The following is a 57201-nucleotide window of genomic DNA, read 5'->3' as shown; positions in this document are numbered from 1 at the left end:
CTTGGGGGGATGTACTTTCTTTTGCCTTGATGCAAAAGAAAGATACCAAAGAAAAAATCAAGGCTGCACTTCCGGTGCTACTCCGACACTGCCATGCACAGACGGGGCTCGAACTCGCTTCGCTCAGACAATCGCCCCTTACCTGTGCCTGGCAGTGTCGGAGTAGCACCGTAGACTGAGCCCGTGCCCTTTCTTTTTGATACTTTTTCTTTCGGGCAAACGAAAGAAAAAGTATATTTGCGCAATGTTATCCATCCTTATTCCGGTATATAATATCAATTGCGTTTCATTGGTGAAGAAGCTGCATGAGATGGCTTTGCTGACGAAGATTCCTTTTGAAATCCTGTTGGCAGATGATGCGTCATGTGAAGAGGTGCGGGAAGAGAATCGGGTACTGAATGTATTGAAAGGGTGCCATGTGCTTGAACTTGAAGAAAATCATGGTCCGGCATTTGTCCGAAATTATCTGGGAGAACAGGCTTGTTATCCTTATTTGCTTTTCTTGGATACGGATACACGACCTGTGGAGGCAGAATTTCTTTCGACATACCTTAATCATGTGGGCGAACATGTTGTTTGTGGCGGATTTTCCTATAAGAAAGTGGAGGGGGCGGTTCTGCGGTATAAGTATGGAATGCAGGTGGAAGCGCAGCCGGCAACTGAGCGGAACAAGCAACCTTATCAACGATTCATAAGTATGAATTTCTTGATTCCGAGGGAAATCTTTTTGAGTGTCCGTTTTGATGAAACGTTTCATTTGGGATATGAAGACACTGCTTTCGGAAGAAGGTTGGAGGCGGCGGGGGTACCTGTGCTGCATATTGAGAATCCTGTTTGGCATCTGGTGGAGGAGGACACTTTTGCCTTTCTGGCAAAGACACGCCGTTCTGTGAAAAACCTATTGGGATATGAACAGGAGTTGCTTCCTTACGTCCGTTTGTTGCGTTGGTACAACGGAGTGAAGCGGTTTCATGCTGTGGCACTCACCGCTTTCATTTTCCGTATGTCCGAAAGTCTTCTGGAGAAAAATCTTACCGGGAAACATCCTTCCCTGCGACTTTTCGCTTTTTATAAATTGGGTTATTTCTGTAGGTTGTCCATTTCCTGACTCTTTGGTGCGCTTTTTGATTCTTCATAAATCAACGTCTGCACAATGCGTTCTGCCGTCCGTCCGTCCCAACGGTCGGGTAGAGTAGTGTGTTTCCATTCGCCGTGCAACATTGTTTCCAGCATGGAGGCAAAAGCGGCAGGATCTTCATTCACCAATTCATTGGTGCCCACACGCCATGTTTCGGGGTGTTCAGCATAGGAATTGAGGGTGATGCAGGGTACGTCGAGGAAAGTGGCCTCTTCGGCGATGTTTCCGGAATCGGTGATGATGCCTTTGGCATGGTTGATGAGGTAACCGAAGTGCAGATAGCTTTGTGGCGGAAGAATGTGCAGGTTGGGAGCGGAGATTTCGAGTGCCTTGATGGCATTCTGCACGTAAGGATGCAAAGGGGCAATGATAGGCATGCCTTCAGCTTTCTCTACCAATGTCTGCATCAGGGCATTGAGTACCTTTTTCTTTGTCAACAGGTCGTGCCGGTTGAGGGTAAGCAGCAAATAGCTGCGCTTCTCCAGTCCCATGGAAGAGAACCACACAGGTTGCAACAGGCGGTGACGGTTGTAGCGGACGGTATCTATTAGTATATTTCCTACGTAATGGATGTATTCGGGTATCATGCCTTCTTGGTTGAGGTTGCGGTTGGCAACCATGCCTGCTGTGAACAGATAGTCGGAGATGGCATCTACAATGGTGCGGTTTACTTCGCGGGGCATGTTCATGTCGAAAGAACGGGTGCCGGCAATGAGGTGGGCCACTTTCAGGCCACGCTTCTTGGCGACGATGGAGCAGCTCATGGTGGCAGTGAGGTCGTCTACAACGAGGACCACTTGTGCGGGATAATTGTTCAGTTCCTTCTCGAAAGCAAGCATGATGGCAGCTGCCACTTCGGAGTGGTCGTGTCCGATGACGCCCAGATAACCGTCGGGCTGCTTCATGTCCAAGTCGGAAAATAGGGAAGCATCCAGACTGGTGTCATCCTGACGTCCAGTGTAGACCAGTCGGTAAGAGATTCGCTTTCCTGCTTCCTGTGCGGCTTTGATGGCACGGGTGATAGGCGCTATTTTCATGAAGTTGGGGCGTGCTCCCGCCACAATTGTTATTTTCATCTTTGCTGTTTTTTTTAATTTCCAAGAGACAAATGTACGTTTTCTTAGGGAAATTATTCGTTACTTTGCCGATAATTTTAATAACCGACAATTATTAATCACTAATCATTAAACGTTAATCATTGATTATCATGCCAACATTTGTTCAAATACTCGATTTTATAGGTACGTTTGCCTTTGCTATCAGTGGCATCCGTCTGGCATCAGCAAAACGGTTCGACTGGTTTGGGGCATACGTGGTAGGGTTTGTAACTGCCATTGGAGGCGGTACGATACGTGATGTGCTGCTGGGTGTGACGCCGGGCTGGATGACGGACCCTATCTACTTGATATGTACGGGACTGGCTCTGCTTTGGGTAATCCTTTTTGGTAAACATCTCATTCATTTGCATAATACATTCTTTATCTTCGACAGCATCGGACTGGCGCTGTTTACGGTGGTCGGTGTGGGGAAAAGTATTGCGTTGGGGTATCCGTTCTGGGTGGCTATCATCATGGGTAGCATTACGGGTGCTGCGGGTGGTGTGATTAGGGATGTGTTTATCAATGAGATTCCACTGATTTTCAGGAAGGAGATTTATGCAATGGCGTGTGTGGTAGGTGGCACGGTTTATTGGGTGTGTCATGCATTGGGTTTGCAGTCCTACGGTTGCCAGGTGGCAGGCGGCGTATCGGTATTCGTCACACGTATTCTGGCGGTGAAGTATAACATTTGTTTGCCGATTCTTTCGGGAAGTGGGGAAGAGGAAGATAATAAAGACAAGGACTAAAAATCTTAATTGCAAGGACAAAAGAAAAGGGTATCACCTGAAATTTAGGTGATACCCTTTTAAATTAAAGGAGATTCCTGTTAGAACATGGCGTCTTTCGTGTTGAACAGTTTTCTTTCGTTCAGTTTCACTACTTTACCATATTTCTCAAGTTTCTTCACGTCTATATCTTTCGGGTTACCCATGATACCGATGCAGTAGGGTTTACCTTTGACATTCTCTTCGTAATACTTCACGATATCATCAAAAGTCAGGGCATCCACCTTCGGCAGGTTTTGCTTGGTGGGGTCATCGTTATAACCTACACGTTGCAGTGATCTCATGTATTCGGCCTTGTTGCGGAAAGAAGGATGCGTGGTCAGCATTTCCTGGCGCATGTAGCTCTTGATGTTGTCTATACGTTCGGCATTCTTCGGCATGTCTGTAATCAGGCCCATGAATACATCCAGTGCATCGTTGGCTTTGTCGTTCTGCGTACCGATGTTACCGAAGAGGTAAGTCGGGTTGCCCGGCAATGCAGGTGTACCGATGTAAGCTCCGGCTGAGTAAGCCATAGAACGTTTTCCACGGATTTCATCGAGTACCAAACCGTTGAAACCACCGGAGAAATATTGGTTGAATGCGTCACGGAGCACGTCATCTTTCGTATCATACTTTTCCATCGGCATGTAGAAGTAGATTTGTGCCTGTTCTGCATCAGAGTTCGGCAGGAAGTAAACGGTGTTTTCCGTTACAGTAGCCATAGGCTTGTCTTGCGGTGAAGTAGACGGCTTCTCGTTGGCAACCAGCGGCAGGTTTTTGCTGAGGATGTCGTAAGCATTGTCGAAAGGCAGTGTACCGCAATAGAAGATTTCGGCTTCGTAGTTAGCAGCACGGTTGATGTCGCCTGTCAGTTCGGAAATCTGCAATTCATAAACTTCCTTGTCGGTCAGTTCGTCGATATAAGACGATTTATCCTGGTAAATCATGTATTGCATGAGTGCGCTGGACAAAGCGTTTACATTTTCTTTGCGCTGCTGGCGGCTACCCAACATGGAACCTTTGATACGGCTCAACTGTTTGTCGTCCAGTTTCGGCATCAGAATCTGACGGGCAAGGAGTTGGCAAGCTTGCGGCAAAGTTTCTTCGTAACCTTCCATAGTAATATAGAGGTAGTTGCTGTTGGCACTTACTTCACAGGTAGCGTTCAGTTTACCGAGTTCTTCTTTCAGTTGTTGCGGTTCGTAGGCACCCATGATACCGGCATTATTCATCAGGTCGGCGGCAATGCCCAGTTTGCGGAATTCACGTTCGCCGACACCGTAGCGCAGGGTCAGACTGAATACGTTGTTTTCCGGATTCTGTGTGTAGTACATCTTGGAACGGTCGTTCAACTGTTTGCTTTGTACGTCACCGAAGTTGATGAATTTTTCATCTACCTGTCCGATAGGCATGTTCTTGAACTGTGTGGCATACAGTGATTGTTTGCCTACAGGAGGTTCGATGGGCTTGTATCCCGGTTTCTTGATTTTAGCGCTCTTGTCGAGCTTGCCTTTTTCAATGTAGATGGCAAGGTAGTCATTGGTCAGATATTGTTTGGCAACACGTTTGATGTCTTCTGTTGTGATAGCCATTACTTCATCCTTGTAGTTGAGTACTTGTCCCAGGTCTTCTTCGTTGATGAAGGCGTTCATCAGCATGTGTGCCTTGTAGGTGTTTGACTCCATGCTGCGGTCGAAATCACGGCACATGTTGTTCTTGATAGAATTGATCTGCCATTCTTCAAATTCACCGTTGGCTACTTTTTCGATAGCTTTCAGGGCTTTCTTTTCAGCGCTTTTGTTTGATTCGAAACGGCGTTGGTTTTCGTCGTAGAGTGGAACGCAGCGTACGATGTTACGGCCCTGTTCGCGACGGCTGTCTGAATAGGCGAAACCTTGGGTCAGTTCACCGTCGATGGTCAACTTGTCCAGTGTACCGGTGTTGCTGTTGTTGCTCAGCAAAGACATGGCGATATCCAAAGGTTTTTCATCGGGATGTCCGGCAGGTACACCTTTGTATACGAGGCATACGTTGGGATAATAACCCACTTTTGCATTATATTGCTTGCGGCCTTTGATGTCAAGGTCAGGATAAGTTTTGCGTTCGGGAGTAGCTTTTGCTTGCAGGCGTCCGAAAGTGGCATTGATGCGACCGCTGATTTGCTGGGCATTAACGTTACCCACGAGGATGAGTACCATGTTCTCGGGGGTGTACCAGTCATTGTAATAGTCGATGAGCTTGCTCAGACGCGGGTTCTTTAAGTGTTCGGGCAATCCGATGATGGGGCGTGCGTAAGGATGTCCTTCGTATGCCTTGCTTGAGATGAACTCTTGCTGTACGCTGCTCGGGTTGTCCTGATACATATTATATTCCTCATATACACTTTCCAACTCAGTCTGGAAGGTACGGAATACCGGGTTAATCATACGTTGTGAGTAGATTTCCAGCCATTTGTTGATTTGGTAGGGAGGGAATGAGTTGTGATAGTAAGTCACGTCAAAGCTGGTTCCGGCATTCAGTCCCTTACCACCCATGCTCTCTATCAGGTTCATAAATTCAGTAGATACACTCACTTTGGCGGCTTCTACAGTCAGCTCGTTGATTTCCTTTGCGATAGCTTCTTTCTTTACGGGGTCAGCTTCGTCGGCCATTTCGTCGTACTTAGTGATAATTTTCTCATAAAGCGGTTTTTCAGTAGCCCAGTCCAGTGCACCGATTTTATCGGTACCCTTGAACATCACATGTTCCAGGTAGTGAGCCAATCCGGTGTATTCCGCCGGATCATTGACCGAGCCTGTCCGACAAGCCACAATACCATACACATCCGATTTCGTGTTGTCCTCCCATATATATACGGAAAGACCATTCTTCAGCTTGAAAGCTTTCAACCCTTGACCGAAGGACGGCAAAGAGATAGCCATGATAGCCAGCAGAATGAATAGTTTGAAAATTCGTCTCATAAAATTAAAGTGTTTTTTTAATAAAGTGTTTTTGCTATATGTAGGCAAAACTATAAAAAAATCACAAACACTTTACGAAATCTTCGGAAAAAGATACGCTTTTTATCGAAAATAGCACCTGAAAACTCTCAAAATGGGGGTGAAAACTGTCAAATGTTAGTTTTCGCCTTAAAGAAAAACAATATTAGTCCCCCTAAACTTTGGAAACTTCCCTAAACTTGCAATCGTGAATTTAAAATATTTATTAACCATTTAAAAGAGCAAAGTATGAATACCTACAGTTTTAGGAAGGATTTGATTAGTGTGCAAGAAGAACTGCTTCGCTTTGCATATAAGTTGACAGCCGATAAAGAGGAGGCCAATGATTTATTGCAGGAAACCTCACTCAAAGCGTTGGACAACGAAGACAAGTACATGCCCGATACCAATTTCAAAGGGTGGATGTACACCATCATGCGTAATATTTTTATTAATAATTACCGCAGAATTGTTCGCGAACAAACTTTCGTGGACCAGACAGATAACCTTTATCACTTGAACTTGCCCCAGAACTCCGGTTTTGCAAGCACCGAAGGGTCTTATGACTTGAAAGAGATGCATCGCATCGTCAATTCATTGCCACGTGATTATAAAGTGCCTTTCTCCATGCACGTCTCCGGCTTCAAGTACCGCGAAATTGCCGATCGACTCGGATTACCTTTGGGAACCGTAAAAAGCCGCATCTTCTTCACCCGCCAGCGGCTACAACAAGAATTGAAAGACTTTGTTTAAAAACAGACAATACAAGATTGAATAAATCGAAAGACTTTAATCTTATAGCCCAGGGCAAGTGCTCTGGGCGTATTTTTTGTATGAGGAATTAAAGGTGAGGTTGGGCAACGTAAAGTTAAGGTTGAGCAACGTAAAGGTGAGGTTGAGAAATATAAAGCTAAGGTGGGGACACTGGGGACAGAAGTTCACCCCCTCTCTAGCACACACACACACGAGCGCGTGCATAATTTAATGCGTGTACATTATTAATATACGCGTGTGTGTGCTAGAGAGGGGGTGAACTTCTGTCCCCAGTGTCCCCATCCGGTATAGTATTTCGGATTTGTTTTGTCCGGCCATGATGCCGAAAGGAACTTGTTACTTGCACAGTTTGTAATCTGTTGTTGCAATATGATATAAAACATATCTTTTTAACTGAATAATTTAGGTGTATTCTTGACTATATGTCAGAATAAACACCTATATTTGTACTTATTAAGTTAACCTCTTAATTCATATATGTTAAACCGCTAACTGCTGACTGTGATGAAAAAAGAAATTAAATTCAGTCTTGTTTACCGTGACATGTGGCAATCTTCCGGTAAATATCAACCCCGTGTAGACCAATTGGTACGTATTGCTCCGTTGATTATCGAAATGGGGTGTTTCGCCCGCGTGGAAACGAATGGCGGAGCTTTTGAACAAGTGAATCTGTTGTATGGTGAGAACCCCAACAATGCCGTACGCGCTTTTACCCAACCTTTCAATGAGGCAGGCATACAGACGCACATGCTGGATCGTGGTCTGAACGCCCTGCGTATGTATCCTGTCCCTGCCGATGTGCGCCGTCTGATGTACCGGGTGAAACATGCGCAAGGGGTGGATATCACTCGTATTTTCTGTGGATTGAATGAAACAAGGAATATCATTCCTTCCATTAAATATGCCTTGGAGGCGGGGATGATACCGCAAGCCACGCTTTGCATCACGCACTCGCCTGTGCATACGGTGGAATATTATGCCCATGTTGCCGACCAACTGATTGAAGCGGGAGCACCCGAAATATGCCTGAAAGATATGGCAGGTATCGGTCGTCCGGGAATGCTGGGACGGTTGACGAAGACAATTAAGGAAAGGCATCCGGAGGTGATTATTCAGTATCACGGTCATAGCGGTCCGGGTTTGTCGATGGCTTCTATTCTCGAAGTCTGCGAGAATGGGGCGGATATTATCGACGTAGCCATGGAGCCTATGTCCTGGGGTAAAGTACATCCGGACGTGATTTCAGTGCAGGCGATGTTGAAAGACCTGGGATTCCAGGTGCCGGATATCAATATGAAGGCTTATATGAAGGCGCGTGCCATGACACAAGAGTTTATTGACGATTTCCTGGGTTATTTCATGGACCCAACGAATAAACATATGTCCTCTCTGTTGTTGAAGTGCGGTCTGCCGGGTGGTATGATGGGCTCTATGATGGCGGATTTGAAGGGTGTTCACTCGGGAATCAACATGATATTGAGAGGAAAGAATGAACCGGAACTCAGTATTGATGACCTCTTGGTGATGTTGTTCGACGAAGTGGAATATGTATGGCCTAAACTGGGCTATCCACCATTGGTGACGCCTTTCAGTCAATATGTGAAGAACGTGGCGTTGATGAACCTCATGCAGTTGGTAAAGGGTGAGGAGCGCTGGACGATGATAGATAATCATACCTGGGACATGATTTTGGGTAAGAGCGGGCGTCTGCCCGGCGAACTGGCTCCTGAAATTGTGGAACTGGCGAAGTCAAAAGGATATGAGTTTGTGGATACAGACCCGCAGTCGAATTATCCGGATGCTCTGGATGAATTCCGGAAGGAAATGAATGAGAACGGATGGGAGTATGGCAAAGATGATGAGGAACTCTTCGAACTGGCTATGCACGACCGTCAGTATCGTGATTATAAGTCGGGTGCCGCCAAGAAACGTTTCGAAGATGAACTGCAACGTGCCAAAGATGCTGCTATGGCGAAGAACGGATACTCGGAAGAGGACATCAAGAAGCTGAAACGCGCCAAAGCCGACCCGATTATAGCTCCGGATAAAGGACAGGTGTTGTGGGAAGTATCCGTAGAAGGTCCTTCGGTAGCTCCGTTCATCGGCCGCAAATACCAGCACGACGAAGTGTTCTGCTATCTTTCCACCCCGTGGGGAGAGTACGAAAAATTGCTGACCGGATTTACCGGACGTATCGTAGAAATATGTGCCAAACAAGGCGACATTGTGAATAAGGGCGATGTGATTGCTTATATTCAGAGAAGCGATATCTTTGCGTAATTTAGTGATTAGTGGTTAGTGATTAGTGATAAGCAGGCTGCGCTATGATGCCGCAGGTACTAATCACTAATCACTAACCGTTAATCACTTTTCTTTCACCCACCTCTTAATCGTCTCCTTCAATCCCTCCTGTGTGAAAGGTTTCGTCAGGAAATCGTTGCATCCGGCGTCGAAGGCAGCTTTCCGGTCATGGTCGTAGGCAAAAGCCGTCAGGGCAATGATGGGAACGGTGGGTGACAATTCACGGATGATTTTCGTTGCATCCAGTCCGCCGAGGTTCGGCATCTTCATGTCCATCAGGATGATATCCGGGTTTATTTCTACAAACATGTTGACGGCTTCCATACCGTCTTTGGCACGTTCCAGATGGTATTCTTTTCCAAGTATGGCTTTGGTCAGGATATAATTGCTGTCCGTGTCTTCGGCTATCAGGATGGTTTTCATTGCAGTGTCTTTTGGAGGTGTAGCCGGAGTGCTTTCTGTGCTTTCGGCTATTACACTTTGTTCGTCAGCCGTCCATTCATTTCCTTCGAGGGCATTTTTCAGCATCTCTTTGTCTTCCTCTTGGGCTGCGTTTGCAGGTAAGGTGAAGGTGAAAGTAGTACCTTTGTCCAGTTCGGAAGTGACGGAAATGTTTCCGCCCAAGCGTTCGATGATGGTCTTGCAGATGGCCAATCCTAAACCTGTGCCCTGCGCGAAGTTGTTGGCTTTCACAAAGCGTTCGAATACCTTTCCTATCTTTTCGGGAGCGATACCTGTGCCCGTGTCGGTCACGTGAAACACAATGTTCTCTCCCTCCCGGCGGTATCCGTAACTGATACTGCCTTGGGTGGTGAATTTGAAGGCATTGCCTATCAGGTTGGAAATGACTTGGAAGATACGGTTCTTGTCCGAGGCGATACTGATTTCCTCGTCCGAAGGTTCGAATATCAGCTCGACACCCGTAGGGCAGCGGAAGACGTGTGCATCATGGATTTCCTTGCAAAGCGGATGCAGCCGCACCGTGGCTATGCTGAACTCCACAATACCGGCTTCTATCTTCGAAAGGTCGAGAATTTCATTGATGAGTTGCAACAGACGTTCGTTGTTTGCCTCTACTATTTCGTAATAGCTTTTGCGCTCTTCGGTATTATCGCTTTCGGCAATGATGCGTGAGAAGCCGACAATGGCGTTGAGCGGCGTACGAATTTCATGGCTCATGTTGGCAAGGAATGCCGATTTGAGCTGGTCGGATGTTTCGGCTTTTTCTTTGGCAACCATCAGTTCCCGTCTCATCAGCTCCATGTCCGTAATGTCCCATTCAATGTTCAGCAGGATGGGAGAGAAGTCTTTGCTCTCAATCTTCATCTTTCGTTTGTCGAGGAAGAGAGGATTGCCATGACCGTCGCGTTCTTCGGTAATCCAGTGCATTTCTTGTCCTGTGCTGGCAATCTCCATGTCTTGCCGGCGTTTTTCTTTTGCTGTTTCGAGAGGATAAAAGTCAAAATCATCTCTTCCCTGGGCCTCTTGCATGGGGACGTCGCGGTTGTACGACTCGCGGTTGCGGTAGAGATATTTGAATTTGTTTTTAATATCCTTTACGACGATGCCTGCGGGAAGGTGCTCTATGATTTTATCCAATATCTGGTTGAACCGCTTGATTTGCTGCTCGTGGAGGATACGCTGTGATACGTCCCGACCAAATGCCCAGAAAGTTCCTATACCTTCGTCGCTGGTCACCCAGTAAGCATTACATTCGTATGCCAGTATGTCCGGGCGGAGTGGCAAAGGATTGTACATAGTGAAAGTTTGTTGCCTTTCTCCATTCTTTACGTTGGTCACCATCTCTTGCCATTTTTCTTTGTTTTGGGCATACGATTGGATTTCATATATCTTCAATTGGGTAATGTCTTCCGTACTGCCCAGATTATGGTGCAGCATGAATTGTCGATTGGCAAATATCAATGAACCATCTTCATGGGCGGCAAAGATGTCTTCCGTCGAGTTGTTGATGGCGTGCGTCAGGAGGTTGATGTCGTTGCGCTTTTGCTGGATGTCGGTGATGTTTTGTATGTATCCTTCCAAGGTGATATTCCCATCTTTATAGCATTCGCGGGCAAATGCCTTCAAACGGATATAATATATTTTTCCATTAAATAAGATACGGTAGTCTATGCTTTCTTCCATATCTCCCTTGAGGTTGGCGGTGAGCCAGTCGTTGAAGGAGGCTCTATCTTCGGGGAGGATGGTGTCCAGATATGCATCCACTCGGATGTTTTGTGTCATGTCCGTGCACATGACGCCCGTTTGGCCTACATAGCTGAATTCCTGGCTGGAGGTGTCATAGAACCAACTGCCGATGAGGGCGGCTTTCTGTATCTCAAACAGTTCCCGGTTTTTGTTTTCCAGTTCCAGCTTGCGCTGGCTGCGTTCGGTGATGTCGCGATACTGGCATAATATCAAATCGCCGTAGGGCTGCATGATGCATTTAAAGAAATAGGTCTCGTCCCGTAGCGTGAGTTCATAGTTGCGGGTTGATTTTACTTTTCGCAACAATACTTTCCTGAATTCCGGGTAGAACTCACTGTAAGTTCTGGGCGGTAACATGGTTAATAGATTCTTGCCAAGCAGCTTCTCCTCTTTCAGGAACCAAAGGTCTACGTTGTGGACGGCTATGTCTACGCAGACGCCATCCTTATCCATGAGTATCAGGGTGTCTGATACCATGTTCAGGAGTTTCTCGGAATTATTCGTGTCTTTCAGAATGCTTTTCATTATCTTTCTTTGTATTTAGATTTATGGGTAGGTGTTTTTTTACTGGCCTGCCCTTCGTGCTTTTTCCCAGGCCCCGCTTTTATTGCCTTTGCGTTTACTCAGGTAGCGGAATCCTCTTATCACGTTGACGTTCATAAAGAGGAAATAATAAGGAATGAAGAGTAGTTTGTTCTTGATGTGTCTTCGGGACAGAATATATCCCCAGATGCCCATCAGGTAAAACAGTATTTGCAACCCCAGAATGACTGCGTAGAACAATGGTTGGGCACTTGTGAAGAGCAACACCACGTTGAGGGGAAGCAACAGGAATAACAAGATAGGAGTGATGGACCATCGCAGGACACGATGGGATACATATTGGAAATTGAGCAAACCGTAACGGAAAGGGTTCAGCAATGGGCGCAGTCTCCAGATAGATTGCAAACCTCCGGCTGCAATGCGTACCTTGCGTTTTTCCTCTTCCTGCATATCTGCCGAACCGCTTTCGGTGGCGTAGGCGGCAGCGCAATAGGCAATGGTGTAACCACGCATGACGATGCGCAGGGAGAGAATGAAATCATCGAGCAATGTATCTGTCCTCATGTCTTCAAACAGCTCGCTACGTACGGCAAACAGTTCTCCGGCAGCGCCTACGGCCGAGTAAAGGCGTGAGTCGAGGGCTTTCAGGGTGGACTCGTATTTCCAGTAGATGCCTTCTCCACCCGATGCGGCATTGTCCTTGGTTTGCATGGCGATGCGCTTTTCACCTGCCACGCAGCCCACTTTAGGATTGGCAAAGGCGTGGACTATTTCACGCAAGGCTTCCCGGTTCAGGTGTGTGTTGGCATCAGTGAATATGACGAGGGGAGTTTTCACGAACTTCATGCCCCGGTTGAGCGCAGCGGTTTTCCCCTGTCGTTCGGGCTGATGGAGTACGGTGGCTTGCGGCCAGCGTGCGAGGCGTTCGTTGGTGTGGTCGTTACTGCCGTCCGTAACCCAGAATATTTGTAACTTCTCTGCTGGATAATCCAATTCCAGACAGTTCTGCATCTTTTCGTCTACTACGTCTTCTTCGTTATAGGCGGCTATGAACAGAGTTAATTCGGGCAATTCTGCATCGGGGGGCATGGGGTAATGTACCGGTTTACGGAAAGTTTCTTTAATCTTGACCAGAATATACAATACGATTCCATATCCTATGTAGGTGTAGAATACGATAAACAGGCTTATCCAGAATAATATCTCGAAAGTTCTCATGGCATGATGTCCTCAGTTTTGTTTAAGGAAAACAAAAAATAATGCCAAAAATATAGATAATCTTTTATTACTGCAAGAAAAGGGGGAGAATTATGATTTATAACGCTAAGAAATGAGGCAAATGATAAACAGTACTATCTCAATTCTCCTCCTCCCCGGGAGGAGGAGTACCCCAACGGGGGGAGGTGGTAGGTGAAACAATAAAATACCTATTAATAAGAACATTAAGGACTTCTTTTCTCACCTACCACCCCGCCCTTTGGGCACCCCTCCTCCGACTGGAGGAGGGGAATTAAGATAGTCCGTTTGATTTATAACCTAACAGAAAAGAATTAAAACGCTTCCGTCATATTGAAGTAGAACAACATCTGCTTATTGACCGTATTTCTACCTAAATCGAGGCGCACGTTCATGCGGGGTTGTACCTCGATGCGCAATCCTACGCCATAATTGGGCAGCACACCTTCTATCTTGCCGATAGTGGGTCCCATGAAACCACAGCCTGCCCAACCTACGAAGCCTACATGGTTGAGCATACGTTTCACCCAAGTGCTTTTGTCGGTATTTATCATCTGGCGATATTCTGCCATGACTACATGGGAGGATTTATCACGATACTGCCCCATGTAATAGCCGCGCAGGTCGAAAGGAGTTCCTGTAAGTACGTATTGCGTCAACGGCACGTCACCGAATACATTTTTGCTTTGTGCCGTCCAGGCAAGTACCCTGCGTTTACCCAGGCTCTTATACTGGCGATAGTCTATCTCCAGACGATAGAAGTTGTCATCGCTTCCAAGGAATTTAGTGTACATCATACCCCGGAAATCAAGATACATGCCTCGATATGCGTTGGCCGGAATGTCACGACTGTCGTAAGTCAGCAGGAAGCCGACGCCGGAGTTGAAGTTAGTATATCCTTTGCTGGTTCCGCCCGCCGCTTTATAGGAAGGTTCGTCTACCAGATGCTTGGCAGGTTCTGTGATGTCGTCATAGTTGATGTCTATCTGCGGACCGGCAAAAATATTACTGTTGCCCAGTCGGAACAGGAACCAGGGGTTGAACTGTATGCCGCTGTAGCGGTATTGACTGGTAGTATCACTGCGGACATAATTTTTGTTCGTATTATAGCCTAAGCCATAGAAATTATCCTCCGTATTCTTATAAGCAAACTTTCCGAAGATGCGGAAGCGGTCGCCTTTGAAGAAGAGCTGGGGCTTGGAGAAGAGGTTGATTCCTCCATTGAACAGGAAGGCGATGGCTACGGGAACCACAGAACGCAACTGTGTGGTGTCACTGGGGTTCATCCGGAAGGTCATCAAGGCACTTCCGCCAAGTACGGCACCAAAGTCGGGGGTATAGCTGGGACCACCCAGAATGTTATAGTGCAAATTTCGCTTTGCTACCTTTTGTTTCCGTAATTCACGTTTGGTCAATGCCGGGGTTGTGTCATTGCTGGTAGCCAAGTTTATCATTTCCTGAGCGGAAAGAACTGTTACTGAAAACAGTAACGTCATAATACCTATTATATATTTCTTCATATCATACGAATGAGGGTGCAAAGAAAACTAATTTATTTGGATAAGTTTTCAATTCAATTGACAATAAATCTAAAGAATTTACTAAAAGTTTCAAAAAAGCAATTAAATTTGCATCACCTCATAAGGTAAACAAAACCTATCCGGTCCGTATCTGCTCCGTACCAAGTCCGTACTATCTCCGTATGTTATAGATACGGAGAAGACACGGAGAAGATACGGAGCAGGCACGGACTTGCTACGGAGATGCTACGGAGATACTACGGACCTGTCTCGGTCCGGATGTATTGAGAGGTAGATTTCTTGCTTGTGAAACTTGAATAAATAACATAAAACTATTATTTTATGAATAAACGAATTTTATCAGTTTTTGTTTTCAGTGCCGCTCTGTTTTCCATGCAGGCACAAGACGGGAAGGGTGGTATCAGCGAAACAATGCTGAATCAGATTAAACAGAGCTACCAGGGGACTACCGCCGATAAGGCCTTGCGCAACGCCATTGGCAACAACGACATCCGCAAACTGGCCCTCAACCAGGAAAATCTGACAGGTATGGATACTCATTTCTCCGTGAAAGTTGACTCCAAAGGAATTACAGACCAGAAATCTTCCGGCCGTTGCTGGCTCTTCACCGGACTGAACGTGATGCGTGCCAAAGCGATTGCACAATACGGTTTCCAGTCTTTTGAATTCTCGGAGATTTATCCTTTCTTCTGGGACCAGTTGGAGAAGGCGAACCTTTTCCTGCAAGGCGTAATCGACACAAGCAAGAGCCCAATGACCGACAAGACTGTGGAATGGCTTTTCCAGCATCCACTGAGTGATGGAGGAACGTTTACGGGCGTTGCCGATATTGTCAGTAAATATGGTCTGGTGCCTAAAGAGGCGATGCCGGAAACGAACAGCAGCGATAATACGTCGCGCATGGCAAACCTCGTTTCTCTGAAACTGAAAGAATACGGATTACAGTTGCGCGACCTTGCCTCTAAGGGAGCAAAACCTGCCGCACTGGATAAAGAAAAAACAACGATGCTCGGCACCATTTATCGCATGTTGGTGCTGAATCTGGGCGTTCCGCCTACGGAATTTGACTATGTGCGTAAAGACGCCAAAGGCAATCCCGCAGAAACAGAACATCATACCCCCATGTCTTTCCTGAAAAAATATGGTGACGAAAACCTGCTGACCAACTATGTGATGGTGATGAACGACCCTACCCGTGAGTACTACAAATGCTATGAGATAGACTATGACCGCCACCGTTACGACGGCAAGAACTGGACATACGTCAACCTGCCTGTAGAGGACATCAAGGAAATGGCTATCGCCTCCCTGAAAGACAGCACCATGATGTATTTTTCCTGCGATGTGGGCAAGTTCCTGAACTCAGAACGTGGACTGCTCGATGTGAAAAACTATGATTACGAATCTCTGATGGGCACCACCTTCGGCATGGATAAGAAACAGCGTATTCAAACCTTCTCCAGCGGCTCCAGTCATGCCATGACCCTCATGGCTGTGGACTTGAATCAGGACGGAAAGCCTGTGAAGTGGATGGTAGAGAACAGTTGGGGACCCGCCAGTGGTTATCAGGGACACCTGATTATGACCGACGAATGGTTCAACGAATATATGTTCCGTCTGGTACTGGAAACCAAGTATGTTCCTGCCAAAGTGATGGATATATTCAAACAGAAGCCTATCCGTCTGCCGGCATGGGACCCGATGTTTGCGGAAGAAAATTAAAAACGATTATTGCAAGGGCTAATAAAATTATTGCAAGGGCAAACCGAATTATTGCAGTGGCATACTATTTTAGCCCCTTTTTAGTAGCCCTATTATTGTCGTGCTCGTTAACGAAAGGAATTGCGGAAATTTATCCGTAATTCCTTTCTTTTTTACTCTTTATTCACGTTCTTTTTTGCTACTTTTGCGGCAAATTAATGAAACCATTATTTTATATAAACGCATGGCAAATGTAATTAAGTTACGTAAAGGCCTTGACATCAACCTGAAAGGTAAAGCTGCTCAGGAGTTAAAGTCTGTGAAAGAGCCGGGATTCTACGCATTGGTTCCCGAGGATTTCACGGGTATCACTCCGAAAGTGGTGGTCAAAGAACAGGAATATGTGATGGCCGGAGGACCCTTGTTTATCGACAAGAATCATCCTGAATTGAAATTTGTTTCGCCCGTAAGCGGCGTAGTGACAAGCGTGGAGCGCGGTGCACGCCGCAAGGTGCTGAACATTGTCGTTGAAGCTGCTGCTGAGCAAGACTATGAAGAATTCGGTAAGAAAGACGTGAATGCCCTGAATGGTGAGTCAGTGAAAGCTGCATTGCTGGAAGCAGGTATGTTCGCTTTCATCCGTCAGCGTCCCTACGACGTGATTGCTGACCCTACGATGTATCCGAAAGCTATCTTCATTTCAGCCTTCGACAGCAACCCGCTGGCACCCGATTTCGAGTTCGCCCTGAAAGGCGAGGAAGCAAACTTCCAGACAGGACTTGACGCTCTTGCCAAGATGGCAAAGACGTATCTGAGTATTAGTGTGAAACAAAAGGCAGCAGCGTTGACGCAAGCCAAGAATGTGACCATCACTGCATTCGACGGACCGAACCCCGCCGGAAATGTAGGCGTACAGATTAACCACATTTCTCCTATCGTGAAAGGTGAAACTGTGTGGACAATCGGTGCGGAAGCTGTCATTTTCATCGGCCGTCTGTTCAATACAGGCCGTGTAGACATGACGCGTAAAGTGGCTGTGACAGGTTCCGAAGTGTTGAAACCTGCATACTGCAAACTGAAAGTGGGTGCTCTGCTGACAAACGTATTCAGTGGAAACGTGACCACAGGCAGAGACTTACGCTACATTAGCGGTAACGTGCTTACAGGTAAGCAAGTAAGCCCGAACGGCTTCCTCGGCGCTTTCGACAGCCAACTGACGGTGATTCCCGAAGGTGACGACATCCACGAAATGGCAGGATGGATTATGCCGCGTTTCGATCAGTTCAGCGTAAATCATTCCTATTTCAGCTGGTTGATGGGTAAGAACAAGGAATATGTACTGGATGCACGTGTCAAAGGTGGCGAACGCCACATGATTATGTCCAATGAGTACGATAAGGTATTCCCGATGGACATCTTCCCTGAATATCTGGTGAAGGCTATTATCGCAGGCGACATCGACCGCATGGAGGCCCTGGGTATCTACGAAGTAGCTCCCGAGGATTTTGCCCTTTGCGAATTCGTATGTTCTTCGAAGGTAGAAGTTCAACGTATCGTTCGTGCCGGACTCGATATGCTTCGTGCTGAAATGGCGTAATAATTAATATTTAATATTTAATATTTATAATGAAAGCGTTAAGAAATTATCTCGACAAGATAAAGCCGAACTTTGAAGAGGGCGGTAAATACCACGCATTCCAGTCTGTGTTCGACGGATTCGAGACATTCCTGTTCGTCCCCAACAAGACTTCGAAATCGGGAACGCATATTCACGACGCTATCGACAGCAAGCGCATTATGTCGATGGTGGTCATTGCGTTGATACCGGCGTTGTTGTTCGGTATGTATAACGTGGGTTATCAGCATTTCCATGCTACCGGCGCTACAGGTAGCTTTATTGAATTGTTTGCCTACGGTTTCCTGGCTGTATTGCCAAAAATCATTGTATCTTATGTAGTAGGTCTCGGTATTGAGTTCGTAGTGGCTCAGTGGAAGAAAGAAGAAATCCAGGAAGGTTTCCTTGTTTCCGGTATCCTTATTCCTATGATTGTTCCGGTAGACTGCCCGCTGTGGATTTTGGCGGTAGCTACTGCATTCTCTGTAATTTTTGCTAAGGAAGTGTTTGGTGGTACGGGTATGAACGTATTCAACGTTGCCCTGATTACTCGTGCATTCCTGTTCTTCGCATATCCTACCAAGATGTCCGGTGATGCCGTTTGGGTATCGGGTGATTCTATCTTCGGCATGGGACAGGCTGTTGACGGACTTACCGTAGCTACCCCGCTGGGTGAAGCTGCCACTACAGGGGCCGTTCCGCCTTTCTCCTGGGATATGGTGACGGGTTTGATACCGGGTTCCATTGGTGAGACGAGTGTAATTGCCATCGCCCTCGGTGCTATCCTGTTGCTGGCAACGGGCATTGCAAGCTGGAAGACGATGTTCTCCGTATTTGTAGGTGGTGCATTCATGGCTTGGGTGTTCAACACAGTTGGTCCTGACACTCCGATGGCTCACATGCCTTGGTACGAACACCTCGTGCTGGGCGGTTTCTGTTTCGGTGCTGTGTTCATGGCTACCGATCCCGTAACTTCGGCACGTACCGAGACGGGTAAGTATATCTTCGGTTTCCTGATTGGTGTCATGGCCATCGTGATCCGTGTATTGAACCCCGGTTACCCCGAAGGTATGATGCTTGCCATCCTGCTGATGAATATCTTCGCTCCGCTGATTGACTACTGTGTAGTGCAGGGTAACATCAGCCGCCGCGAGAAACGTGCAATCAAGTCTAACAATTAAAATACCCGAAGAAAATGAATACCAATAGTAATAGTTATACTATCATTTATGCTTCGGTAATGGTTGTTATCGTTGCATTCTTGCTGGCATTCGTTAGTTCCTCACTGAGAAGCATTCAGGATAAAAACGTGGAACTGGATACGAAGAAGCAAATCCTCGCTGCATTGAAGATTAAGAATGTGGAAGATGCCGAGGCAGAATATAATAAATATGTAAAGGGAGACATGCTGATGAACGTGGACGGTACATTGACCGAAAACACAGGCGCATTTGCTACCGGTTACGAAAAAGAAGCTAAAGAACACCAACGCCTGCACGTATTTGTGGCAGAGGTGGACGGAGAAACGAAATATGTATTCCCCGTTTATGGTGCCGGTCTTTGGGGTGCTATCTGGGGTTACGTTGCGCTGAACAGTGATAAGGATACCGTTTACGGTGTTTACTTCTCTCATGCCAGTGAAACTCCGGGTCTGGGTGCTGAAATCGCAGGTAAACCCTTTCAGGATGAATTTCTGGGCAAGAAGACACTGGATAACGGTGAAGTTGCCCTGGGTGTTGTGAAAAACGGCAAGGTAGAGAAACCTGATTTTCAGGTGGACGGTATCTCCGGCGGTACGATTACTTCTGTAGGTGTGGATGCTATGCTGAAAACTTGTCTGAATAGTTACAAGAGTTTTTTAACCAATAATGATGAGGAATAAGGATATGGGACAGTTATTTTCAAAGAAAAACAGAGAAGTATTCTCTAATCCGCTGGGCATGGACAACCCCGTTACCGTACAGGTACTGGGTATCTGTTCTGCACTGGCTGTAACTGCCAAGCTGGAACCCGCCATCGTAATGGGTCTTTCGGTAACAGTGATTACGGCTTTCTCCAATGTGGTGATTTCGTTGCTGCGCAAGACTATCCCCAACCGTATCCGTATCATCGTTCAGTTGGTTGTGGTAGCCGCTCTGGTAACCATTGTGAGTGAAATCCTGAAAGCGTTTGCTTACGACGTAAGCGTACAGCTTTCCGTTTATGTAGGTTTGATTATTACAAACTGTATCCTGATGGGACGTCTGGAAGCATTTGCCATGCAGAACGGTCCCTGGGAATCCTGCCTTGATGGTATAGGTAACGGTTTGGGATATGCCAAGATTTTGATTATCGTAGCTTTCTTCCGTGAGCTGTTGGGTTCCGGTACGTTGCTCGGTTTCAACATCCTGAACCACGAATGGTTGACGAATATAGGTTATGTGAACAACGGCTTGATGCTGATGCCGCCGATGGCGTTGATTATCTGCGCTTGCATCATCTGGTATCAGCGTGCACGTCACAAAGAGTTGCAAGAAAAGCAATAATTAATCAAAGTAGTCAGAATTCAGTAGTCGGTAGTCAGAATAAGATACTCTGAATCATTCTCCTACTAACTACTTTCTACTAACTACTTAACTACTTATAAAGATTATGGAACATTTAATAAGTTTATTTGTCCGCTCCATCTTTGTGGACAACATGATATTTGCGTTCTTCCTGGGTATGTGCTCTTACTTGGCTGTATCCAAAAACGTGAAGACTGCCGTAGGGCTGGGCATCGCCGTTACTTTCGTATTGGTGGTTACGCTTCCGGTCAACTATTTATTGCAGACCAAGGTGCTGGCTGCCGACGCTATCATTCCGGGCGTAGACCTCAGCTTCCTTAGCTTTATTCTTTTCATTGCCGTAATTGCCGGTATCGTGCAGTTGGTGGAGATGGTGGTAGAGCGTTTCAGCCCGTCGTTGTACGCTTCGCTGGGTATCTTCCTGCCGCTGATTGCTGTGAACTGTGCCATCATGGGTGCTTCGCTCTTCATGCAGCAACGCATCAATGTAGGTGAGAGCGATCCGAAATATATCGGTGATATATGGGATGCTATCTCTTACGCATTGGGTTCCGGTATCGGTTGGTTGCTCGCCATCGTAGGTCTGGCAGCTATCCGCGAGAAGATGGCTTACTCTGACGTTCCTGCTCCGCTGAAAGGTTTGGGCATCACGTTCATTACAGTAGGCTTGATGGCAATGGCATTCATGTGTTTCTCTGGTTTGAACATCTAATAAAGAAAGGAATAAAACAATGGATATAAATTTAATATTAGCGAGCATTGGAGTATTCCTGGTGGTTATTCTGCTGCTTGTCGTTATCCTGTTGGTTGCCAAGAAATTCTTGGTACCCTCGGGTAATGTAAAACTGACTATCAACGGCGACAATGTGCTGGACGTGGAATCCGGTTCCACGTTGCTGAATACGTTGTCTATGAACGGTGTATTCCTCTCTTCCGCTTGTGGTGGTAAGGGTTCTTGCGGACAATGCAAATGCCAGGTGCTGGATGGCGGTGGCGAAATCCTGCCGTCCGAGGTTCCTCACTTCAGCCGCAAACAGGTACAAGACCATTGGCGTCTGGGTTGCCAGGTGAAGGTGAAGAGTGACATGGGCATCAAGATTGATGAGTCGGTGCTTGGTGTAAAAGAGTGGGAGTGCGAGGTTATCTCCAACAAGAACGTGGCTACGTTCATCAAAGAATTCATCGTTGCGTTGCCTAAGGGCGAACACATGGATTTCATCCCGGGTTCTTATGCTCAGATTAAGATACCTAAATACTCAATGGACTATAACAAGGACATTGATAAGAGTCTGATTGGCGATGAATACTTGCCGGCATGGGAGAAATTCGGTTTGTTTACTCTGAAGTGTGACAATAACGAAGAAACCATCCGTGCTTACTCTATGGCCAACTATCCGGCAGAAGGCGACCGTATCATGTTGACGGTGCGTATCGCAACTCCTCCGTTCAAGCCGAAAGATCAGGGACAAGGTTTCATGGATGTGCCTGCGGGTATCGCTTCTTCTTATATCTTCACGCTGAAACCGGGTGACAAGGTAATAATGAGTGGTCCTTATGGAGACTTCCACCCGATATTCGACTCTAAGAAAGAAATGATGTGGATTGGTGGTGGTGCCGGTATGGCTCCGTTGCGTGCACAAATCATGCACTTGACGAAGACGTTGCACACTACAGACCGCAAGATGACTTACTTCTACGGTGCACGTGCGCTGAACGAGGTGTTCTATCTGGAAGACTTCCTGCAAATAGAGAAAGACTTCCCGAACTTCACGTTCCACCTTGCGTTGGACCGTCCGGACCCTGCAGCAGATGCAGCCGGCGTGAAGTATACTCCGGGCTTCGTTCACCAGGTAATTTACAACACTTACCTGAAAGACCACGAAGCTCCCGAAGACATCGAATATTACATGTGCGGTCCTGGCCCGATGTCGAAAGCCGTTGAGAAGATGCTCGATGACCTCGGTGTTCCGGCTCAGAACCTGATGTTCGATAACTTCGGCGGATAAGAAAATACGTCAAAGTAGATAAAAGACTTCGATATTTTTGAAAACTCCTGCACGGCTACGGCTATGCGGGAGTTTTTTTATCTTCGGATAAGATAAACTGCATTTAGGCAGAATTTTTTTATGCAAGCATGAAAGTTCTGCGCCCAATTTGCATTATCTTTGACTCGTCATAAAGATAGGACAAGAACATTATGGAAATTCAAGATATACTCAGAAATCTACAAATAGAACAACTCACCCCGATGCAAGAGGCAACTCGGGAGGCTTATCGTGAAAACAAAGACTTAGTATTGCTTTCGCCTACAGGCTCGGGCAAGACGTTGGCTTTTCTGCTCCCCTTGGTGCAATCCTTGAAGGCGGAAGTGCAAGGTGTGCAGGCTGTTGTGTTGGTGCCATCGCGCGAACTGGCATTGCAGATTGAAACGGTCTTTAAATCTATGGGGACTCTGTTCAAGGCGATGAGTTGCTACGGCGGTCGTCCTGCTATGGAGGAGCACCGGACGATGAAAGGTATCAACCCTTCAGTTATCATCGGTACACCGGGACGAATGAACGACCACTTGCGGAAAGAAAACTTCAATGCGAACACCGTCACTACACTGGTGATAGACGAGTTTGATAAATGCCTCGAATTCGGTTTCCATGATGAAATGGCAGAGGTCATCGGGCAGTTACCCTCATTGCAGAAACGCATTCTTCTTTCGGCAACGGATGCAGAAGAGATTCCTCAATTTGCCGGAGTAGGAGATGATTCTCCACTTATCAAACTTGATTTTCTCGATCCGGAAGCTCTTGCTCCACGTCTGCGGCTTCATAAGGTCCTTTCTCCCGAGAAAGATAAACTGGAAACCTTGTACAAGCTGCTTTGTACGCTTGGTCATCATTCAACCCTTGTGTTCTGTAATTATCGCGAAAGCGTGGAACGTGTTACTGAATATTTGCAAACAAAGAAATTTCCCTGTGATATGTTTCATGGTGGCATGGAACAGCCCGACCGCGAACGTGCACTCTACAAATTCCGCAATGGCAGTTGTGCTGTATTGATTTCTACCGACCTTGCTGCCCGTGGACTGGATATCCCCGGCATTGAGAACGTTGTTCACTATCATCTTCCAGTGAACGAAGAAGCCTATACACACCGCAACGGACGTACGGCACGCTGGGAAGCGGATGGAAATTCCTATATCATCTTGCATGCCGAAGAACGTATTCCCGAATATATCCCCGAAGACATTGCGGCTTTCGAGTTTCCGGAAGTACTTCCGAAGCCTGCCAAACCCCGTTGGGCTACCTTATATATAGGTAAAGGAAAAAAGGATAAACTGAATAAAATAGATATCGTCGGCTTCCTATATAAGAAAGGTGGAATGGCGCGTGAAGATGTAGGACAGGTGGATGTGAAAGAACACTATGCTTTTGTAGCTGTCCGCCGCAGCAAAATGAAACAGTTGCTTACATTGATACGTGGTGAGAAAATTAAGGGTATGAAGACGATAATTGAAGAGGCAAAGTAGTGTTTTCTTATAAATATTCACTTTTCTTGCGTTTATAGTTTTGAATGTGAAGTAATAAATCCGCATAACTTTTAGTTTCTCCAAAAGTAGCGTTCTTGATAAGTATGGATAACAAAATGGTGCATATATCCTGTATAAACCATAAAAAAGTAAGCTAAATGCGGTGTAAAAATAGAATTTCATTATGAAAGGTTTGTTTTAAAGAAATATTTCCGTAATTTCGCAAGGTCGAAAGACATTAATGAACGAAATTGTATAACCAAAACAAACTTCAAATGAAAAAGCATAATTTCAATGCAGGACCTTCTATTCTTCCTCGTGAGGTAATTGAGGATACGGCAAAAGCTATTCTCGATTTCAATGGCTCAGGCCTCTCACTGATGGAAATCAGCCACCGTGCTAAGGACTTCCAACCCGTTGTGGACGAAGCCGTGGCATTATTCAAAGAATTACTCAATATCCCTGAAGGGTATTCGGTACTGTTCTTGGGCGGTGGTGCCAGTTTGGAATTCTGCATGGTTCCCTTCAACTTCCTCGAAAAGAAAGCTGCTTACCTCAATACAGGTGTATGGGCCAAGAAAGCCATGAAAGAAGCCAAAGCCTTCGGTGAAGTAGTTGAAGTCGCTTCTTCCGCAGAGTCTACCTATACTTATATTCCTAAGGATTACACTGTACCTGCTGATGCTGATTACTTCCACATCACAACCAACAACACTATTTACGGTACTGAACTCAAGGAAGATCTGGATGTAAATGTTCCGATGATTGCTGATATGTCTTCTGATATTTTCTCCCGTCCTATCGACGTGTCTAAATACATCTGTATCTATGGTGGTGCACAAAAGAATCTGGCTCCTTCCGGCGTGACATTCGTTATCGTGAAGAATGACGCTTTGGGCAAGGTATCACGTTATATCCCCACGATGCTGAACTATCAGACACATATCGACAGTGGTTCTATGTTCAATACTCCTCCGGTTGTTCCTATCTATGCTGCATTGCAGACTTTACGCTGGATTAAGGCACAGGGTGGTGTGAAAGAAATGGAACGCCGGGCTACTGAAAAGGCAGACATGCTGTATGCTGAAATCGACCGTAACAAAATGTTCGTGGGTACTGCCGCTCAGGAAGACCGTTCACGCATGAATATTTGTTTTGTGATGGCTCCCGAATACAAAGAACTGGAAGCGGACTTCATGAAGTTTGCTACAGAAAGAGGTATGGTAGGTATCAAAGGACACCGCTCAGTGGGTGGCTTCCGCGCATCTTGCTACAACGCTATGCCGAAAGAAAGCGTACAGGCTTTGATTGACTGTATGCAGGAATTTGAGAAACTTCATTAATAATATTTTATTCACCACAGAGTACACAGAAGTCGCAGAGAAGAATTAATAAAAAACTCTGTGTACTCTGTGTCCTCTGTGGTGAGTCTTTTTAATATCATAGAATCATGAAAGTATTAATTGCAACCGATAAACCGTTCGCTAAAGTAGCCGTAGACGGTATTCGTAAAGAGATTGAAGCAGCAGGTTATGAGCTTGCTTTACTGGAAAAATATACTGAGAAAGCCCAGTTACTGGACGCTGTGAAGGATGCTAATGCCATCATTATTCGTAGCGACATCATAGATGCCGAAGTGCTGGATGCTGCCAAAGAACTGAAGATTGTGGTACGTGCAGGTGCAGGTTACGATAATGTGGATCTGGAAGCTGCCACTGCACACAATGTATGTGTGATGAACACTCCGGGACAGAATTCAAACGCTGTAGCCGAGCTTGCTTTCGGTATGATGGTAATGGCTGTCCGCAATATGTATAACGGTACTTCCGGAACGGAACTGAAAGGCAAGAAACTGGGTATCCATGCTTATGGCAACGTAGGCCGCAACGTAGCCCGCATTGCTAAAGGTTTCGGTATGGAAATCTTCGCTTTCGATGCTTTCTGCCCGAAAGAGGTGATTGAGAAAGACGGCGTGAAAGCTGTTGATTCTGCCGATGAACTTTACTCTACTTGTAACGTGGTTTCACTGCACATTCCGGCTACTGCCGAAACGAAGAACTCCATCAACTATGCTTTGGTGAATAAAATGCCGAAGGGTGGCGTATTGGTGAATACAGCCCGTAAAGAGGTTATCAACGAAACAGAATTGATTCAGTTGATGGAAGAACGTGCTGACCTGAAATACATGACTGACATCATGCCTGCTGCCAACGAAACATTTGCAGCTAAGTTTGTCGGACGCTACTTCTCTACACCGAAGAAGATGGGGGCACAGACTGCCGAAGCTAATATCAATGCAGGTATTGCTGCTGCTCAGCAGATTGTAGGCTTCCTGAAAGACGGTTGCGAGAAATTCCGCGTAAACAAAAAGTAATCAGATTTATGATTTATAATTTATGATTTATGAAGGAAAATCCAACGTATGATAAAGCGTTACACTATGCTATTCGTATTGTTAATCTATATAAGTATTTAGTAGAGGAGAAAAGCGAATATGTAATGAGTAAGCAACTTCTACGTAGTGGGACTTCTATTGGAGCGAATATCAGTGAAGCTATTTCTGCTGAATCAGCCCCAGACTTTGTCCATAAGTTGGCAATAGCTCAGAAAGAAGCGAATGAAACGAAATATTGGTTAACTCTTTTGGAGAAAACAGGATATTTATCCTTGTCCCAATATCAGTCTATGCATACTGATTGTTTAGAGATGATTAAAATATTAGTTTCTATTATTCTCACCACCAAGCAAAAAACTTCATAGTTCATGAGTTATAAATCATAAATCATAAATCATAAATCTAACCATGGCTATAATTAAACCTTTTAAAGGCGTTCGTCCTCCGCAGGACTTGGTAGAACAGGTTGCTTCCCGTCCGTATGATGTGTTGAACTCGGCAGAAGCGCGCGAAGAGGCGAAAGGAAACGAGAAATCCCTGTATCATATCATTAAACCCGAAATAGATTTCCCAGTAGGCACCGACGAACACGATGAATGTGTTTATCAGAAAGCTGCTGAAAACTTCCAGATGTTTCAGGACAAAGGCTGGCTGGTGCAGGATGATAAAGAAAACTATTACGTCTATGCACAGACCATGAATGGGAAAACGCAGTATGGCCTGGTAGTTGGCGCTTATGTTCCCGACTATATGAACGGTGTCATCAAAAAGCATGAATTGACCCGCCGTGATAAGGAAGAAGACCGCATGAAGCATGTTCGCGTGAACAATGCCAATATCGAACCGGTATTCTTTGCATATCCTGATAATGCTACGCTGGATACCATCATCGCTCATTATACTGCCGGAAAACCGGTGTATGACTTTATCGCTCCCGGTGATGGTTTCGGACATACGTTCTGGATTATCGATAAACAAGAAGACATTGATGTCATCACGAAAGAATTTGCTAAAATGCCCGCCCTTTACATTGCCGACGGACACCACCGTAGTGCTGCCGCTGCTTTGGTAGGAGCTGAAAAAGCTAAGCAGAATCCGAATCATACCGGTGACGAAGAATACAACTACTTCATGGCAGTTTGTTTCCCCGCCAACCAACTGACAATAATTGATTATAACCGTGTTGTCAAAGACCTGAACGGTTTGACACCGGAACAGTTCCTGGCTGCTGTCAGCAAGAACTTCACGGTTGAAGAGAAGGGTGCGGATATTTATAAACCTACTGGTTTGCACAATTTCTCTCTTTATCTGGATGGCAAGTGGTATAGTCTGACGGCTAAACCGGGTACATACAATGATAATGATCCGATTGGCGTACTGGATGTGACCATTTCTTCTAATCTTATTCTGGATGAAGTACTCGGTATAAAAGACCTTCGTTCCGACAAGCGTATTGATTTCGTCGGCGGTATCCGTGGCTTAGGTGAGTTGAAGAAACGGGTGGATAGTGGCGAGATGAAAGTTGCTTTGGCACTTTATCCGGTCAGCATGAAGCAGTTGATGGACATTGCAGATACAGGCAACATCATGCCCCCCAAAACAACGTGGTTTGAACCGAAATTACGTTCGGGACTGGTTATCCACAAATTGGATTAAAACTATTATTTGAAAAAGAAAAACGAGGATGTTCCTTTCAACGGACATCCTCGTTTCTTTTTAAGAATGATGCTTGTAATATCGTTTTCTCATCCATCGGTCGAACAGGACAAACAATGGAATTGTAATAAGTATCAGCACCCAGAATGCCGGGATCTGAATATTGTCAGGTTTCAAGTTTTCCGTAGGAGTGAAGGCCTCCCTGATGACATCACCAAAGTAAGTGGCTAATCCGGCAATGCAACATCCTACTAAGAATACAGACGCAGCTATCGTAGCAAATAACGTTCTCCGTTCCGATTTCTTTTCCCGCAGACGTATAGCCTCTTCCACTTTCCTCATGGTGCGATAGGCAAAATTGGAAGGCAGGTGAAATCTGTTTTCCTCTTTTACGGCTCTTTTCAGTCCTTTATCTTTTTGTTCTTCGTTCATACTTCCTCTTGTTTAATGAGTACATATATCTTTTTACGTATGCGATGCAATTTTACTTTTGCATTGCTTTCCGTTAGGCCCAGAATCAGGGCGGTTTCATTCATCGTCTTTTCTTCATAGTAGAATAGAGTAATCAAGGCACGTTCGTCAGAGTTTAGTTTTTCTATGGCTCTGTTTAGTTTGATAATCATTTCTTCGCTTTCGTCGTTTAGCGTCTCGTCAACCTGCTGCTCCGAAATATTGGCGAGTAACGTATCATCCATGGCAAAGGTATCAAATTTCTTTTTACGGGCTGCCGAAATTGCCGTATTATAAGCGATGGAATATATCCACGTTGAGAAAGAACTTTCGGCTTTGAAAGAGGAGAGATGTTGAAACGCTTTCAGAAAAACGTCTTGCGTCAACTCTTCGGCATCTTCCTGATTGCAGATGATGCGGGCAATCAGGGAAAATACCTGTTGGCCGTACTGATTCAGGAAGTTTTCGTACAGAGCAGTTTCTCCTTTCAGGATACGTTGGATAATATGTTTTTCGTTATTCTCCATTTTGTCTTTTAGACGCAACTCTATATATAAGGTTACAGAATCCGGAAAAAAAATATTTTTTTCGCAGAATGTGTAACCTCGCAAAGAAGCCTGCGTCTAAAGTGTACAAAGGAACAAAAATACTAATTTAAAAGGAAACGAATATGATGGATTTTATTATGGTGCCTACGATTATGGCAATCATTACTTTAGGAATTTACAAACTGTTTGAATTGTTTGTATGTAAGAAGGAGCGTTTAATGCTGATTGAGAAGATGGGGGATAAGTATGTCCCGGATGTGGCTTGTATGCCGAAACTTTATGGCAATTTTTCTTTCTCGGCATTGAAATTAGGATGCCTGCTGGTGGGCATGGGATTAGGATTATTGATAGGCTTTGTAATTTGCACTTCGGCAATTCCCGGATACTTGGATAAGGATGTGGATAACTGGCGTGTTTATCGTGAGACGGTATCTCTGGTTTATGGAGCTTGTGTGCTTTCGTTTGGCGGCATTGGGCTTATTACGGCTTTTATTGCAGAGTTGAAGCTCAGCAAAAAATGATAGTCGGAATTTAGGGATTTTTTTATGATAAAAAAGAGTTGTCAGTCATTGGCAACTCTTTTTTGCGTTAAGAGAGAACCTTAAGGATTCTCCGTGTGTTACTATATAAGTAAATAACCTAACCAGATAAGAATATGGATAAAAAAGAAGAAAAAGCTCTTGAAAATAAGAGTAAGATGCAGAAAAGTGCTGAAGAAACATTACCTGGACGGCAATTGGGCTTATATTCCAAAGTCGATAAAAAAGAAGTACGCAACATGGTTTCCGAAATAAATCCGGATAAGAATAGTTTGGGTAGCAGAGGATAGTTTCGTTTTTATTGACTATCTTTGCAACGCATTTAAAGTTTATAGAACAATGAAAACGAAGAAACGCCGGGATGCCATATCGGCATTCAAGGAAGCGAACCGCTCGATAGAGCTGGAACGTAATGGCGGGCGTTGGATTGCAAAAGACCGTCCGCACAAAAACAAGAAAAAGTATTGTCGTAAAGATAGTAAGAAAGAGTTGTCACGTACCATCGATGGCAGCTCTTTTTGTTTTATATCACTCTTTTTGTTAACTTCGCCGTTTCTAAAATCAAAAAACTATGTTTCGTAAACTTGTAGCAATAGAACCTGTAAGTCTGATTCCGTCAGCAGAAAAAGAACTGCACTCGTATGCAGATGAAGTTGTGATGTATCCTGATATTCCGGCAGGAGATGAGGAAATTATAGCCCGTATCGGAGACGCTGATGCTGTGCTCCTGAGTTATACTTCCCGGATAAACCGTGCAGTGTTGGAGAAATGCACGGATATTAAATATATCGGGATGTGCTGTTCGCTGTACTCTCCCGAGAGCGCCAATGTGGATATCCGCTATGCTAATGAGCGGGGAATTATCGTAACCGGTATTCGTGATTATGGCGACGAGGGTGTGGTGGAATATGTAGTCAGTGAGTTGGTGCGTTGCCTGCATGGCTTTGGACAGGAACCGTGGGAAGATATGCCGCGCGAGATTACCGGGCTGAAAGTTGGTGTTGTAGGACTGGGCAAGTCCGGTGGCATGATTGCGGATGCATTGAAGTTTTTCGGTGCGGAGATTGCTTACTTTGCCCGCAACGAGAAAAAAGAGGCGGCAGCTAAGGGGTATCGCTTCCTGCCATTAAACGAACTTCTTGCTCAGAGTGAGGTTGTTTTCTGTTGTCTCAATAAAAACACAGTCTTATTGCATGAGGCGGAGTTCGGACAACTGGGAAACAAGAAGATTCTGTTCAATACCGGATTATCTCCGGCATGGGATGAACCGGCATTTGTCAAGTGGCTGGAAGGTGATAATCTTTGTTTTTGCGATACAGTGGGGGCTTTAGGCGGAGAGCAACTTTTGAATCATCCTCATGTTCGTTGCATGCAAGTATCAACAGGCCGCACTCGTCAGGCGTTTGACCGCCTGAGCGAGAAAGTGCTGGCCAATATAAAGGAATATATCCAGTAATCGGATCAGAAAAATACAATCGGTGATGTGATATTGAGCAGGGTGTTCACCACAGACCACCCTGCTATTTCAGCTGTGGCGCTGTACACGTCGATTATGGCATGAACCTGCTCGTTCTTAATTTCTACTCTTTGCGTATCTCCTACGAATCCGGGGGTGGACTGCATGGACATTTGCATGTTTTCGGGACCGACGGAGGCCAGTGAGGCGGCAACGGCTACATTGACTTTGGTAGGGAACATGGCGATGGCTTCGGTTGCATTGCCTGAGAAAACAATCCGTTGCTCGTTTTGCAGAGCCTCATTATATACGGCAGTTCCTTTCAAAGCATTAGGACCCTTTTCATTAAAAAACTTGGCGGTTGCATTTCCCATCAGGGAGGCTGTACGCAGCACATCAAATCCGCCGGTAGCCCCGGAGACGATATATACACGTGTGCCATTTACTTTGGCTGTCTTCATCACTTCCTGATAAAAGGCTGTGTCTGCCAGGGCACCGATGGACAGGGTGACGATGGAAGTCCCGTTCTTCAATGCAGGCAGGGCAAGTTCTTTCATGGCGGCAGGGGAGGCTGCTTCCACTAAGTAATCGGGCTTCAGTGCTAGTAAATCTTCTATGGTTGTGCAAGCCATACATGCTTTTCCATGTTGCTGCATTTTGGCAACGATGCATTCAGCTTTTTCTGCTGTACGAGAGTATACACCAACTAAATCATATTCAGGCAACAAGCCATTGACAACTGCATCCGAAACTATTCCGGCGAGTCGTCCACATCCGACAATAACTAATTTTTTCATGGGGCAAAGATACTCCTTATTCGTATAAACTCCAAAATGCAGCTATGCGGTTGCTGTGGTTTTTTGTAGGACGATATAAATGTTGTACTTTTGTGATTGGAAAAGCAAAGTTTGAACCGATAAATAAGAAGTTTGAGAATATGGGACGAAAAGAAGAATACAAACTGCAAAATGAGCAATACTTGGAAGCATTGCGTGCAGAAGAAGATATAAAAGAACTACCTTGCGGAATACTTTACCGGGTATTGGAAAGTGGTAACGCTAACAATACTCCCCGTTTGAACAGCATTGTGACTGTGCATTACAAAGGCACTTTGATAAACGGTCGTGAGTTTGACAACTCCTGGAAGCGGAATTGTCCTGAAGCATTCCGCCTGAACCAAGTTATCGAAGGCTGGCAGATAGCCCTGCAACGAATGCACGTAGGTGACCATTGGATAGTCTATATTCCTTACACAATGGGATATGGAACACGTAGCAGCGGTCCTATTCCTGCTTTCTCCACTTTGGTGTTTGAAGTTCACCTATTAGGAATCGCGTAAATATCATATCATCATGAAAATTCTGATTATTAACGGAAGTCCCCGCAAACAAGGCCATATCTCAAAGATGCTTCAACTTATGGAAACAGAAGCAAAAGACAATGGCGACGAAGTAACTGTCGTGAGAGTTGCCGACCTGGCAATCCGTCCTTGTATCGGCTGCATGAGTTGCCGTGAGAAACTGAAATGTTGTCTGCCGGAAGATGATGCGCAACGTGTACTGAAACAGATTGAAGAAGCCAATGCTTTGATTATCGGTGCTCCTTGCTATTGGGGGAATTTGCCCGGGCAACTGAAAGTGATGTTCGACCGTATTGTCTACGGAATGATGGGAGAGACATCGCGGGGCATTCCTGTTGGGCTGCACAAGGGAAAGAGGGCCGTTATCGTCAGTACTTGCACCACCCCGTATCCTTTCAATATCCTTTTCAATCAGTCAAGGGGAGTGGTAAAGGCTTTGAAAGAAATCTTGAAATGGAGTGGATTCAAAGTCATCTCGGCCATAGAGAAAGGCGGAACGAAGCAACATCCCGGACTGACGGAACGTGAAATGAAGCGCTGTCGCAAGGTGATACATAAGCTGTGACCAGGAAGTCATCGAAAGATAAGCTTTAGAGAGAACGGCAAATCTGTGCTACCGTTTTTGAAATATTTGCACGTGCAACTTCTGGTTGCATGGCTTGTTCCAACGTTATGGATGGTGGATTGATAGAATATACTCCCCGAAATCCTGCCCGGTATAGGTCGTCTTCATCTTCTACGCTACCGGCTATCAGTATAACTGGAATTTTCTGTTTACTGGCTTTGTCAAGTATGCCGGAAGGAACTTTCCCCATTAATGTTTGTTTGTCAGCCTTTCCCTCTCCGGTGATGATAAAATCGGCTCCCTTGATTTGAGCAGGAAAATCAAGAGTTTCCAGCATCAACTGTATGCCCGGTTTCAACTCTGCATTCAGAAAAGCTAGTAAACTGCCACCCATACCACCGGCCGCACCTGCTCCGGGATGATTGGAAATGTCTTTGCCCGTTGTGTGGAAGATGACTTCTGCAAGGCTTCGCATTCCCGCATCCAGTGTTTCTACCATTTTCCGGTCCGCTCCCTTCTGAGGAGCAAAGATATATGCGGCACCTTCCGGTCCACAGAATGGATTTTGTACGTCGCAGGCAACGGTAAAATGGGAAGTTCTTAAATCAGGATGGACGAAATCCGTATCTATGGAAACAACTTCCATTAAAATTTTTCCGTTACCAGTTTCCAAAATCTTCCCTTCTTTATCCAGAAACCGGAAACCTAAAGCCTGTAACATTCCCAGCCCGGCATCATTTGTCGCGCTGCCGCCAATGCCGATGATGAAGTTGCGGCAACCACGTTCCAACGCATCACGAATCAGTTCTCCTGTTCCATAGGAGGTTGTCAGCATCGGATTCCTTTTCTCCGGCGGAACCAGAGGCAACCCGCTGATGCTTGCCATTTCTATAAAGGCCGTTTTTTCGTCTTCCGAAATGCCGTAGTAAGTATCGTGCCATTCCATGAGAGGGTTGTGGGCAGAAAGCTGCACTTCACGTCCGTTGGTTGCTGCAATCAGCACATCCAGCATCCCTTCGCCACCATCAGCTATAGGTAGAGACAGAATTCCACACTCCGGGAATACAGAACGAATACCCTCGGCAGCCGCTTTTCCTGCTTCTGCCGAGGGTAAACATCCTTTAAAGGAGTCAATAGCGATGACTACTTTCTTCATTGATTTAGATTTCCTCTCTATCTTCCAACTTTGCTTCGTTTTTTGTTTCCGGCCCTGCCAACTTCTTGGTGTTGTTGGCAATAACTGCCAAAGCGCGATACAGTTCAGCAAGCAGACGCGCAAATACAACAATAAGGAAACCGTATATCGGCATGAGGAAGAAAATGCCTGTAGATACCGGCATGACGTATTGCAATTCGTTTGCTGCCAAGAGTGCGATAATCAGTGAGCAAAGTGTGCCAACAACACCGATATAAAGTCCGAGCCATTCACCCACTGTCTGTGTCAGATGGGATACTACAGGGATAGCAATGAATTCGTTGTCTTCCTGGATGACTTCTTTCAATTTGTTTTTTCGGTTCATCCAGAGCAGATAGCTGCCCCATGCACCGCCGCAAAGGATAATAAATATCAGAATAAAAGCAAAGATTGCTTTCCCCTCGGCGAACTTGAAGAACCCCATGTCGATGACTTTCACCAGGATTGCAATAGGAAATAACAGATTTAGTACAGCAAAGATGACGTAAAGCCAACGGAAAGGTTCACGGAAGAAACGCCCGTTGTCAATGTAGCCCAGTAGAGGGTCGAGAAAGGTAAACAGCTTGTTGTTCATAGTGATAAATGTTACTTATGGGAGGACCTTGCATTCTAAGATTGTAAGTATGAGGTCCTGATACATACTTATAATCAGAATTTTTTCTATTGAATGCGGTTCTGTTTTGACAAATTTACAAAAAAACTTTTAAACTCTGTCTATTTTGTCCCAAAAAGAGAGAGGATTAGAAACAATTTTCTCATAACGATAAGAATATGTATCTTTGCAGCATGAGTGAAGATACCTACAAAACCATAAGCGCCCCTGCCGAAGGGATTTATACCGAGAAGCGTAGCAAATTCATTGCTATCGCTTTGCCTGTGCGTACTGTCGATGAGGTAAAATCGCATCTGGAAACTTATCAGAAGAAATATTACGATGCCCGCCACGTCTGCTACGCCTATATGCTGGGAGCCGAGCGCAAGGATTTCCGTGCCAATGATAACGGAGAACCTTCCGGTACGGCAGGAAAACCTATTCTGGGACAGATTAACTCCAATGAACTGACCGATATACTGATTATCGTTGTCCGCTACTTTGGTGGCATCAAGTTGGGGACGAGTGGACTGATTGTTGCTTATAAAGCTGCTGCTGCCGAAGCGATAACTGCTGCCGAAATTATAGAAAAGACGGTGGATGAAACGGTCACTTTCCTGTTTGAATACCCTTTTATGAATGACGTGATGCGCATTGTCAAGGAGGAGGAGCCGGAAATACTGGAACAGTCGTACGATATGGATTGCCGCATGGCGCTTCGCATCCGTAAGTCGATGATGCCGAAGCTGAGGGCACGCCTGGAAAAAGTCGAGACATTGCGCTTTGAAGAGGATGCGTAATGTCTCAGCTCCCCGGAGAATCCCTCCGGTACGTCTATTTCAGAGATAAATCGTTATAGTGGATTTTCCTGTGCGTCCCGTCGCAGAAGGGCTGTTTATAAGAGCGTCCGCAGCGACACAAGGCGATTCTTCCTTTTCGTACCTCTGTTTTTCCCTCCCGGTCTATCAATTTGAAATTGCCTTCTACAATAAAAGGTCCGTTGGGTGTAGCCGTGATGGCTACCATATTTTCTTCTGTTTCCATATCATTGTTTTTTTAATGTTATACGTTTCAAATAAAACGTTTGCGTATGGAAATAGTTTATCCATTCACTTTTTTTGTATGGATTTCCTTATCTTTGTGCGCACTTATAAATAATATATAGATATATGGCATTCGAAGCAACAAAGCGTGAGTTGGGCGAACTCTACACATTTTTTCGCCTGTTGGCAGACGGAAAGGTTTCATTGGGCACACCGCAAGTCCGGAAGGATGAAGCAAAGTGCTGGCCCATTGCGATGGTACAAAGGGAAGAGCATGACGGCACGCGCCGTTATTATATAGAACAGGAAAATGTCCGTATCGTCAGCGGGACGGTGGAGAAAACGGGGACGTTTACTGTGGCTGACAAGGAAGAACAGAACATTCCCCGTGAAGACTTTGGCGGGGCGGCAGAGGTTATACTTGAATTGTTGAAAACGACTGCCGGTTCCGATACTATTGAAGTTCCCGAAGGTCTGGAAGGTTTTCTGGATGCCATCAATATCTACGATTTGGAGGCGAAGACGGAAGACCGTACAGACTTCTCTGTTGCCTTCTGGCATGCGGAAGCACCGCTGACGGGATTTAATGTCCGTTGTCGGCTCAGTACAATGAACCCGTTGCTGGATGGCGGGCGTACGGCAAACCTGAAATTGGAACAGTCGGGCATCAAGTTTGCTACGCCTACGGTAAACAAGATAAATGCTTTGCCGGAGTCTCCGACGGAAGTGACTGAGCGTATGCTGATGATTGAGCGTCTGGGCGGAGTGCTGAAATATTCGGATGTGGCGGACCGTGTGTTCCGTTGCAACCTGCTGATGATTGATTTGCACTTCCCTCGTATGTTGGCGGAGATGGTGCGCATGATGCACCTCGACGGCATCTCCCGTGTCAGCGAACTGACGGAGCGTATCAAAGAGATAAATCCTCTGAAGATAAAAGATGAGCTGATAAACAAACATGCTTTCTATGAGTTTAAGATGAAACAGTTCTTGCTAGCACTTGCCTTGGGCATGCGTCCGGCAAAGATTTATAACGGTACGGACTCAGCCGTAGAAGGTGTTCTGTTGGTAAATGCGGAAGGGGAGGTGCTTTGCTATCATAAATCGGAGCGCCAGGTATTTGCCGATTTCTTATATCGGAATACTCGTTTCGAGAAAGGCTCGGTAGATAAGGATAAGTACGGTTTCCTTGAAAAAGAGAACGGCGTGTATTATTTCAAACTGAATGTAAAGATTGGGTTGACAAAAAAATAATGAGTATGAATGAGATTTTAAAGACCATCAAGTCGCGCCGCAGTGTGCGCGCCTATACGGAACAACAGATTTCGCAGGAAGATTTAAGTACCATTCTGGAAGCGGCAACCTATGCTCCCAGTGGTATGGGACTCCAGACATGGCATTTCACCGCTATTCAGAATGGTGCTGTGCTGGAAGAACTGAACGAAAAGATTAAAGGTGCTTTTGCCAAGAGCGATGAACCCCGTTTGCAGGAACGCGGACATAGCCAGACGTATTGCTGCTATTATCATGCCCCTACACTCGTCATTGTTTCCAACGAACCGACACAGTGGTGGGCAAGCATGGATTGCGCCTGTGCCATGCAGAATATCTTCCTTGCAGCCAAGTCTCTCGGCATCGGTTCCTGCTGGATAAACCAGTTGGGACAAACTTGTGATGATCCTGATGTGCGTGCTTTCCTTACGAAGCTGGGCATCCCCGAAAACCATCGCGTATATGGTTGTGCCGCTTTGGGTTATGCTGCCGCTGCTCCGGTGAAGGAAAAGAAACTAGCGGAAGGCACTGTAACTATCATCAAGTAATACTGAGCTTTTTTCTACCCTTAACCTAAACTATTTTTAGGTTAAACCAAACATGGTACGAGTTGTACAACTCATACATCCCCAGTTGTACTACTCGTGCTGCTCCAGTTGTACAACTCGTACATCCTTTGTTTAAAGGAAAGAAATCCTTTGGTTGCGAGTTCACTTAGTCATCTTTTATTGATTTACTTCATGGCTTATCTTTTCCTTGATAAAAAATGCCCGCAGGGGAGGCGGCAGTCAGGTAATTAATGAATTATACATGAAGCAATTTCGTATAATCCCGCCACCTCGCCCTTTGGGCTCCCTCTTTTCACAAGGAGGGTTGAAATAAAGCCTGATTTGAATGCGACTTTACCTCTTTTATCTCTGCATATTGATGATGCCGCTGTCCGTATCGCTATTGTTCAATCCCTTGTTTCCGGCTTTGTGCTTGCGGCCGAACTCAAACGTATAGCCTACGCGGAGTATGAACATCTGTCCCGTCTCTTTCACAAAAGTCTCCGAACGGAAAGGCGCTACCTCACTGATACGCTCTTTTCCCACCTTATAATTATTGGTGAAAGGAAACAGAACACCAATCCCTGCCTGAAAGTTCTGCTTGGCATACATTGCCATAAATGCCGTCTGATTCTCGTTCTTCCTGATGGTTTCACCGAAGAAGTTGTTCTGCACCTTCCGGAACTGTCCCATCAGGGAGAAACCTTTGTATTGCAATTGTGCCATCACACTGTAATAGAATTCATCGTACGTGTGACTGTATTCTAGCCCCTCCGACCAACTGCGGGTATATCCTCCCGAAGCATAAAGCGTCAGGACATCTTTCAGTCCGAACAGCGTTGCGCCATTGGTACCGATCATCAGCTCCGCATTCAGGCTTTGGAACGACCGTTGGTTTTCATCTTTCAATATCAGTTTCCCGTCCTCGACGAAGATGCTTTCCATGATGGGATTGTCGTAATACTGGTGGCGCACGCTCAGATTGGCATTGAACTGCTTCTTCGAATAACTGTAAGACAGAGAGTTCGTGAACTGCTGGTACGTTTTCAGCAACGGATTACCACGAACTATCTGTATCGTATCTATAGCCTGCTCCACATCAGTCAACGAACCAAGCGACGGTATGGCGGGACTGATATTGAACCGGTAGCGCAGGAAGCCCGCTTTCTTCAAATTGTAACTCAATCGCACGGTAGGCGTGAAGGTATAGTAAGCATGGTCTTCGTCGCTTTCCTTGAACCAGGCGCGCGTCATGCCCACGCTGCCCGCATAACTGAAATCCTTCACCTTGCCCTGCACCTCCAGGAAAGCGGAGGTCTGCGACTGGTCCATTTTCGAAGTAGTGGGGTTGGAGCCTTTGTATTCATTCTCCGTCCTCATCTGATAGTGGCGGGCGCCACCACTCAGTTTCACGTCCTTGAAGCTTTTTTCATAAATCGCCTCACCGATGACGGAGCGTTTGTCACCATCCACCAATGTCTGAATATCTGCCAACGGTGCATTCTCGTCCTTGTACTCCTTATATTTACGGTTGTTCTTGGTGTGGATAAGCGTTCCCGTCACATTCATCTGGATGCTCTGCTGATGGGGCAGAGTATGCTGGAAGTAAAGGTCGAGTGCCGGAGAATAGCTGGATGTGTGGTTGTTGACGTATGAATAGATGGACTCCGTGCTGCCTACTGCCCACATCTTGTTCAGCTCATTCTGATAAGGAGCGTTGCTGAGGTTATTGCGGAAGATGGCGTTGAATACATACTTGTCCGCTTTCGTTAGATTGTACGTCAGGTTCAGGTTATTGATGAAACTGAGTGCGGGGGATTCGTCTTCGATGCCTTCCTTGATACGGTCGATGGTACGATCGCCCAGATAAAAGGTTTCGTGAGATTCGAGGCGGCTGTGATACTTGCCGTTCTTGTTGAAGTAGTCGATGCCCCATTCTGAATTCTTGTAGTTGAATTTCGCACTCAGGAAATTCTCTCCCCACAGGGTATGGGGCGAGTCGGAAAGTTGGAAGTTCACCACACCACCCGTTTCACGGCGGCGCAGGATGATGTTCACCACGGCGCCCAGTTCGTCGTCGCCGTATTGCTTGCCGGGGTCTTCAATGAACTCCACACGCAGCACGTCTTTGGCTCTGATGGCGGCTATTTCCTTGTCCGTCACCTTGATGCCGTTGATGCGGGTTTGCACGGCTCCACCGCCGCTGACACTCATGCTGTTGGTGAAGTTGTCTACTTGCAGGCGGGCAATGCCGAGATTGTTCAGCAGGTCGTAGGCGCCGAACGAGCGTTTCAGTTGGCTTTCGGTGGGCAGGATAATCTGACGGTCCACTCGTTGAAGCACGTTGCTGGCGGATACGGTTACCTCGCCCAGACTTACAGCATCTTCCTTCAATTGCACGTCGCCCAAGTCGAGATTATTGTTCAGTTTCAGCAGGATGACTTCACTCTGATAGCCGATGAAAGTAACGGCCAGGCGGTAGTTGCCTGCCTTGATTTTATTGAGAACGAACTTGCCTTGTGCATCCGAAGTTACTCCGGTCACCAGGGTGGAGTCTGTGGCCCATAGTGATACGTTGGCGGCTATAATCGCCTCTTGCGAAGCGTCTGTGATGCGCCCTTTGATGGAGAAGTTCTGTGCTTGCGCACTGAGTACGCAGAGGACAAGCGATAGTAAAAATAGTTTTGTTTTCATATTCGTTTCTGTTAGTAGGTTACTAATCAATTAGGGATGTAGATTTCACTCCTCCCCATCGGGGAAGATTCTATGTATTGTATTTCAATTGTTTATACTTTCTTCGTTGAGACGGCGAAAGTTAGGATTGTATGGCGGAATTCAGTTCGTACATCAGAGTAAAAACTTTGACTATGACGAGTACGAAGAGGAGTCCGAAAGTAATCCATAATGCTGTCTTTGCGTATCTCTTCATGAACTGCTGTTTTTAAGTTTATTATATCGTTCTGTTATTTCATCCATGCTGATGCCGAGCAGGTCCATGATGTTGAACAGGTCGGCAAGTTGGTTTTCAAAGAATTCTTTCTTTTGTATCTTCATCACTTTCTTCATGGCGTCCTTTGAGAGATAGAAGCCCATGCCCCGCTCGGGATAGATAATGTCCTCCGCTTGCAGGTATTCGTAGGCTTTCAGCACGGTGCGCGAGTTCACGGCGAGTTGCGTGGAAAGCTCTCTGACCGAGACTATCCGTTCGTCTGCCGTCCACTCATGGGTGAGTATCTTGCTGAAACAGAAGTCTACAATCTGTTGGTATATCGGTTTGTTGGTCTTGAAGTCCATAGTTTACAGTTGTTTTTCTTTGAACAGGAAGTAACTCGATATCCATATTCCGATACTGAACAGGACAGGGGTGCCGTAGTTGCAGAAAGCAATGATGGCTTCTGACGTGCTGCTTATCGGAAAGTTGTAGATCGGATAGGCTATGTTTGCTACCCAATATCCGTGGCTGTCGGCGGGTTCCCACAATGCCATTGAGAGGAATATGACCCCGAAAAAGAGAATGAAGCAGGAACACAATACGATGAAGGAATTTATCAGTTTCTGACGTTTGAAAGCTATGCATCCGAGAAAGAAAGTTCCTTGCAGCAGGCTGTATGCCAACATCTGGTCTTTTTGCATCATATAGAATTCAATGCGGCTGCTGAAATGTTGCAGGTAGTCGATGCCTGAGAGAATAAATACCCCTTTTATAACTATTATCAGCAGGATACAAAAAAATGGAAGTATAACCAAGTATTTCATCCACAAGTGCAGGAACTTCTCGAAGGCGGAAGCGGGCAGCAACAGGTATAGGGTGGAGGTCTGTTTGGTGATATTTATCTCCAACAGGCCGGGGGCAATGCAGAGGAACCACAGTACGTAGCGGCCGAGGGAGAGGCCTTGTGTATGCTCAATATAGTAGCTTGAACCTTTGTTGATATCATACATCATGCAGAGAAGACAAATGCCCAGCACAATGCCGGTACTCCAGAGCAAGTGCCGGCCGGTTTCCTGTTTCTTGTACTGTTCCAGCAGGAAGAAACGTTTCAGGTTGAAGGTTGCATTCATATTCTTTGTTTATTTGAACATTGATTTTATCTTTTCCGGTACTTGCAACATTGCCTTGTACAGCAGTTCGATATCCGGTGTATTTTCTTCTTCTTCCTCATTAGGCAGTACGGAGAAATATCCGGGCAATTCCTGTTCGCTGTAAATGCTGTTTTCGGGCAGACTGTCTGTCCGGGCAAAGAGGAGGCGCTGGCTGATTTCGTCCAATGAACGGTTCAGTAAGACTTCGCTTTCGCCGAGGATGATGAGGTGATCCAGCAGTTTCTCGAAGTCGTGCGCCTGATGGGTGGAGATGAGCAGCGTACTGTCATCATCTATGCTACGGCTGATGATACGTTTCAGAGCTTGGCGGGATGTGATGTCCAGCCCGTTTGTGGGCTCGTCGAGTATAAGGAGCGGGGTGTGCAGTGCAAAGGCATACGCCAGCATCGCCTTTTTCTGCTGACCATAGGAGATTGCGGATAACTTTTGTTTCCTGTCAATCTTCAATTCTTCCAGGTTCTGTTCAAACTCTTTGTGGTTGAAGTGCGGATAGAAAGCGGAATGCCGTGTGGCAAAAGCAGAAATGCTTTCGGAGGGCATCTGCATTTCTTCGGGCAGAAAGAAGTAATGGCTCAACACGGCGGGTTCTCTTTTTGCCGGATTCATTCCGTCAATGCTGCATTCTCCTTTCCAGGGAAAAAGTAGTCCGCAAAAGAGATGCATCAGTGTTGTTTTTCCTACTCCGTTCTCTCCTAGAAGTCCGTATATACCATTACCTATTTCCAATGATATATTATTGAAAATAGGTAACTTAGGATTGTAGCCGTAGCTGATGTTTTCCATCTTTATCATAATATCTTCGGTGTTGCACTGATGTACAACACTGCAAACGTAAAGGAAGCGAAGGAGAAAAGCAAGGAAGGGAGAATTTAATTAATGTATTTTAGCAATTGTCAGAGGCTTGATATCGTACATTTCATATATGCTGACTGCTTGTTCAACGTAAAACGGCGCATAACAAAACAGAAAAAATATTTGTTTACTTACGTATAAACGGTAACTCTGCGAGAAAATCAAGAATAATGAAAACAGAGTGGTTTGAGGCATTGCCTAAGCTCCACAAGCTAAAATAGTCTGATTATGAAAGATGTATTGAGAATAGATAAGATATTGGACTTTTGTGATGTACCCCAGCTCTTTGTGGTACGGGATGCGTTTGACACCTTATATCTTTGCTTGTTATATGATGATGAACCTGCTTGTCGCTATACAGGAATTCGTATCTCAGCACAGCGTTTGGAGGAGTTTTTAGCAGGAAGTGTTGATTTACGTTCACTTTTTATTCATCCGGAAACAGAACAAGAGTATTTCGATGTGGTGTTTCAGGCTGATAAATATCAGAAAACACTATCCGGAGAAAAGACTTTATCCGAGGATAAGTTGCCCGCCGATGGATATATCTTGTCAGGAGATGTACGCGAGAATGTAGTTATCAATTTATCAATAAAAGACCGTAGTTTATTGACGGAACTTGTACGTAAGTTCGGCTGGGCATGTATGTAATTTAAAGAATCAGCCACACCGCTATCATGTGGCATATCGAACCTCCTAATACGAAGAAATGAAATACAGAATGCATATAGCGCTGCCTGAAAGAGTAAAACACTGCTCCGGTGATGTAGCAAATACCTTCGCCAATCATCCAGTAGCAAGTTCCTGCAGCAACAGCATATAGTGGCTTGAAAGCAACCAGTACAGACAGCCCCATAACGATGAAGCAGATTGTCTCTACATTGCTATGTGCTTCCATTTCGCGGAAACTCACGATGGTGCCGATGATGGCGCACAACCAGACGAAACCGAATAATTCCCATCCCCAAGCGCCATTCTCACGCAGTGCAATGAGTGTGACAGGTGAGTAACTGCCCGCAATGTGCCAATAGATAGCTGCATGGTCCCAATTCCGCAATCGTTTCTTCCAGGGATTATGGTATTTCAGCGCATGGTAAAGGGTAGAGGCGATGTAAGAGCCGAGCATGCCGAAGAGGTAGAGCCAAATGCCGAGAGTAGCCCAAAAATCTCCGCTACTTTTGATAAGGAACAGCGTACCTACAATAATTCCCATTAAAATACCTGCGGCATGTGAGAGGGTGTTGACTCTCTCTTCAGCTTTCGTGTAAAAAAGTCCGTTACATTTGTTCTTTCGGGTAATGCTCATTAGGGAATTCTGTATATTTCGTTACATCAATTTTATTGCGAAAGTAGAGGATATATTTGGGACAGACAAATTTTGAAGAGCAAAATGTTACTATAAAAATAGACATCATACTTATACTAATTGTAAAATCAGTATAATGAGAGCTATTACAGTAATCGTTTATACAAAAAAGAGTGTGCTCCGAATAGTGGAACACACTCTAATACTTTATTTGAACATTTTATTCGAAACATCCGTAGCACGTCGGCAACAACTTTCGGTCGCCCAGCGTGTTATCCACACGCGCCACGTTAATCCAGAACTTGTTTTCGCGTACACTTTCTATCGGATAAGCCGCCTTTTCGCGTGTATAACTGTGTTCCCAGTTGTTGGCAACCACTTCATATTCAGGGTGCGGGGCATTTATCAACACATTATCTTCCTTATCCGCTTTTCCTTCTTTCACTTCCTGAATTTCTTCCCAGATGGTCAACATCACATTCACAAAGTTATCCAGTTCGGTAAGGCTTTCACTTTCCGTCGGCTCTATCATGAGTGTGCCGTGAACGGGGAAGGAGAGAGTAGGAGCATGATAACCATAGTCCATCAGTCGTTTGGCAATGTCATTCTCGCTGATGCCCGTTTCCTCGTGTATCTTGCGGCATTCCAATATCATTTCATGACCAACAAAGCCAGTGGCGCCACGATATACGATACCATACGTATCTTTCAGACAGGCTGCCAGATAATTAGCACTGAGGATAGCTATTTTAGTAGCACGTGTCAATCCTTCCGTGCCCATCATGCGGATATATCCGTAAGTGATAGGCAGAATACCTGCACTACCGAACGGAGCGGCAGACACCGTATTGGCAGGATTGCCGAACAGTGGATGCCCCGGCAGGAATGGAACCAAATGTTCCGCAACGCAGATAGGACCTACGCCCGGACCACCACCACCATGAGGCGAAGCGAATGTCTTATGCAGGTTCAAGTGGCAAACGTCCGCACCGATAAATCCGGGATTCGTCAAGCCCACCTGAGCATTCATATTGGCACCGTCCATATATACCTGTGCTCCACAATCATGGATGATGCGGCAGATTTCTACTATTTCAGTCTCAAAGATACCGTGCGTAGAAGGATAAGTAATCATCAGTGCAGCAAGATTGTCTTTGTTCTCTTCTGCCTTGGCACGCAGGTCGTCCATATCCACATTACCTTGATCATCGCAGGCGCAAGTTACGGTAGTAAAACCAGCCTGAATGGCAGATGCCGGATTTGTGCCATGTGCCGAAGCAGGAATCAACACTTTGTTGCGGTGTCCCTGACCGATGTTTTCCAAATAAGCGCGGATGACGCGTAGTCCTGTATATTCACCTGCCGCGCCGGAGTTTGGTTGCAGACTAACGCCTGCGAAACCTGTGATGATTTTCAGTTCTTCACTGAGGTTATTTATCAGTTCGCGATAGCCCTCTGCCTGGTCCTCGGGAACAAGCGGATGCATGCACATGAATTCCGGACAGCTGAGGGGTAGCATCTCTGCCGCAGCGTTCAGTTTCATGGTGCAGGAACCGAGGGAAATCATGGAGTGGGCGAGGGAGATATCCATACGGTCGAGACGCTTGATATAACGCATCATTTCCGTTTCCGTATGATATTTGTTGAATACTTCATGTGTCAGATAGGAACTACGGCGTTCCAAAGCCTTGCTGATAGTGCTGCTAACGGGAATATCTTCTGCCTTTGTCCAGTCCTTACCGGCGGCAATGGCAAAAATGGAAAGCAGGACGTTGGCAGCAGATACATCTGTTGTTTCGTCGATACTCATACCTACATCTCCATTATGGAAATAGCGCAGGTTGACTTCTTTACTCAGGGCAATGGTACGTATCTGTTGTGCCGAAACGGTATCGGGCAATGCGAAACGCAGGGTATCGAAGTACTGGGCATTCACTTGTTTGTACCCCAGTTTATTGATGGTCTTTTCCAGATATGCAGCGATGCTGTGGATACGCTCTGCAATGGTGCGAATACCTTCCGGTCCATGGTATACGGTATAGAAACCTGCCATTGTAGCTAACAGAGCTTGTGCGGTACAGATGTTTGAAGTTGCCTTCTCACGTTTGATGTGCTGTTCGCGGGTTTGCAATGCCATGCGGTAACACAATTTTCCATATTTATCTTTTGACCAGCCAATGATACGTCCCGGCATATTACGTTTGTATTCATCACGTGTGGCGAAGTATCCGGCAGACGGACCGCCATAGAACATTGGCGTACCGAGGCGCTGAGTGGTTCCGAATACGATGTCGGCTCCCCATTCTCCCGGAGGAGTGAGCAGTGCGAGGCTCAGGATATCGGCGGCAACAGCTACTTTGCAGTTGGCGGCATGTGCTTTTTCTACAAAGCTGCGGTAGTCTTCTGCATTTCCGCTTGCATTGGGATATTGCAGTACGCAGGCAAAGATGTCCGGAGTGAATTCCATCTCGGAATATTTTCCTGTGCGTATCTGGATACCTTGCGGAATGGCGCGCGTAGTCATTACTGCCAATGTCTGCGGGAAGATTTTTTCGTCCACAAACACAATGTTTGCACCGGATTTCTGCATATCGCGCGGACGCAGGGCATACATCATGGTGACAGCTTCGGCGGCAGCCGTAGCTTCATCCAGCAGGGAGCAGTTGGCAAGGGGCATACCCGTCAAGTCGCAGACAGCGGTCTGGAAGTTCATCAAGGCTTCGAGGCGTCCTTGCGAAACTTCTGTCTGATAAGGGGTATAAGAGGTATACCATACCGGATTCTCGAATACATTCCGTTGAATAACAGCGGGGGTAATGGTGTTGTACCAGCCGAGGCCGATGTAAGTTGTGTAAAGTTTGTTTTTGCACGCCAACTGGGTGATGTGTTGTCCGAACTCATATTCAGTCATAGGCACGGGCAATGCCAACGGTTCTTTCAGACGAATGTTTGCAGGGATGGTTTTGTCTATCAACTCATCCAGACTGCCGACTCCTATTTTCCGGAGCATTTTTTCTTCGTCTTTCTCGCTGATGCCGATATGGCGGCAAGCTAATAGGTCGCTTTTCATGATAGTATCTGTTTTTAAAGTTTATCTAAAGAATGGGTTTTCTGCCTTTTCAATGCCTATGGTGGTTGGTGCGCCATGTCCCGGATAGACAATTGTCTCATTGGGCAGTACGAACAGGCGACTGCAAATATGCTCTTTCAGTTCATCGAAATTACCACCGGTGAGGTCGGCACGTCCGATGCTTCCCTGAAAGAGTACATCGCCGGAGAACATGCAGTGGTCTTCGGCAGAATAATAAACGAGGCTACCCGGTGAGTGTCCCGGCACGTGGATGGCTTCAAGTGTTGTGTTACCAAAGGTGATAATGTCTCCGTCATGCAGATAGTGACCTATCGGTGCCGGTATTTCGTTCCATTGGAACCCGAACATGCGACTTTGTTTCGGAGCTTCGTCAATCCAGAATTCATCAGCCTTGTTAGCTTCTATCGGTAACCCGAATTCTTTGACCATAAAAGCATTTCCGAAGATGTGGTCCAGATGGAGATGCGTGTTGAGGAGGTGTTTCACGTTCAGTTCATTCTTTATGATGAAATTCTTCAACGCTTGTTTTTCCTCCTCATAAAAGCAGCCGGGATCTATCACGGCAGCTTCAAGGGTGTCGTCCCACAGAACATAACAGTTCACGGGGAACATATTAAACTCAAACCTTTTTATTTTCATGATAGGTATATGTTAGTCATTACTTTTGCAATCAGGGTGCCACGTAGACTACTTTCTTTGTTTCAAAGAATTCTTCGTCAAAGTAATCTTTCAGGTCGTACATCATGGTTTTGTGTTTGAAAGGCATGGCTTCGTTTGCCAGTTCACCACCTTTCAGACAAATCAATCCATTTGGCAAGGCATTGTGCTGTTGGGGAGCAATGTTCTTGCGGATGATTTTCAGTAAGTCCGCAAGCGGCATTACGGCACGGCTCACGACAAAATCGAATAATTGTTTCTCTTCCTCAGCCCGTGCATGGCGGAAAGTAACGTTTTTCAGCCCTATACTGTTCGCAACTTCCGTGGCTACGCGTACTTTCTTACCGATACTGTCAACGAGGTGGAACTTCACTTCAGGAAATAGGATGGCAAGGGGAATGCCCGGAAAACCGCCGCCTGTACCCAGGTCCATGATGCGGGTGTCGGGTTTGAAGCTGATGATTTTAGCTATGCCCAATGAATGGAGTACGTGGTGTTCGTACAGGTTTTCGATGTCTTTACGGGATATAACGTTTATTTTTGCATTCCAGTCCGTATAGAGGTCATAGAGGGACGCGAATTGCTGCTTCTGCGCCTCTGTGAGGTCCGGGAAGTACTTTAGAATGATTTCCATGTTTATTTAAATATAAAATATAAACTATTAATTATTAATTGTGAGCCGGAATTATGAATCTGCATAGAGTTAATATTTAATAATTAAGAATTCATAATTAACACCCCTTTTTCATCGCTCAGCAGGTGCGACATGATTTCATAAGGTAAGGTGATTTCTACCGGACCCATCACATAGGGAGCGATTTCGTAGATATTATAATAGAAAGTGATGCCTTTGTCGCTTAGGTAGAAGTTTTCGGTCGGTTCCAGGTCCCCGGTGCTTGTGTAGCCCATTTCTTCTACTTCCTGGCGTGTAGTGGCCTTATTATCTGCCATGAGTTGGTTCCACAATAAGTCGGTGAGCGCTTCTTTATATTCACCTACAAAAATATCATCCAGGCGTACCGGGCTCAGCGTACGCAAATCCATGTTGAGGAAGGTGGACATATAAACACCATGCGCACCTCCGGTGAACTCGTTATAGTCGATGCGGTAAACCAACAAATGTTTCTTATAGAACTGTACGTGGCTTTCGATACCTTTATAATAAGAATACCAGGCTACCAGTTCAGTAGAATCTTCTTTCTCTGCATCATCCTTGGCATACATCGGTTCCAGATCTTTGAGGTAATCTTTGATGTAAGTTTCCTTGTAGAGTTTCACCGCCTCTTCCGGTTTCAGCGTCATGTATTTATCGCCGAAACAAGCAGAGAGGAAATAAGTGTTCAGACTATCTCTCAACTTTTCGTCGGTCGACTTACTGGCATAAGCAAAGTTGATGATGATGTTACAACTCGGCTTTGCGGTGTCTCCAAAAAGGTGTCCGACCTCGTTTACCTGTATACTATCGAACTCCAACGCGCCTGCGTTTTTGTTCACGGTGTTACCGCAAGAAAATAAAAAGCCACTTGCCGCAAGTAGAATGACAAGTAGGCTGACATATTGCTTTTTCATTTGGACTTTCTTCGTTAAATTCAACATTTCTCTTTCGATTCGCTATCGACAAATATAGAACATATTAACGAATAGAACATATAAAAAATGAAAAAATAATAGGCACGAATGCTTTTATCTGCCTATCTTTGCACCGGATATGAAGAGACTTCGTTACATATTGGCAGTTTTGCTGTCCCTGACGGTTATTTATGCAGGGGCGGGAGTTTCTATTGTCCACTATTGTTGTGCTCGTTGCGAGACGGCGCAGGCATGCTGCACCAATGGCTGTGCCAAATGCCACAAATCTCATAAAACTTCTCATAAATCGGAAAAATCTTGCAAAGATGAAGGCTGCACGGCTACCTTTTATAAGGTAAACTTGGTGAAATACTCGTGCGAAAGTCCTGTTATTACCGTACCTGTCATCCAGCTTTTCTGCGAGGCATTGCCAGATTTCCAACGCTCCCTGCCTATGGGCGAATTGAAAGAGGTGTCGTATGCCATACCTCCGCATCCTGACAGTTCGAGGCAGTATCTGGCTTTATATTCTGTTCTCATTATTTAAATTCGATTGATGTGCAGAAAGTATTTCCCTTTCTGCCCGGTTCTATCCAAAGATATGCTTGAACCGTATCCGGTCCGTATCACCTCCGTAGTTTGTCCGTATCTAAGAGTACGGAGATCGTACGGAGATGATACGGACAAGGTACGGAGAAGCTACGGAGATAGTATGGAGCCGCTACGGAGATCGTACGGACAGAACAGAGATTTTCTTTACACGATCTCTTTTTAATTTGATAGCTGGATAGTCTTGCAACCTTGTTGCACAGCATATATCCTATTTTTGTACCCCTAATCAATGAATTCAGATATATGAAACATATATTTTTATTAGTTTTTCTTTTCACTTTTCAGTTTATGCAGGCTCAAGTAACAGGTGTTGTAAAAGATGCTGCCGGCGAACCTATTCCGGGAGCCAATATCTTTTGGATGAACACCACTGATGGAGTAACCACCAATGAAGATGGAAACTTCTCCATTCATAAGCCTGCCCGCAGCCATATGCTCGTAGTTAGTTTTATCGGTTTTGAAAACGACACGATACATGTGGATAAAGCGAATCAGCACCTCGATGTTGTACTTCATGAAGGGGTGGAATTGAATGAAGTGAATATCGTATCCCGTAAACTGGGTACGATGAAACTGCGTACCAGTGTGATGAACGAGGATATGATTAGCAGTGCCGAACTGACGCGTGCTGCTTGCTGTAATCTGGGGGAGAGCTTCGTTACGAATCCTTCTGTAGATGTCAGCTACTCGGATGCAGCCACGGGAGCCAAGCAGATTAAACTACTGGGTCTCTCCGGTACGTATGTACAGATGATGACCGAAAATATTCCGAACTTCCGGGGGGCTGCTTCTCCTTATGGGTTGGGTTATGTGCCCGGGCCGTGGATGCAGAGCATACAGGTCAGCAAAGGTAGCTCGTCCGTAAAGAACGGGTATGAGTCCATAACCGGACAAATTAATGTCGAGTTCAAGAAACCGCAGTTGCCGGAAGCGGACTGGGTGTCGGCAAATCTCTTTGCCAGCAGTACAAACCGTTATGAAGCGAATGCGGATGCTACGGTGAAGTTGTCGAAGCGATGGAGCACCTCGCTGCTGGCTCATTATGAGAATGAAACGAAATCTCACGACTCTAATGATGACGGTTTTGTTGATATTCCGCGTGTGGAGCAGTATAATTTCTGGAACCGCTGGGCATATATGGGAGATAACTATGTGTTTCAGGCCGGTATAAAGGTTTTGCAGGAAACGCGTAACAGCGGTCAGACTGCTCATGGACAAACTCCGACTCACGACCTTTATGAGATAGGTATCAAGACAAATCGTTATGAAGCGTTTACCAAGAATGCCTATATATTCAATAAGGAAAAAAATACGAACCTTGCCTTGATTTTGCAGGGAACATTGCATAATCAGGATGCCACTTACGGCCGTAAACTGTATGATGTGGATCAAAGCAACTTTTATGCTTCGTTGCTTTTTGAAACGGAATTCAGCAAGCAGCATAGTCTTTCTACCGGACTGAGTTTTAATTACGATGGTTACGACCAGCACTACCGATTGACGAATCAGGTGGAAGACGGGCTGACGAAGAAGTTTGTTAAAGAATCCGTTCCGGGAGCATACGTTCAGTATACCTTCAATCTGAATGATAAACTGATGCTGATGGGCGGGCTCCGTGGAGATTACAGTAGCGAGCACGGTTTCTTTGTTACACCGCGTGCGCACGTCAAGTATAATCCGAATGAGTATGTGCACTTCCGTGTGTCTGCCGGAAAGGGATATCGTAATACGCATGTATTGGCGGAGAACAACTACCTTCTGGCAAGTAGCCGCAAGATGAAGATTGCTTCCCATTTGGATCAGGAAGAGGCATGGAACTATGGAGCAAGCGTATCGACTTACATTCCTGTTTTTGGCAAGACGCTGAATGTGAATGCGGAGTACTATTATACGGATTTCCTGAAACAGGTAGTTGTGGATATGGATAGTAATCCGCATGAAGTGGCTTTCTATAATTTGGATGGACGTTCCTATTCGCAGGTGTTCCAGATCGAGGCCAACTATCCGTTGTTGAAAGGTCTGACACTGACAGCCGCCTATCGTATGACGGATGCAAAGACTACCTACAACGGTAAATTGATGGAAAAGCCGCTTACCGGTAAGTATAAAGGTTTGCTGACTGCTTCTTATCAGACACCTTTGGGCTTATGGCAGTTTGATGCTACTTTGCAGTTGAATGGTGGTGGAAGAATGCCTGATCCTTATGAACTGGCTGACGGAAGTCTTTCATGGGAACGGCGTTATGGTAGCTTCCAACAACTGAGTGCGCAGGTGACGCGCTATTTCCGTCGCTGGTCCGTTTATGTAGGAGGTGAGAATCTGACGAACTTTAAACAGAAAAATCCGATAATAGATGCTTCCAACCCGTGGGGAGAGAACTTCGACGCCACTATGGTGTGGGGACCGATGCATGGGGCGAAAGCGTATATTGGGCTGAGATTCAACTTGGCAAGAAACTGAAAATAGTGATTAGCGGTTGGTGATGAGTGATTAGTATCACGTAATACATCACTAGTTGCTAATCACTCATCACTAACAATTAATCACTTAATTAATTATGAAAACAAAGAGAATGATGGCTGCCCTCGTAGTAGCTTTATTGAGTGTAACGGCAGTAATGGCGAAAGACATCCGTACCGCTGTCTTCAAAGTTTCCCAGATGCACTGCGAAAATTGCGAAAAGAAAGTGAAGAGCAACATTAAATTTGAGAAAGGCGTAAAAGAATTCTCTACAGACTTGAAAACGAAAACAGTTTCCATCACATATGATGCTGAAAAGACAAATGTGGACAAACTGAAAGATGGTTTCAAGAAGTTCAACTACGAAGCCGAATTCGTGAAGGAGACGAAGCAAGAGGATAAGAAGTAATTGAACAAACAACCTGTAGAGATTGTTTATAACACTGGGTAGAACACAAATTTCGCGAATTATACGAATCTCCTTCGCACTTGTAGCGAAACCTGCATTTGTGTGATTCGTGTAATTTGTGTTCTATTGTTTTCGGAACTTATAAAAAACAATATATATATGGGTAATTTAAAGAAACAGACGTTTCCTGTGCTGAACATGCATTGTGCAGGATGCGCCAATAACGTAGAAAAGACAGTTCGCAAGTTGGTGGGCATCACGGATGCTTCGGTCAACTTTGCTTCCAATACACTGTCTGTCTCCTATGAGACGGACAAGCTGACATCCGGCGAAATCCGTGCTGCCGTGTTGGCTGCAGGCTACGACCTCATCATTGAGGAAGAACATGCCGAAGAACGTCAGGAAGAAGAACAACAGAAACGCTATCGCCGCCTGAAAGTGCGTGTGATAGGAGCGTGGATATTTGCTGTTCCCTTATTGTTGCTTTCTATGGTTTTTATGCATGTGCCTTATTCCAACGAGATACAGATGGTGCTGGCTATCCCTGTACTGGTGTTGTTCGGTACGCCGTTTTATACTGGTGCCTGGAAACAAGCACGTCTGGGACGCAGCAATATGGATACGCTGGTTGCACTAAGTACATCTATTGCCTTCCTGTTCAGCGTCTTTAATACTTTCTTCCCCGACTTCTGGTATAGCCGCGGGCTGGAACCTCATGTCTATTACGAAGCCGCCGTTGTCATCATCGCCTTTGTCCTGACAGGTAAACTGATGGAAGAACGCGCCAAAGGGAATACCTCTACCGCCATCCGTAAGCTGATGGGCTTGCAACCTAAGATAGCCCGTGTGGTGCGTGATGGTAAGGAACAGGATATTCCTTTGGAACAACTGAACATAAATGACCTTGTTAGCGTCCGTCCCGGTGAGCAAATCCCTGTAGACGGTTTCCTGACCGAAGGTGACTCTTATGTCGATGAAAGTATGATTAGCGGCGAACCTATTCCGGTAGAAAAGAAGACCGGTTCGCACGTACTGGCAGGAACCATCAACCAGAAAGGCTCGTTCATTATCCGTGCCGAGAAAGTAGGTGGGGAGACGGTGCTGGCGCGTATCATCCGTATGGTGCAGGAAGCGCAAGGCAGCAAGGCTCCTGTGCAACGCATTGTGGATAAGGTAACAGGTGTTTTTGTTCCTGTCGTACTAGGTTTATCCGTCCTGACATTCTTTATCTGGATGTTCTTTGGCGGTGTAGATATGCTTTCTCATGCTATGTTGTCGGCAGTTTCCGTATTGGTGATTGCCTGTCCTTGTGCATTGGGATTAGCTACCCCTACCGCTTTAATGGTAGGTATCGGTAAAGCTGCCGACCATCATATTCTGATAAAAGATGCTGTTGCGTTGGAACAGATGCGGAAGGTGAATGTTGTTGTACTGGATAAAACCGGTACATTGACCGAAGGCCATCCCACCGTTACCGGCTGGCTTTGGGCACAGCCGCAGGAAGAACATTATAAAGACATTCTTCTGGCAGCCGAGCTCAAATCCGAGCATCCGTTGGCTAGTGCTATCGTGACCACTTTGCAGGAAGAAGAACAAATCGTTCCTGCTACTTTGGATGGTTTTCAAAGCATCACCGGTAAAGGTATCAAAGTATCTTATCAGCATACTGAGTACTGGGCAGGCAGTCACAAACTCTTGAAGGATTATCATGCCACTCTTACCGATGTATTAGGCGAAATGTTGGCTCAATATGAGTCTGATGGCTGTAGTATCGTTTACTTCGGACGTGAGAATGAACTTCTTGCGATTGTTGCCATTAAAGACCAGATAAAGGCAACTTCCGTTGAGGCTGTCCGCGAACTCCGTAATCAAGGTATTGAGGTGTGTATGTTGACGGGAGACGGCGAACGTACGGCTTCCGCAGTTGCTGCGCGATTGGGTAACATCCAGTATATTGCCGATGCTTTGCCGGACGATAAGGAAGAATTTGTCCGCCAGCTTCAGCTTCAGAGAAAAACGGTTGCTATGGTAGGTGATGGTATCAACGATTCGCAGGCTTTGGCTTGTGCAGATGTCAGCATTGCCATGGGTAAAGGAACGGATATTGCAATGGATGTGGCGATGGTCACTCTTATGACCTCGGATTTGCTACTATTACCGAAAGCATTCAACCTTTCCCGTCAAACGGTGCGGCTGATTCATCAGAATCTGTTCTGGGCATTCATCTACAACCTGATAGGTATTCCTATCGCCGCCGGTTTGCTTTATCCCATCAACGGCCTGTTATTGAATCCCATGTTGGCAAGTGCTGCCATGGCATTTTCCAGCGTATCGGTGGTGTTGAATAGTCTTCGCCTGAGATACTAACTATTTCTATATTCCAACGGACTCATCCCCATGTGCCTCTTGAAGTACTTTCCGAAGAAAGAGGCGCTGGGGAAGTTCAGTGAATAAGCTATCTCCTGGATAGTCATATCCGTTGACTTCAACCGTGCTTTGACGTCAATGATTACTACATGCGAAATGATGTCGAGCACATTCCTTCCTGTCACTTGCTTTACGGTGGTGCTAAGGTGCTGCAATGAAATCCCCAGTTTGTCGGCATAGAATTGGGCACGCCGTTCAGTCATATAATTCTCGATAACCATTTGTACGAACTTTTGGCAAATCTCCTCTTTGCGGCTCTTGGCAAGAATGCTTTGCGGATGGCGGGCGTAGAGGGTGTTTATTCCAAGTAGAATGCTGTGGAGCACACTTTGTGCCATTGCTGTACTGGTAGCGGTGGGGTGGGATATAGATATACGTGTCAGCAATGCAAAATAATCTACGAAATAGGAGGACACTAAGTCGCTGACGCTGACAATAGGGTTCTCCCATATCTTGGAAAATGATCCCATAGTGGCTTGCAGCAGATTAATGCCATTGACACAATGAGAAGAGAAACCTACAAAGCAGAATCGTACCTTTTCTTTTTGCTCATTAAGCTGTATAATAGTACCCGGCATCAGAATAACCAAATCGTTCTTTTTTATTTCATGTTCCATCAGGTTGATGGTTACTTTGATCGTCCCTTCTGTGCAAAGTGCAAATATACAAGCCTTCAATCGGCATGACTGGCGATAGAGATTCAGAATATCTTCTGTGACATCCGTCCATGCCAGCATTTCGACTGGCAAATCTACTTGTGGGAAGTTATGTTTCATCTTTATTCATTTTGCTGTCGGCAAATATACGATTTTATCCCTAAAATCTTAACTTTGCCGTCATGAAACTGAATATAACAGACTGGAATATCATCCCGTATGCCGAAGCGTGGACTCGGCAAACAGAGTGTTTTGATGCTCTTATCCATGCCAAACAGGTGGGAGAGGAGTATGAGAATCATATCATTTTGTGCGAACATCCGCATGTCTATACCCTGGGCCGTAGCGGAAAAGAAGGAAATATGTTGCTGGGTGAAGAACAACTTCAGCGGATAGGAGCTACTCTCTATCATATAGACCGGGGCGGAGATATTACTTATCATGGTCCGGGACAATTGGTTTGTTATCCCATCCTGAATCTCGAAGAGTTTTCCCTGGGACTGAAAGAGTATGTGCATTTGCTTGAAGAAGCTGTAATTCGCGTTTGTGCCTCCTATGGCATCGCTGCCGGTCGTCTGGAGAAAGCTACAGGTGTCTGGCTGGACGGTGATACGCCACGTGCCCGAAAGATTTGTGCCATAGGCGTACGAAGCAGCCACTTCGTCACCATGCATGGGCTGGCGCTGAATGTGAATACTGATTTGAGGTATTTCAGCTATATCAACCCCTGCGGTTTTGTGGATAAAGGGGTGACTTCGTTGCAACAGGAACTGAAAAGGGAAGTGCCGCTCGGTGAAGTAAAAGAGCGTTTGTGTGAAGAATTGAAAGGCTTGCTCCGGAAGTAAAAAACAGACCATCTATTTCACATGAATAGATGGTCTGTTTGTATCAGATAGACGGTCTGTTTAAGGTTAACAGACCATCTGTTTTTATTTCAACCATTTGTCCAGCCATTCAAAGTATGTGCGCTGCCACAGAATACCGTTCTGCGGTTTCAATACCCAGTGGTTTTCATCCGGATAAATCAACAACTCGGCAGGAATGCCACGCATCACTGCGGCATCAAATGCCGCCATAGCCTGATTAGCAAGAATACGATAATCCTTTTCACCGTGGATGCAGAGGATAGGCGTATCCCATTTATCTACGAATTGGTGCGGAGAATTGGCAAATGTGCGTTGTGCCACCGGATTTTGTTTTTCCCAGTATGCGCCGCCCATATCCCAGTTGGCAAACCACTTCTCTTCTGTTTCCAGATACTGCATTTCCATATTGAAGATACCATCGTGAGCGATGAACGCCTTGAAACGTTTGTCATGATGTCCGGCAAGCCAGTAAACTGAGAAGCCACCGAAACTGGCACCTACGCAACCGAGGCGGTCATTGTCTACAAACGGTTCTTTGGCCATTTCATCAATTGCCGTGAAGTAGTCTTTCATGCACTGACCACCATAATCTCCACTAATGGCTT

54 protein-coding genes (1 of these 54 cut by a window edge) are annotated in these 57201 nt (G+C 45.7%); 31 read left to right on the top strand and 23 right to left on the bottom strand.

Annotated features, from left to right (window positions below):
* The first annotated feature begins 244 nt into the window (after positions 1-244).
* Positions 245-1108, top strand: coding sequence for a glycosyltransferase family 2 protein (locus HMPREF9447_RS04625; protein ID WP_009128530.1), 864 nt, complete (start codon positions 245-247; stop codon positions 1106-1108).
* On the opposite strand, the gene HMPREF9447_RS04620 is transcribed toward HMPREF9447_RS04625, so the two are convergent.
* On the bottom strand, positions 1081-2214 hold the full coding sequence (locus HMPREF9447_RS04620) for a UDP-N-acetyl glucosamine 2-epimerase (RefSeq protein ID WP_009128529.1): 1134 nt from the start codon (positions 2212-2214) through the stop codon (positions 1081-1083). The two genes, HMPREF9447_RS04625 and HMPREF9447_RS04620, sit on opposite strands and share 28 nt — an antisense overlap.
* A gap of 131 nt (positions 2215-2345) precedes the next feature.
* Between HMPREF9447_RS04620 and HMPREF9447_RS04615 the strand changes: the two genes are divergently transcribed.
* The gene (locus tag HMPREF9447_RS04615) at positions 2346-2984 is read left to right on the top strand and encodes a trimeric intracellular cation channel family protein (RefSeq protein WP_009128527.1); all 639 of its coding nucleotides are present in this window, start codon (positions 2346-2348) and stop codon (positions 2982-2984) included.
* A gap of 80 nt (positions 2985-3064) precedes the next feature.
* Here HMPREF9447_RS04615 and HMPREF9447_RS04610 read toward each other — a convergent pair whose 3' ends face one another.
* Positions 3065-5965 (bottom strand): M16 family metallopeptidase, encoded by a 2901-nt coding sequence (locus HMPREF9447_RS04610; protein WP_009128525.1) that lies wholly within the window; start codon positions 5963-5965, stop codon positions 3065-3067.
* A gap of 267 nt (positions 5966-6232) precedes the next feature.
* Between HMPREF9447_RS04610 and HMPREF9447_RS04605 the strand changes: the two genes are divergently transcribed.
* Positions 6233-6736: an RNA polymerase sigma factor gene (locus HMPREF9447_RS04605; RefSeq protein ID WP_009128522.1), complete on the top strand. Its 504-nt coding sequence runs from the start codon at positions 6233-6235 to the stop codon at positions 6734-6736.
* A 245-nt stretch (positions 6737-6981) separates the two neighbouring features.
* On the opposite strand, the gene HMPREF9447_RS28370 is transcribed toward HMPREF9447_RS04605, so the two are convergent.
* Positions 6982-7140: a hypothetical protein gene (locus HMPREF9447_RS28370; RefSeq protein ID WP_009128520.1), complete on the bottom strand. Its 159-nt coding sequence runs from the start codon at positions 7138-7140 to the stop codon at positions 6982-6984.
* Positions 7141-7261: 121 nt separating this feature from the next.
* Between HMPREF9447_RS28370 and HMPREF9447_RS04600 the strand changes: the two genes are divergently transcribed.
* A complete protein-coding gene (locus HMPREF9447_RS04600; RefSeq protein WP_009128518.1) occupies positions 7262-9037 on the top strand; it encodes a hypothetical protein in 1776 nt (591 codons plus the stop codon).
* Between the two features lie 84 nt (positions 9038-9121).
* Here the strand turns inward: HMPREF9447_RS04600 and HMPREF9447_RS04595 are convergent, their stop codons facing one another.
* The 3 genes from HMPREF9447_RS04595 to HMPREF9447_RS04585 all read right to left on the bottom strand — a co-directional run bounded on the left by HMPREF9447_RS04595 (position 9122) and on the right by HMPREF9447_RS04585 (position 14565).
* On the bottom strand, positions 9122-11791 hold the full coding sequence (locus HMPREF9447_RS04595) for a hybrid sensor histidine kinase/response regulator (RefSeq protein ID WP_009128517.1): 2670 nt from the start codon (positions 11789-11791) through the stop codon (positions 9122-9124).
* 39 nt (positions 11792-11830) lie between these two features.
* Positions 11831-13027, bottom strand: a complete 1197-nt coding sequence (locus HMPREF9447_RS04590) for a glycosyltransferase family 2 protein (protein WP_009128515.1) — start codon at positions 13025-13027, stop codon at positions 11831-11833.
* Between the two features lie 332 nt (positions 13028-13359).
* Positions 13360-14565, bottom strand: coding sequence for a BamA/TamA family outer membrane protein (locus tag HMPREF9447_RS04585; RefSeq protein ID WP_044137741.1), 1206 nt, complete (start codon positions 14563-14565; stop codon positions 13360-13362).
* Positions 14566-14907: 342 nt separating this feature from the next.
* Here HMPREF9447_RS04585 and HMPREF9447_RS04580 point away from each other — a divergent pair, with 342 nt between their 5' ends.
* The 12 genes from HMPREF9447_RS04580 to HMPREF9447_RS04525 all read left to right on the top strand — a co-directional run bounded on the left by HMPREF9447_RS04580 (position 14908) and on the right by HMPREF9447_RS04525 (position 28019).
* Complete coding sequence (locus HMPREF9447_RS04580; protein WP_009128513.1) at positions 14908-16308, top strand: C1 family peptidase; 1401 nt, start codon at positions 14908-14910, stop codon at positions 16306-16308.
* Between the two features lie 223 nt (positions 16309-16531).
* On the top strand, positions 16532-17884 hold the full coding sequence (locus tag HMPREF9447_RS04575; RefSeq protein WP_009128511.1) for a Na(+)-translocating NADH-quinone reductase subunit A: 1353 nt from the start codon (positions 16532-16534) through the stop codon (positions 17882-17884).
* A 29-nt stretch (positions 17885-17913) separates the two neighbouring features.
* A complete protein-coding gene (locus HMPREF9447_RS04570; RefSeq protein WP_009128510.1) occupies positions 17914-19083 on the top strand; it encodes an NADH:ubiquinone reductase (Na(+)-transporting) subunit B in 1170 nt (389 codons plus the stop codon).
* A 14-nt stretch (positions 19084-19097) separates the two neighbouring features.
* Positions 19098-19784 (top strand): Na(+)-translocating NADH-quinone reductase subunit C, encoded by a 687-nt coding sequence (locus tag HMPREF9447_RS04565; RefSeq protein WP_009128509.1) that lies wholly within the window; start codon positions 19098-19100, stop codon positions 19782-19784.
* A gap of 4 nt (positions 19785-19788) precedes the next feature.
* Entirely contained in the window at positions 19789-20427 is a 639-nt protein-coding gene (locus HMPREF9447_RS04560; protein WP_009128508.1) for an NADH:ubiquinone reductase (Na(+)-transporting) subunit D, read from the top strand.
* A gap of 106 nt (positions 20428-20533) precedes the next feature.
* The gene (gene nqrE, locus HMPREF9447_RS04555; protein WP_009128507.1) at positions 20534-21160 is read left to right on the top strand and encodes an NADH:ubiquinone reductase (Na(+)-transporting) subunit E; all 627 of its coding nucleotides are present in this window, start codon (positions 20534-20536) and stop codon (positions 21158-21160) included.
* Between the two features lie 19 nt (positions 21161-21179).
* A complete protein-coding gene (nqrF, locus tag HMPREF9447_RS04550; RefSeq protein ID WP_009128506.1) occupies positions 21180-22454 on the top strand; it encodes an NADH:ubiquinone reductase (Na(+)-transporting) subunit F in 1275 nt (424 codons plus the stop codon).
* A 191-nt stretch (positions 22455-22645) separates the two neighbouring features.
* Complete coding sequence (locus tag HMPREF9447_RS04545) at positions 22646-23968, top strand: DEAD/DEAH box helicase (protein WP_044137443.1); 1323 nt, start codon at positions 22646-22648, stop codon at positions 23966-23968.
* A 275-nt stretch (positions 23969-24243) separates the two neighbouring features.
* Positions 24244-25311 carry a 3-phosphoserine/phosphohydroxythreonine transaminase gene (serC, locus tag HMPREF9447_RS04540; protein ID WP_009128503.1) on the top strand — a complete coding sequence of 356 codons (1068 nt, stop codon included), beginning with the start codon at positions 24244-24246 and terminating at the stop codon, positions 25309-25311.
* A 107-nt stretch (positions 25312-25418) separates the two neighbouring features.
* The gene (locus HMPREF9447_RS04535; protein ID WP_009128502.1) at positions 25419-26342 is read left to right on the top strand and encodes an NAD(P)-dependent oxidoreductase; all 924 of its coding nucleotides are present in this window, start codon (positions 25419-25421) and stop codon (positions 26340-26342) included.
* A 29-nt stretch (positions 26343-26371) separates the two neighbouring features.
* Entirely contained in the window at positions 26372-26728 is a 357-nt protein-coding gene (locus HMPREF9447_RS04530) for a four helix bundle protein (RefSeq protein WP_009128501.1), read from the top strand.
* Positions 26729-26771: 43 nt separating this feature from the next.
* The gene (locus HMPREF9447_RS04525; RefSeq protein ID WP_009128499.1) at positions 26772-28019 is read left to right on the top strand and encodes a DUF1015 domain-containing protein; all 1248 of its coding nucleotides are present in this window, start codon (positions 26772-26774) and stop codon (positions 28017-28019) included.
* 60 nt (positions 28020-28079) lie between these two features.
* Here HMPREF9447_RS04525 and HMPREF9447_RS04520 read toward each other — a convergent pair whose 3' ends face one another.
* The gene (locus tag HMPREF9447_RS04520) at positions 28080-28451 is read right to left on the bottom strand and encodes a hypothetical protein (RefSeq protein WP_009128497.1); all 372 of its coding nucleotides are present in this window, start codon (positions 28449-28451) and stop codon (positions 28080-28082) included.
* Positions 28448-28996 (bottom strand): RNA polymerase sigma factor, encoded by a 549-nt coding sequence (locus HMPREF9447_RS04515; protein WP_009128495.1) that lies wholly within the window; start codon positions 28994-28996, stop codon positions 28448-28450. The genes HMPREF9447_RS04520 and HMPREF9447_RS04515 overlap by 4 nt, the downstream gene beginning before the upstream one ends.
* A gap of 143 nt (positions 28997-29139) precedes the next feature.
* On the opposite strand from HMPREF9447_RS04515, the gene HMPREF9447_RS04510 reads away from it, so the two are divergent.
* The 4 genes from HMPREF9447_RS04510 to HMPREF9447_RS04500 all read left to right on the top strand — a co-directional run bounded on the left by HMPREF9447_RS04510 (position 29140) and on the right by HMPREF9447_RS04500 (position 31012).
* Positions 29140-29538, top strand: a complete 399-nt coding sequence (locus tag HMPREF9447_RS04510) for a DUF6249 domain-containing protein (RefSeq protein WP_007663356.1) — start codon at positions 29140-29142, stop codon at positions 29536-29538.
* 134 nt (positions 29539-29672) lie between these two features.
* Positions 29673-29846, top strand: coding sequence for a hypothetical protein (locus tag HMPREF9447_RS28715; RefSeq protein WP_009128493.1), 174 nt, complete (start codon positions 29673-29675; stop codon positions 29844-29846).
* A 49-nt stretch (positions 29847-29895) separates the two neighbouring features.
* Entirely contained in the window at positions 29896-30138 is a 243-nt protein-coding gene (locus HMPREF9447_RS04505; protein WP_009128492.1) for a hypothetical protein, read from the top strand.
* Positions 30128-31012, top strand: coding sequence for a D-isomer specific 2-hydroxyacid dehydrogenase family protein (locus HMPREF9447_RS04500; RefSeq protein ID WP_009128490.1), 885 nt, complete (start codon positions 30128-30130; stop codon positions 31010-31012). The genes HMPREF9447_RS04505 and HMPREF9447_RS04500 overlap by 11 nt, the downstream gene beginning before the upstream one ends.
* Before the next feature lie 5 nt (positions 31013-31017).
* Here the strand turns inward: HMPREF9447_RS04500 and HMPREF9447_RS04495 are convergent, their stop codons facing one another.
* Entirely contained in the window at positions 31018-31809 is a 792-nt protein-coding gene (locus tag HMPREF9447_RS04495) for an aspartate dehydrogenase domain-containing protein (protein ID WP_009128488.1), read from the bottom strand.
* 140 nt (positions 31810-31949) lie between these two features.
* Here HMPREF9447_RS04495 and HMPREF9447_RS04490 point away from each other — a divergent pair, with 140 nt between their 5' ends.
* Together HMPREF9447_RS04490 and HMPREF9447_RS04485 are read left to right on the top strand one after the other, a co-directional pair.
* Entirely contained in the window at positions 31950-32351 is a 402-nt protein-coding gene (locus tag HMPREF9447_RS04490; protein ID WP_044137738.1) for an FKBP-type peptidyl-prolyl cis-trans isomerase, read from the top strand.
* A gap of 13 nt (positions 32352-32364) precedes the next feature.
* Positions 32365-32937 carry a flavodoxin family protein gene (locus HMPREF9447_RS04485; protein WP_009128484.1) on the top strand — a complete coding sequence of 191 codons (573 nt, stop codon included), beginning with the start codon at positions 32365-32367 and terminating at the stop codon, positions 32935-32937.
* Positions 32938-32962: 25 nt separating this feature from the next.
* Here the strand turns inward: HMPREF9447_RS04485 and HMPREF9447_RS04480 are convergent, their stop codons facing one another.
* Together HMPREF9447_RS04480 and HMPREF9447_RS04475 are read right to left on the bottom strand one after the other, a co-directional pair.
* A complete protein-coding gene (locus HMPREF9447_RS04480; protein WP_009128482.1) occupies positions 32963-34093 on the bottom strand; it encodes a glycerate kinase family protein in 1131 nt (376 codons plus the stop codon).
* Positions 34094-34097: 4 nt separating this feature from the next.
* Positions 34098-34706, bottom strand: a complete 609-nt coding sequence (locus tag HMPREF9447_RS04475; RefSeq protein ID WP_009128480.1) for a hypothetical protein — start codon at positions 34704-34706, stop codon at positions 34098-34100.
* A 212-nt stretch (positions 34707-34918) separates the two neighbouring features.
* Between HMPREF9447_RS04475 and HMPREF9447_RS04470 the strand changes: the two genes are divergently transcribed.
* On the top strand, positions 34919-35524 hold the full coding sequence (locus HMPREF9447_RS04470; protein ID WP_044137737.1) for an IMPACT family protein: 606 nt from the start codon (positions 34919-34921) through the stop codon (positions 35522-35524).
* Positions 35525-35558: 34 nt separating this feature from the next.
* Here HMPREF9447_RS04470 and HMPREF9447_RS04465 read toward each other — a convergent pair whose 3' ends face one another.
* Positions 35559-35768 (bottom strand): CDGSH iron-sulfur domain-containing protein, encoded by a 210-nt coding sequence (locus HMPREF9447_RS04465; protein WP_009128477.1) that lies wholly within the window; start codon positions 35766-35768, stop codon positions 35559-35561.
* A gap of 125 nt (positions 35769-35893) precedes the next feature.
* On the opposite strand from HMPREF9447_RS04465, the gene HMPREF9447_RS04460 reads away from it, so the two are divergent.
* Positions 35894-37021, top strand: coding sequence for an HpaII family restriction endonuclease (locus HMPREF9447_RS04460; RefSeq protein WP_009128475.1), 1128 nt, complete (start codon positions 35894-35896; stop codon positions 37019-37021).
* On the top strand, positions 37021-37587 hold the full coding sequence (locus HMPREF9447_RS04455; RefSeq protein WP_187389028.1) for a nitroreductase family protein: 567 nt from the start codon (positions 37021-37023) through the stop codon (positions 37585-37587). The genes HMPREF9447_RS04460 and HMPREF9447_RS04455 overlap by 1 nt, the downstream gene beginning before the upstream one ends.
* A 363-nt stretch (positions 37588-37950) precedes the next feature.
* Here the strand turns inward: HMPREF9447_RS04455 and HMPREF9447_RS04450 are convergent, their stop codons facing one another.
* The 4 genes from HMPREF9447_RS04450 to HMPREF9447_RS04435 form a co-directional block, all read right to left on the bottom strand.
* Positions 37951-40281 (bottom strand): TonB-dependent receptor, encoded by a 2331-nt coding sequence (locus HMPREF9447_RS04450; RefSeq protein WP_009128471.1) that lies wholly within the window; start codon positions 40279-40281, stop codon positions 37951-37953.
* Positions 40282-40512: 231 nt separating this feature from the next.
* Complete coding sequence (locus HMPREF9447_RS04445) at positions 40513-40881, bottom strand: GntR family transcriptional regulator (protein ID WP_009128468.1); 369 nt, start codon at positions 40879-40881, stop codon at positions 40513-40515.
* 3 nt (positions 40882-40884) lie between these two features.
* On the bottom strand, positions 40885-41649 hold the full coding sequence (locus HMPREF9447_RS04440; RefSeq protein ID WP_009128465.1) for a hypothetical protein: 765 nt from the start codon (positions 41647-41649) through the stop codon (positions 40885-40887).
* A gap of 9 nt (positions 41650-41658) precedes the next feature.
* The gene (locus tag HMPREF9447_RS04435) at positions 41659-42483 is read right to left on the bottom strand and encodes an ABC transporter ATP-binding protein (protein WP_009128462.1); all 825 of its coding nucleotides are present in this window, start codon (positions 42481-42483) and stop codon (positions 41659-41661) included.
* A 288-nt stretch (positions 42484-42771) separates the two neighbouring features.
* Here HMPREF9447_RS04435 and HMPREF9447_RS04430 point away from each other — a divergent pair, with 288 nt between their 5' ends.
* A complete protein-coding gene (locus tag HMPREF9447_RS04430; protein ID WP_009128460.1) occupies positions 42772-43194 on the top strand; it encodes a DUF6575 domain-containing protein in 423 nt (140 codons plus the stop codon).
* Between the two features lies 1 nt (position 43195).
* Here the strand turns inward: HMPREF9447_RS04430 and trhA are convergent, their stop codons facing one another.
* From trhA to HMPREF9447_RS04405, 5 genes are all read right to left on the bottom strand, one after another.
* Positions 43196-43849: a PAQR family membrane homeostasis protein TrhA gene (trhA, locus tag HMPREF9447_RS04425; RefSeq protein WP_009128458.1), complete on the bottom strand. Its 654-nt coding sequence runs from the start codon at positions 43847-43849 to the stop codon at positions 43196-43198.
* Between the two features lie 220 nt (positions 43850-44069).
* The gene (gene gcvP, locus HMPREF9447_RS04420; RefSeq protein ID WP_009128454.1) at positions 44070-46919 is read right to left on the bottom strand and encodes an aminomethyl-transferring glycine dehydrogenase; all 2850 of its coding nucleotides are present in this window, start codon (positions 46917-46919) and stop codon (positions 44070-44072) included.
* 21 nt (positions 46920-46940) lie between these two features.
* The gene (locus tag HMPREF9447_RS04415; protein ID WP_044137440.1) at positions 46941-47579 is read right to left on the bottom strand and encodes an MBL fold metallo-hydrolase; all 639 of its coding nucleotides are present in this window, start codon (positions 47577-47579) and stop codon (positions 46941-46943) included.
* A gap of 31 nt (positions 47580-47610) precedes the next feature.
* The gene (rsmG, locus tag HMPREF9447_RS04410; RefSeq protein WP_009128450.1) at positions 47611-48231 is read right to left on the bottom strand and encodes a 16S rRNA (guanine(527)-N(7))-methyltransferase RsmG; all 621 of its coding nucleotides are present in this window, start codon (positions 48229-48231) and stop codon (positions 47611-47613) included.
* Between the two features lie 83 nt (positions 48232-48314).
* The gene (locus HMPREF9447_RS04405; RefSeq protein ID WP_009128448.1) at positions 48315-49166 is read right to left on the bottom strand and encodes a DUF3298 and DUF4163 domain-containing protein; all 852 of its coding nucleotides are present in this window, start codon (positions 49164-49166) and stop codon (positions 48315-48317) included.
* A 139-nt stretch (positions 49167-49305) separates the two neighbouring features.
* Here HMPREF9447_RS04405 and HMPREF9447_RS04400 point away from each other — a divergent pair, with 139 nt between their 5' ends.
* The 4 genes from HMPREF9447_RS04400 (at position 49306) to HMPREF9447_RS04385 (ending at position 55014) form a co-directional block, all read left to right on the top strand.
* Positions 49306-49713, top strand: coding sequence for a hypothetical protein (locus HMPREF9447_RS04400; RefSeq protein ID WP_009128447.1), 408 nt, complete (start codon positions 49306-49308; stop codon positions 49711-49713).
* Positions 49714-50021: 308 nt separating this feature from the next.
* Positions 50022-52238 carry a TonB-dependent receptor gene (locus HMPREF9447_RS04395; protein WP_044137438.1) on the top strand — a complete coding sequence of 739 codons (2217 nt, stop codon included), beginning with the start codon at positions 50022-50024 and terminating at the stop codon, positions 52236-52238.
* A gap of 97 nt (positions 52239-52335) precedes the next feature.
* On the top strand, positions 52336-52647 hold the full coding sequence (locus tag HMPREF9447_RS04390; RefSeq protein WP_009128445.1) for a heavy-metal-associated domain-containing protein: 312 nt from the start codon (positions 52336-52338) through the stop codon (positions 52645-52647).
* A 159-nt stretch (positions 52648-52806) separates the two neighbouring features.
* The gene (locus tag HMPREF9447_RS04385) at positions 52807-55014 is read left to right on the top strand and encodes a heavy metal translocating P-type ATPase (RefSeq protein ID WP_009128443.1); all 2208 of its coding nucleotides are present in this window, start codon (positions 52807-52809) and stop codon (positions 55012-55014) included.
* Here HMPREF9447_RS04385 and HMPREF9447_RS04380 read toward each other — a convergent pair.
* Positions 55011-55850: a helix-turn-helix domain-containing protein gene (locus tag HMPREF9447_RS04380; RefSeq protein ID WP_009128441.1), complete on the bottom strand. Its 840-nt coding sequence runs from the start codon at positions 55848-55850 to the stop codon at positions 55011-55013. The two genes, HMPREF9447_RS04385 and HMPREF9447_RS04380, sit on opposite strands and share 4 nt — an antisense overlap.
* Positions 55851-55912: 62 nt before the next feature.
* On the opposite strand from HMPREF9447_RS04380, the gene lipB reads away from it, so the two are divergent.
* Positions 55913-56575, top strand: coding sequence for a lipoyl(octanoyl) transferase LipB (gene lipB, locus HMPREF9447_RS04375; RefSeq protein WP_009128440.1), 663 nt, complete (start codon positions 55913-55915; stop codon positions 56573-56575).
* Between the two features lie 84 nt (positions 56576-56659).
* Here lipB and HMPREF9447_RS04370 read toward each other — a convergent pair whose 3' ends face one another.
* Positions 56660-57201 carry the 3' portion of a S9 family peptidase gene (locus HMPREF9447_RS04370; RefSeq protein WP_009128438.1) on the bottom strand. The gene runs 1567 nt beyond the window's last position, so 542 of the gene's 2109 nt are visible here — the last part of the coding sequence; its start codon lies beyond the right edge, outside the window; the stop codon is at positions 56660-56662.

The sequence above is a fragment of the Bacteroides oleiciplenus YIT 12058 genome (genome assembly GCF_000315485.1).
GTDB classification, from domain to species: Bacteria; Bacteroidota; Bacteroidia; order Bacteroidales; family Bacteroidaceae; genus Bacteroides; species Bacteroides oleiciplenus.
This window is presented reverse-complemented; position numbering and strand designations above follow the sequence as displayed.

Excerpts from the sequence above, each read along its gene's own strand:
- HMPREF9447_RS04625 (WP_009128530.1), top strand. The coding sequence starts at position 245 with ATGTTATCCATCCTTATTCCGGTATATAATATCAATTGCGTTTCATTG.
- HMPREF9447_RS04620 (WP_009128529.1), bottom strand. The coding sequence starts at position 2,214 with ATGAAAATAACAATTGTGGCGGGAGCACGCCCCAACTTCATGAAAATA.
- HMPREF9447_RS04615 (WP_009128527.1), top strand. The coding sequence starts at position 2,346 with ATGCCAACATTTGTTCAAATACTCGATTTTATAGGTACGTTTGCCTTT.
- HMPREF9447_RS04610 (WP_009128525.1), bottom strand. The coding sequence starts at position 5,965 with ATGAGACGAATTTTCAAACTATTCATTCTGCTGGCTATCATGGCTATC.
- HMPREF9447_RS04605 (WP_009128522.1), top strand. The coding sequence starts at position 6,233 with ATGAATACCTACAGTTTTAGGAAGGATTTGATTAGTGTGCAAGAAGAA.
- HMPREF9447_RS28370 (WP_009128520.1), bottom strand. The coding sequence starts at position 7,140 with ATGTTTTATATCATATTGCAACAACAGATTACAAACTGTGCAAGTAAC.
- HMPREF9447_RS04600 (WP_009128518.1), top strand. The coding sequence starts at position 7,262 with ATGAAAAAAGAAATTAAATTCAGTCTTGTTTACCGTGACATGTGGCAA.
- HMPREF9447_RS04595 (WP_009128517.1), bottom strand. The coding sequence starts at position 11,791 with ATGAAAAGCATTCTGAAAGACACGAATAATTCCGAGAAACTCCTGAAC.
- HMPREF9447_RS04590 (WP_009128515.1), bottom strand. The coding sequence starts at position 13,027 with ATGAGAACTTTCGAGATATTATTCTGGATAAGCCTGTTTATCGTATTC.
- HMPREF9447_RS04585 (WP_044137741.1), bottom strand. The coding sequence starts at position 14,565 with ATGAAGAAATATATAATAGGTATTATGACGTTACTGTTTTCAGTAACA.
- HMPREF9447_RS04580 (WP_009128513.1), top strand. The coding sequence starts at position 14,908 with ATGAATAAACGAATTTTATCAGTTTTTGTTTTCAGTGCCGCTCTGTTT.
- HMPREF9447_RS04575 (WP_009128511.1), top strand. The coding sequence starts at position 16,532 with ATGGCAAATGTAATTAAGTTACGTAAAGGCCTTGACATCAACCTGAAA.
- HMPREF9447_RS04570 (WP_009128510.1), top strand. The coding sequence starts at position 17,914 with ATGAAAGCGTTAAGAAATTATCTCGACAAGATAAAGCCGAACTTTGAA.
- HMPREF9447_RS04565 (WP_009128509.1), top strand. The coding sequence starts at position 19,098 with ATGAATACCAATAGTAATAGTTATACTATCATTTATGCTTCGGTAATG.
- HMPREF9447_RS04560 (WP_009128508.1), top strand. The coding sequence starts at position 19,789 with ATGGGACAGTTATTTTCAAAGAAAAACAGAGAAGTATTCTCTAATCCG.
- nqrE (WP_009128507.1), top strand. The coding sequence starts at position 20,534 with ATGGAACATTTAATAAGTTTATTTGTCCGCTCCATCTTTGTGGACAAC.
- nqrF (WP_009128506.1), top strand. The coding sequence starts at position 21,180 with ATGGATATAAATTTAATATTAGCGAGCATTGGAGTATTCCTGGTGGTT.
- HMPREF9447_RS04545 (WP_044137443.1), top strand. The coding sequence starts at position 22,646 with ATGGAAATTCAAGATATACTCAGAAATCTACAAATAGAACAACTCACC.
- serC (WP_009128503.1), top strand. The coding sequence starts at position 24,244 with ATGAAAAAGCATAATTTCAATGCAGGACCTTCTATTCTTCCTCGTGAG.
- HMPREF9447_RS04535 (WP_009128502.1), top strand. The coding sequence starts at position 25,419 with ATGAAAGTATTAATTGCAACCGATAAACCGTTCGCTAAAGTAGCCGTA.
- HMPREF9447_RS04530 (WP_009128501.1), top strand. The coding sequence starts at position 26,372 with ATGAAGGAAAATCCAACGTATGATAAAGCGTTACACTATGCTATTCGT.
- HMPREF9447_RS04525 (WP_009128499.1), top strand. The coding sequence starts at position 26,772 with ATGGCTATAATTAAACCTTTTAAAGGCGTTCGTCCTCCGCAGGACTTG.
- HMPREF9447_RS04520 (WP_009128497.1), bottom strand. The coding sequence starts at position 28,451 with ATGAACGAAGAACAAAAAGATAAAGGACTGAAAAGAGCCGTAAAAGAG.
- HMPREF9447_RS04515 (WP_009128495.1), bottom strand. The coding sequence starts at position 28,996 with ATGGAGAATAACGAAAAACATATTATCCAACGTATCCTGAAAGGAGAA.
- HMPREF9447_RS04510 (WP_007663356.1), top strand. The coding sequence starts at position 29,140 with ATGATGGATTTTATTATGGTGCCTACGATTATGGCAATCATTACTTTA.
- HMPREF9447_RS28715 (WP_009128493.1), top strand. The coding sequence starts at position 29,673 with ATGGATAAAAAAGAAGAAAAAGCTCTTGAAAATAAGAGTAAGATGCAG.
- HMPREF9447_RS04505 (WP_009128492.1), top strand. The coding sequence starts at position 29,896 with ATGAAAACGAAGAAACGCCGGGATGCCATATCGGCATTCAAGGAAGCG.
- HMPREF9447_RS04500 (WP_009128490.1), top strand. The coding sequence starts at position 30,128 with ATGTTTCGTAAACTTGTAGCAATAGAACCTGTAAGTCTGATTCCGTCA.
- HMPREF9447_RS04495 (WP_009128488.1), bottom strand. The coding sequence starts at position 31,809 with ATGAAAAAATTAGTTATTGTCGGATGTGGACGACTCGCCGGAATAGTT.
- HMPREF9447_RS04490 (WP_044137738.1), top strand. The coding sequence starts at position 31,950 with ATGGGACGAAAAGAAGAATACAAACTGCAAAATGAGCAATACTTGGAA.
- HMPREF9447_RS04485 (WP_009128484.1), top strand. The coding sequence starts at position 32,365 with ATGAAAATTCTGATTATTAACGGAAGTCCCCGCAAACAAGGCCATATC.
- HMPREF9447_RS04480 (WP_009128482.1), bottom strand. The coding sequence starts at position 34,093 with ATGAAGAAAGTAGTCATCGCTATTGACTCCTTTAAAGGATGTTTACCC.
- HMPREF9447_RS04475 (WP_009128480.1), bottom strand. The coding sequence starts at position 34,706 with ATGAACAACAAGCTGTTTACCTTTCTCGACCCTCTACTGGGCTACATT.
- HMPREF9447_RS04470 (WP_044137737.1), top strand. The coding sequence starts at position 34,919 with ATGAGTGAAGATACCTACAAAACCATAAGCGCCCCTGCCGAAGGGATT.
- HMPREF9447_RS04465 (WP_009128477.1), bottom strand. The coding sequence starts at position 35,768 with ATGGAAACAGAAGAAAATATGGTAGCCATCACGGCTACACCCAACGGA.
- HMPREF9447_RS04460 (WP_009128475.1), top strand. The coding sequence starts at position 35,894 with ATGGCATTCGAAGCAACAAAGCGTGAGTTGGGCGAACTCTACACATTT.
- HMPREF9447_RS04455 (WP_187389028.1), top strand. The coding sequence starts at position 37,021 with ATGAGTATGAATGAGATTTTAAAGACCATCAAGTCGCGCCGCAGTGTG.
- HMPREF9447_RS04450 (WP_009128471.1), bottom strand. The coding sequence starts at position 40,281 with ATGAAAACAAAACTATTTTTACTATCGCTTGTCCTCTGCGTACTCAGT.
- HMPREF9447_RS04445 (WP_009128468.1), bottom strand. The coding sequence starts at position 40,881 with ATGGACTTCAAGACCAACAAACCGATATACCAACAGATTGTAGACTTC.
- HMPREF9447_RS04440 (WP_009128465.1), bottom strand. The coding sequence starts at position 41,649 with ATGAATGCAACCTTCAACCTGAAACGTTTCTTCCTGCTGGAACAGTAC.
- HMPREF9447_RS04435 (WP_009128462.1), bottom strand. The coding sequence starts at position 42,483 with ATGATAAAGATGGAAAACATCAGCTACGGCTACAATCCTAAGTTACCT.
- HMPREF9447_RS04430 (WP_009128460.1), top strand. The coding sequence starts at position 42,772 with ATGAAAGATGTATTGAGAATAGATAAGATATTGGACTTTTGTGATGTA.
- trhA (WP_009128458.1), bottom strand. The coding sequence starts at position 43,849 with ATGAGCATTACCCGAAAGAACAAATGTAACGGACTTTTTTACACGAAA.
- gcvP (WP_009128454.1), bottom strand. The coding sequence starts at position 46,919 with ATGAAAAGCGACCTATTAGCTTGCCGCCATATCGGCATCAGCGAGAAA.
- HMPREF9447_RS04415 (WP_044137440.1), bottom strand. The coding sequence starts at position 47,579 with ATGAAAATAAAAAGGTTTGAGTTTAATATGTTCCCCGTGAACTGTTAT.
- rsmG (WP_009128450.1), bottom strand. The coding sequence starts at position 48,231 with ATGGAAATCATTCTAAAGTACTTCCCGGACCTCACAGAGGCGCAGAAG.
- HMPREF9447_RS04405 (WP_009128448.1), bottom strand. The coding sequence starts at position 49,166 with ATGAAAAAGCAATATGTCAGCCTACTTGTCATTCTACTTGCGGCAAGT.
- HMPREF9447_RS04400 (WP_009128447.1), top strand. The coding sequence starts at position 49,306 with ATGAAGAGACTTCGTTACATATTGGCAGTTTTGCTGTCCCTGACGGTT.
- HMPREF9447_RS04395 (WP_044137438.1), top strand. The coding sequence starts at position 50,022 with ATGAAACATATATTTTTATTAGTTTTTCTTTTCACTTTTCAGTTTATG.
- HMPREF9447_RS04390 (WP_009128445.1), top strand. The coding sequence starts at position 52,336 with ATGAAAACAAAGAGAATGATGGCTGCCCTCGTAGTAGCTTTATTGAGT.
- HMPREF9447_RS04385 (WP_009128443.1), top strand. The coding sequence starts at position 52,807 with ATGGGTAATTTAAAGAAACAGACGTTTCCTGTGCTGAACATGCATTGT.
- HMPREF9447_RS04380 (WP_009128441.1), bottom strand. The coding sequence starts at position 55,850 with ATGAAACATAACTTCCCACAAGTAGATTTGCCAGTCGAAATGCTGGCA.
- lipB (WP_009128440.1), top strand. The coding sequence starts at position 55,913 with ATGAAACTGAATATAACAGACTGGAATATCATCCCGTATGCCGAAGCG.